Annotated in this window: 39 protein-coding genes and 1 pseudogene (2 of these 40 running past the window's edge); 15 read left to right on the top strand and 25 right to left on the bottom strand. The window is 67.7% G+C overall.

What is annotated here, in order from left to right; genetic code table 11:
* Window positions 1-231 carry the 3' end of a hypothetical protein gene (locus G4D83_RS12405; protein ID WP_163864925.1) on the top strand. 282 nt of this gene lie to the left of the window's left edge, so the window shows 231 of its 513 coding nt (coding positions 283-513); its start codon lies beyond the left edge, outside the window; it ends in the stop codon at window positions 229-231.
* Window positions 232-516: 285 nt separating this feature from the next.
* On the opposite strand, the gene G4D83_RS12395 is transcribed toward G4D83_RS12405, so the two are convergent.
* Window positions 517-702 carry a hypothetical protein gene (locus G4D83_RS12395; protein WP_163864924.1) on the bottom strand — a complete coding sequence of 62 codons (186 nt, stop codon included), beginning with the start codon at window positions 700-702 and terminating at the stop codon, window positions 517-519.
* A 32-nt stretch (window positions 703-734) separates the two neighbouring features.
* Window positions 735-2,033 carry a glycerophosphodiester phosphodiesterase family protein gene (locus G4D83_RS12390; RefSeq protein ID WP_163864923.1) on the bottom strand — a complete coding sequence of 433 codons (1,299 nt, stop codon included), beginning with the start codon at window positions 2,031-2,033 and terminating at the stop codon, window positions 735-737.
* Between the two features lie 579 nt (window positions 2,034-2,612).
* On the opposite strand from G4D83_RS12390, the gene G4D83_RS12385 reads away from it, so the two are divergent.
* Entirely contained in the window at window positions 2,613-7,007 is a 4,395-nt protein-coding gene (locus G4D83_RS12385) for an amidohydrolase family protein (protein WP_240356295.1), read from the top strand.
* 87 nt (window positions 7,008-7,094) lie between these two features.
* On the opposite strand, the gene G4D83_RS12380 is transcribed toward G4D83_RS12385, so the two are convergent.
* Window positions 7,095-8,033 (bottom strand): hypothetical protein, encoded by a 939-nt coding sequence (locus tag G4D83_RS12380; protein WP_163864922.1) that lies wholly within the window; start codon window positions 8,031-8,033, stop codon window positions 7,095-7,097.
* A 473-nt stretch (window positions 8,034-8,506) separates the two neighbouring features.
* Here G4D83_RS12380 and G4D83_RS12375 point away from each other — a divergent pair, with 473 nt between their 5' ends.
* Window positions 8,507-13,444 (top strand): lamin tail domain-containing protein, encoded by a 4,938-nt coding sequence (locus tag G4D83_RS12375; protein ID WP_163864921.1) that lies wholly within the window; start codon window positions 8,507-8,509, stop codon window positions 13,442-13,444.
* A 264-nt stretch (window positions 13,445-13,708) separates the two neighbouring features.
* Here the strand turns inward: G4D83_RS12375 and G4D83_RS12370 are convergent, their stop codons facing one another.
* From G4D83_RS12370 to G4D83_RS12355, 4 genes are all read right to left on the bottom strand, one after another.
* Window positions 13,709-16,153 carry an aminotransferase class V-fold PLP-dependent enzyme gene (locus G4D83_RS12370; protein WP_205522621.1) on the bottom strand — a complete coding sequence of 815 codons (2,445 nt, stop codon included), beginning with the start codon at window positions 16,151-16,153 and terminating at the stop codon, window positions 13,709-13,711.
* 271 nt (window positions 16,154-16,424) lie between these two features.
* A complete protein-coding gene (locus G4D83_RS45510; RefSeq protein WP_205522620.1) occupies window positions 16,425-19,352 on the bottom strand; it encodes a phospholipase D-like domain-containing protein in 2,928 nt (975 codons plus the stop codon).
* 55 nt (window positions 19,353-19,407) lie between these two features.
* Window positions 19,408-20,658 (bottom strand): Tat pathway signal protein, encoded by a 1,251-nt coding sequence (locus G4D83_RS12360; RefSeq protein WP_163864919.1) that lies wholly within the window; start codon window positions 20,656-20,658, stop codon window positions 19,408-19,410.
* A gap of 301 nt (window positions 20,659-20,959) precedes the next feature.
* On the bottom strand, window positions 20,960-21,367 hold the full coding sequence (locus G4D83_RS12355) for a MarR family winged helix-turn-helix transcriptional regulator (RefSeq protein ID WP_176435893.1): 408 nt from the start codon (window positions 21,365-21,367) through the stop codon (window positions 20,960-20,962).
* 92 nt (window positions 21,368-21,459) lie between these two features.
* Here G4D83_RS12355 and G4D83_RS12350 point away from each other — a divergent pair, with 92 nt between their 5' ends.
* Window positions 21,460-22,545, top strand: coding sequence for an aldo/keto reductase (locus G4D83_RS12350; protein ID WP_163864918.1), 1,086 nt, complete (start codon window positions 21,460-21,462; stop codon window positions 22,543-22,545).
* Window positions 22,546-22,555: 10 nt separating this feature from the next.
* Here G4D83_RS12350 and G4D83_RS12345 read toward each other — a convergent pair whose 3' ends face one another.
* Window positions 22,556-23,257 (bottom strand): DUF2780 domain-containing protein, encoded by a 702-nt coding sequence (locus tag G4D83_RS12345; protein WP_275902364.1) that lies wholly within the window; start codon window positions 23,255-23,257, stop codon window positions 22,556-22,558.
* A 23-nt stretch (window positions 23,258-23,280) separates the two neighbouring features.
* Between G4D83_RS12345 and G4D83_RS12340 the strand changes: the two genes are divergently transcribed.
* Entirely contained in the window at window positions 23,281-24,153 is an 873-nt protein-coding gene (locus G4D83_RS12340; protein ID WP_163864916.1) for a hypothetical protein, read from the top strand.
* A 15-nt stretch (window positions 24,154-24,168) separates the two neighbouring features.
* Here G4D83_RS12340 and G4D83_RS12335 read toward each other — a convergent pair whose 3' ends face one another.
* The 3 genes from G4D83_RS12335 to G4D83_RS12325 all read right to left on the bottom strand — a co-directional run bounded on the left by G4D83_RS12335 (window position 24,169) and on the right by G4D83_RS12325 (window position 29,427).
* A complete protein-coding gene (locus G4D83_RS12335; protein WP_338041914.1) occupies window positions 24,169-25,773 on the bottom strand; it encodes an LVIVD repeat-containing protein in 1,605 nt (534 codons plus the stop codon).
* 235 nt (window positions 25,774-26,008) lie between these two features.
* Window positions 26,009-28,114 carry a hypothetical protein gene (locus G4D83_RS12330; protein ID WP_163864770.1) on the bottom strand — a complete coding sequence of 702 codons (2,106 nt, stop codon included), beginning with the start codon at window positions 28,112-28,114 and terminating at the stop codon, window positions 26,009-26,011.
* 551 nt (window positions 28,115-28,665) lie between these two features.
* Window positions 28,666-29,427 (bottom strand): alpha/beta fold hydrolase, encoded by a 762-nt coding sequence (locus G4D83_RS12325; protein ID WP_240356294.1) that lies wholly within the window; start codon window positions 29,425-29,427, stop codon window positions 28,666-28,668.
* A 386-nt stretch (window positions 29,428-29,813) separates the two neighbouring features.
* On the opposite strand from G4D83_RS12325, the gene G4D83_RS12320 reads away from it, so the two are divergent.
* On the top strand, window positions 29,814-30,533 hold the full coding sequence (locus G4D83_RS12320) for a hypothetical protein (RefSeq protein ID WP_163864913.1): 720 nt from the start codon (window positions 29,814-29,816) through the stop codon (window positions 30,531-30,533).
* Window positions 30,534-30,597: 64 nt separating this feature from the next.
* On the opposite strand, the gene G4D83_RS12315 is transcribed toward G4D83_RS12320, so the two are convergent.
* The gene (locus tag G4D83_RS12315; RefSeq protein WP_163864912.1) at window positions 30,598-31,347 is read right to left on the bottom strand and encodes an SDR family NAD(P)-dependent oxidoreductase; all 750 of its coding nucleotides are present in this window, start codon (window positions 31,345-31,347) and stop codon (window positions 30,598-30,600) included.
* 205 nt (window positions 31,348-31,552) lie between these two features.
* Between G4D83_RS12315 and G4D83_RS12310 the strand changes: the two genes are divergently transcribed.
* The 4 genes and pseudogenes from G4D83_RS12310 (at window position 31,553) to G4D83_RS12295 (ending at window position 35,451) form a co-directional block, all read left to right on the top strand.
* The gene (locus G4D83_RS12310; protein WP_163864911.1) at window positions 31,553-32,137 is read left to right on the top strand and encodes a TetR/AcrR family transcriptional regulator; all 585 of its coding nucleotides are present in this window, start codon (window positions 31,553-31,555) and stop codon (window positions 32,135-32,137) included.
* A 304-nt stretch (window positions 32,138-32,441) separates the two neighbouring features.
* Window positions 32,442-32,993: pseudogene (locus tag G4D83_RS12305) on the top strand (DUF418 domain-containing protein); the annotation flags it as partial.
* Window positions 32,994-33,325: 332 nt separating this feature from the next.
* Window positions 33,326-34,114 (top strand): hypothetical protein, encoded by a 789-nt coding sequence (locus G4D83_RS12300; RefSeq protein ID WP_163864910.1) that lies wholly within the window; start codon window positions 33,326-33,328, stop codon window positions 34,112-34,114.
* 236 nt (window positions 34,115-34,350) lie between these two features.
* Window positions 34,351-35,451, top strand: coding sequence for an alkene reductase (locus tag G4D83_RS12295; RefSeq protein WP_163864909.1), 1,101 nt, complete (start codon window positions 34,351-34,353; stop codon window positions 35,449-35,451).
* A gap of 71 nt (window positions 35,452-35,522) precedes the next feature.
* Here G4D83_RS12295 and G4D83_RS12290 read toward each other — a convergent pair whose 3' ends face one another.
* Together G4D83_RS12290 and G4D83_RS12285 are read right to left on the bottom strand one after the other, a co-directional pair.
* Window positions 35,523-35,930: a nuclear transport factor 2 family protein gene (locus G4D83_RS12290; protein WP_163864908.1), complete on the bottom strand. Its 408-nt coding sequence runs from the start codon at window positions 35,928-35,930 to the stop codon at window positions 35,523-35,525.
* A gap of 325 nt (window positions 35,931-36,255) precedes the next feature.
* The gene (locus tag G4D83_RS12285) at window positions 36,256-36,666 is read right to left on the bottom strand and encodes a hypothetical protein (RefSeq protein WP_163864907.1); all 411 of its coding nucleotides are present in this window, start codon (window positions 36,664-36,666) and stop codon (window positions 36,256-36,258) included.
* Between the two features lie 640 nt (window positions 36,667-37,306).
* On the opposite strand from G4D83_RS12285, the gene G4D83_RS12280 reads away from it, so the two are divergent.
* Complete coding sequence (locus tag G4D83_RS12280) at window positions 37,307-39,400, top strand: PQQ-dependent sugar dehydrogenase (protein ID WP_163864906.1); 2,094 nt, start codon at window positions 37,307-37,309, stop codon at window positions 39,398-39,400.
* A gap of 81 nt (window positions 39,401-39,481) precedes the next feature.
* On the opposite strand, the gene G4D83_RS12275 is transcribed toward G4D83_RS12280, so the two are convergent.
* From G4D83_RS12275 to G4D83_RS12225, 11 genes are all read right to left on the bottom strand, one after another.
* Window positions 39,482-40,504: a hypothetical protein gene (locus G4D83_RS12275; protein ID WP_163864905.1), complete on the bottom strand. Its 1,023-nt coding sequence runs from the start codon at window positions 40,502-40,504 to the stop codon at window positions 39,482-39,484.
* A 258-nt stretch (window positions 40,505-40,762) separates the two neighbouring features.
* Complete coding sequence (locus G4D83_RS12270) at window positions 40,763-42,184, bottom strand: hypothetical protein (RefSeq protein ID WP_163864904.1); 1,422 nt, start codon at window positions 42,182-42,184, stop codon at window positions 40,763-40,765.
* An 81-nt stretch (window positions 42,185-42,265) separates the two neighbouring features.
* Window positions 42,266-44,743, bottom strand: a complete 2,478-nt coding sequence (locus G4D83_RS12265; RefSeq protein WP_163864903.1) for a carboxypeptidase-like regulatory domain-containing protein — start codon at window positions 44,741-44,743, stop codon at window positions 42,266-42,268.
* Window positions 44,744-44,788: 45 nt separating this feature from the next.
* Window positions 44,789-45,649, bottom strand: a complete 861-nt coding sequence (locus G4D83_RS12260; RefSeq protein ID WP_163864902.1) for an EamA family transporter — start codon at window positions 45,647-45,649, stop codon at window positions 44,789-44,791.
* A gap of 318 nt (window positions 45,650-45,967) precedes the next feature.
* On the bottom strand, window positions 45,968-46,150 hold the full coding sequence (locus G4D83_RS12255; RefSeq protein WP_163864901.1) for a hypothetical protein: 183 nt from the start codon (window positions 46,148-46,150) through the stop codon (window positions 45,968-45,970).
* Between the two features lie 68 nt (window positions 46,151-46,218).
* A complete protein-coding gene (locus G4D83_RS12250; RefSeq protein WP_163864900.1) occupies window positions 46,219-47,592 on the bottom strand; it encodes a hypothetical protein in 1,374 nt (457 codons plus the stop codon).
* 245 nt (window positions 47,593-47,837) lie between these two features.
* Window positions 47,838-48,446 (bottom strand): hypothetical protein, encoded by a 609-nt coding sequence (locus tag G4D83_RS12245; protein ID WP_163864899.1) that lies wholly within the window; start codon window positions 48,444-48,446, stop codon window positions 47,838-47,840.
* A complete protein-coding gene (locus G4D83_RS12240) occupies window positions 48,443-48,910 on the bottom strand; it encodes an SDR family oxidoreductase (protein ID WP_240356292.1) in 468 nt (155 codons plus the stop codon). Before G4D83_RS12240 ends, G4D83_RS12245 begins: the two co-directional genes overlap by 4 nt.
* A gap of 228 nt (window positions 48,911-49,138) precedes the next feature.
* A complete protein-coding gene (locus tag G4D83_RS12235) occupies window positions 49,139-50,272 on the bottom strand; it encodes a hypothetical protein (protein WP_240356291.1) in 1,134 nt (377 codons plus the stop codon).
* A gap of 191 nt (window positions 50,273-50,463) precedes the next feature.
* The gene (locus tag G4D83_RS12230) at window positions 50,464-51,369 is read right to left on the bottom strand and encodes an MBL fold metallo-hydrolase (RefSeq protein WP_163864898.1); all 906 of its coding nucleotides are present in this window, start codon (window positions 51,367-51,369) and stop codon (window positions 50,464-50,466) included.
* Window positions 51,366-51,731, bottom strand: a complete 366-nt coding sequence (locus G4D83_RS12225) for a cupin domain-containing protein (protein ID WP_163864897.1) — start codon at window positions 51,729-51,731, stop codon at window positions 51,366-51,368. The genes G4D83_RS12230 and G4D83_RS12225 overlap by 4 nt, the downstream gene beginning before the upstream one ends.
* 74 nt (window positions 51,732-51,805) lie before the next feature.
* Between G4D83_RS12225 and G4D83_RS12220 the strand changes: the two genes are divergently transcribed.
* The 4 genes from G4D83_RS12220 to G4D83_RS12205 form a co-directional block, all read left to right on the top strand.
* Complete coding sequence (locus G4D83_RS12220) at window positions 51,806-52,750, top strand: LysR substrate-binding domain-containing protein (protein ID WP_163864896.1); 945 nt, start codon at window positions 51,806-51,808, stop codon at window positions 52,748-52,750.
* Between the two features lie 85 nt (window positions 52,751-52,835).
* Entirely contained in the window at window positions 52,836-53,609 is a 774-nt protein-coding gene (locus G4D83_RS12215; protein WP_163864895.1) for a M57 family metalloprotease, read from the top strand.
* Window positions 53,610-53,777: 168 nt separating this feature from the next.
* Window positions 53,778-55,316: a gliding motility protein gene (locus tag G4D83_RS12210; protein WP_163864894.1), complete on the top strand. Its 1,539-nt coding sequence runs from the start codon at window positions 53,778-53,780 to the stop codon at window positions 55,314-55,316.
* A gap of 187 nt (window positions 55,317-55,503) precedes the next feature.
* On the top strand, window positions 55,504-57,671 hold the 5' portion of the coding sequence (locus tag G4D83_RS12205) for a hypothetical protein (RefSeq protein WP_163864769.1). Its footprint extends 1,108 nt past the window's final position; the window shows 2,168 of its 3,276 coding nt (coding positions 1-2,168); the start codon lies at window positions 55,504-55,506; its stop codon lies beyond the right edge, outside the window.

Raw genomic sequence — 57,671 nt, 5'->3', positions numbered from 1 at the left:
GCGCATGTGGGCTGCGTGGCAATGATCCTCGGGTCGAACTCCGCCGGTCACACCGCGTTCGTGCACAGCGTGAACACCGCCGCTGAGCCCAACCGCATCACCCTTCATGAGTCCAACTGGAGCAGCGGCAGCGCCTGCGACGCGCGCACCGGCACCAAGGCCCAGCTGAACATCACCAACTACTGGTGCCCGCCGGGCGCCCACACCAAGAACTGTTCCGGCGCGATGTAGTCGCCGTCCCTTGCGCCGCTCGTGGGTTTCCCGGGCGGCGCGCCTTGAAGAATCAGCCCGACCCGTGCTGCCATGACTCATGATTGCAAATGAGCCATGCAGCTTGTGAAACCGGAGAGCGGGGGGATGGGCCCGTGATTTCCGAGCTCGAATGTCCATCCAGCCGGATGAATGGCGCCACCACTCGGCTGGGGCCCGGAGTGATGATGCAGATCTCCAGATTTCCGCCGTCCTCGGCGACGAAGAGGTCTCCCGAGCGCGACACGGTGACGTTGTCCACGCCAGTCAGCGGCGAGCGGACGGAGTGAAGCGGTAGAACCGCCCATCCGCCGAGCCGGACATGGCCCCATACGGGCTGGGCCCCGGCTGCGCGGGCGCGGCATACGCCTCCTTCCAGAATCCAGGTCCCAAAGCCAGCGCTCCGCCACCCGGCGCGGAGAGACGAAGGAAGGCACGACGGTCCCATCGCATACAGCCTCCTTTTCGAGTTTCTTGAACGCGGCCTACAAACCCATGCAGTTGGCGTAGTACGTCACCGTGCCCGGCCAATCGCTGAAGATGCCAATGACACCCACGTGCCGGGCGAGCACGTCCACCGCGACGAGCATGTCACCGTCGTTGTTGATGGCCTGCTTGACGGACTGGAAATAGAAACCGCCGCCGTTCGCCAGCGGGCCGTCACGCTCCAGGGACCAGGCGATGATGTCCAGGCCCGCGGCCCTCGCCGCCCTGGCGTACGCGGACGGGATGATTCGCCCCTGTGCATCCAGCGTGAGCAGCACGTAGATGGGAGGCGCGATGACCTCCACGCCCGACGCGGACAGTTCGTCCATGCTCGGCACCCAGGTGCTTGGATCATTCGGGTCGAACCGGGTGCCCGGAATCTCGTAGCGCCCGTCCAGGTAGACGGCCTGCCTTCCGAACTGCGGCTCGCGCTGAATCCAGTACTTCACGTCGTCGAGGTTGAAGGACTGCGGCCACACCTGGATCGGGTGGATGCGGGCCTGCTTGTACTCGTCCAGCATCTGCTGGGCGTAGGCGGCCTGCGTATAGGTGCCCTGGTACGGCATGGGGACACTCGGGGCCTTCAGCTCCGGAGTGAACTTCGTGCCCAGGCGCTTGAAGAGCTCGATGCTCTCCTTGTGGGAAAGCACGGTGCCACACGCGGAATAGAGGTCCGTGCGCCAGGCAGCCGTCCCGTCCAGGTACTGCGCCACCGTGGTCGCCGAGGGGTTCGCGGCGTCCATCTTCCCGCACAGCTGCTTGAACTCGGCGAGCGTGATGTCGCTGGTGCAGCAGAGCGCGGAGGCGGCCTTGCCAGTGACAGGGTCCGCGGGCTGGAAGGGCTGCGTGCACTTCGCCGCCAGCGCGGGAATGGCGAGGATGTTCGTCGTGGTGTGCAGGTCGCACTGCGAATGCCGGCACACCAACTGCCGGTCCTTCGTGAAGGTGACGTCGCACTCGAGGATGCCCGCGCCCATGCGCGCGGCGGCCTCGTAGGACTCCTTCGTGTGCTCCGGGAACTGGAGCGGCGCGCCGCGATGGCCGATGGAGAACTCCGTCCGGGAGAACGGCCCCTCCGAGCACTGCTGGAGCCTTCGCTTCAGGGGGCCCTCATCCATGTCCTCGACCAGGTAATAGGGCCGAGCGCCCACCTGGACATTGAGTCGGCGCGACGGCGTGTGCTCCGACCGGGACTCCCCAGCCGCGCGCGCGTCGTCCCCCGCGGGGGCCACGCCGGGAATCGAGATGCACGCGGCGAGCGTCGCCGAGAGGAGCGTCACCAACCTTCTGGGGTACATGAGGTTTCCGGTTCCTTCCTGGGTTGCTGGATATGAAGGCCCGCGCAAGATGCACCTCCGTCCCGGCCGGAAACGTCAAGGTTGAGCGACGATTCTCTCAAGAACCTGCCACGCCGTGATCCGAGCGGCGTCGCGCGGTGCCACTGTTGGTGAAATCCGGCGAACACGTCCAAGGGGAGCACGTCGACGCGGGGTGCAGGTCCGACGTGGAGTTAGAGGGGGATGGCCCTCACCGGCAACGCGCGGCGTCACGGCGAATTGTCACGACGAGGTGACACCCGGCGTTTACGGCCCCCGCGTGGGGTGAGATAGACCCGTGGCTGCCAGCGTTCCCTCTCTCTCAAGGGACCTGCCGAGTCGGCTGTCGCTGAAATGTTTCATCGAGTACCTTCGGGCCGTGTCAAGGACGTATGTGCTCCCACGGGCCGGAATCATTCGGAGACCCACCAGATGCGAAAGTCCCCACGCTTATTGTTGGCCGCGCTCGCCGCGGTGATGTTGTTCCACGTTGGATGCTCGGACGATGACAAGCCGGGATGTGAGGGTGCGGAGTGCAGCCCCCCGTCCTGCGGAAATGGAGTGAAGGAGGCGGGGGAGGCCTGTGACGACGGCAACGCGATCGCCGGCGACGGCTGCGAGGCCAACTGCACCGTGACGCCGGAGAAGGCCGCGTGTGGCAACGGAAAGCTCGAGGACGCCGAGGTATGTGACGACGGCAACACGACCTCCGGCGACGGCTGTCAGGCGGACTGCACGCTGACGCAGACGCGCTGCGCGGCCGCCGATGCGCCGCCGCTGGCGGACGGGGCGACGTGCGCGGTGACGAAGGCCGGCAATGGCGCGCGCCTGTTCACGGGCGTGGTGCTCAAGGACGGCGAGACGCTGGTGGGCGGCCAGGTGCTGGTGAACGCGCTGGGCGTCATCACCTGCGCCCAGTGTGACTGCTCCGCCGCCGAGGGCGCCGCGGACGCCACCCAGGTCTCCTGCCCGACGGGTGTCATCTCCCCGGGCCTCGTCAACCCGCACGAGCACATCACCTATCCGGACAAGCCGCATGCGGGCACCGAGGAGCGCTACGAGCATCGCAACGAGTGGCGCACGGGCGCCAACGGCCACACGACGGTTCGCAACGGCGGCTCGAAGAGCGGCGCGGACGTGGTGGGCTACGCGGAGCTGCGCCATGTGATGGCGGGCACGACGTCCATCGCCGGCGCCGGTGGTGCCGCGGGCTTCCTGCGCAACCTGGACCAGAACCCGGTGGCTCGCCAGGAGGGCCTGGAGGAGGGCGTCGCGAACTCGGACACCTTCCCGCTGGGCGACACCAACGGCCGCATCGTGACCTCGGGCTGCACGGACTACACGTCGAAGCCCACCACCGCGGGCCTGTCGAAGCTGGCCGCCTACATGCCGCACATCGCGGAGGGCATCAGCGCCGGAGCCCGCAACGAGTTCATCTGCCTGTCCACGGCCCCCAATGACGTGATGCAGGGGCGCACGGCGGTCATCCACGGCATCGGCCTGACGGCGCAGGAAATCGAGCTGATGGCCGCGCGCGGCACGGGCCTCATCTGGTCCCCGCGCTCCAACATCGCGCTGTACGGCGACACCGCCATGGTGACGACCTACAAGCGCCTGGGCGTGAGCATCTCGCTGGGCACCGACTGGCTGCAGTCCGGCTCCATGAACATCCTGCGCGAGCTGAAGTGCGCGGACTCGCTCAATACCCGCCAGTTCGCGCGCGCGTTCAGCGACGAGCAGCTGTGGCGCATGGTGACGTCCAACGCCGCGGAGGCGGTGGACGTCTACGAGAAGGTGGGCCGCATCGCGCCGGGCAAGATGGGCGACCTGTCCATCTTCCAGTTGGCGACCTTCACCGCCTCGCCGCACCGCGCGGTCATCGCCGCCGAGCCAGCGAACGTGGTGCTGACGATGCGCGGGGGCAAGGCGCTCTACGGCGACCAGACGCTGGTGGCGGCACTGAAGGGCGCCGCGGAGACGTGTGACGCGGTGGACGTGTGTGGCACGGCCAAGTCGGCCTGTGTCCAGTCCGAGGTGGGCAAGAACCTGGCGGCGCTGCAAGCGGCCAACCCCACTGCCTACCCGCTGTTCGCCTGCGGTGTCCCGGAGGCGGAGCCCGCGTGCACGCCCCAGCGCATCTCGAACAACTCCGCCTGGCCGGCGTCCGTGAACAGCTCCACCGTCTACTCCGGCCAGAGCACGGCGGACGACCCGGACGGCGACGGCGTGCGCGGCGCGGCGGACATCTGCCCCAACATCTTCAACCCGATCCGCCCGATGGACAACGGCAAGCAGCTCGACTCGGACAACGATGGCCTGGGCGACGCGTGCGACCCGTGCCCGCTTTCCGCGAACAACAGCGCGTGCACGACCTACCTGGTGGGCGATGACGACCACGACGGGTTGCCCACGTGGCAGGACAACTGCCCGTTCGTGTCCAACCTGGATCAGGCGGACGCGGATGGCGACGGCAAGGGCGACGCGTGCGACGCGTGCGCCATCGCGAACCCGGGCACCACCGCGTGCCCGCTGACCATCCATGACCTGAAGACGCCGGTGAACGGAGGCCTGCCGTTCTCGGGTGAGGTGGTGTCGCTGTCGGACGTCATCGTCACGGGCGTGGTGAAGGGCGCCGCGAGCACCAACGGCTACTGGGTGCAGGTGCATCCGCTGCCGTCCGGCAAGAGCGTCGAGTACTCCGGCCTGTACGTCTACGGCCCGAAGGGCGACCTCGCCGTGGGCGACCGGCTGGACATCACCAAGGGCTCGCTGACGATCTTCAGCGGCCTGCCCGAGCTGACGGACGTGACGTACACCCGCCGCAGCGTCGGCAACACGCCTCCGGCTCCGGTCGTCGTGAGCGCGGCGGACGTGCGCACGGGCGGTCCTCGCGCGGTGGCGCTCGAGGGCGTGCTCGTCGAGCTCCGCGAGGTGAAGGTCACCGAGGGAGTGAACAACTTCAAGGAGTTCCGCGTGAACGAGAGCGGCGATGTCGCCCAGCCCTCGCTCATGGTGGACGACCAGGCGTTCGACTACGCGGATCAGCCGGTGGGCACCACCTACTTCTCGCTGAGGGGCCTGCTGACCTTCAACTTCAACGACCACAAGCTCGTCCCCCGCGGGGCGGGCGACATGCTGGGGACGCCGCCCACGCTGACGGCCTTCGGGCCCGGTGGCTTCGTGCGCGCGGAGGGCTCGGGCGCGCAGAGCACCTTCCCGCAGGCGCTCACGGTGACGATGTCCGCGACCTACTCGGTGCCGGTCGATATCACGGTGACGTCGAGCGACCCGGCCGCCCTGGCGGTTCCGGGTGGGAAGGTCACCATTCCGGCGGGGCAGACCTCGGCGGAGGTGAAGGTGGAGCCGCTGGCCCAGGCGCAGAGCGTCACGCTCACCGCCACCCTGGGCACGGTCTCGCTCCAGTCGACCCTGCGGGTGCTGGGCGCGACGGAGCAGGCACTGGTGACGACCCTGTCTCCCGCGACGGTGAGCATCGTGCCGGGTGGCACGGTGACACTCACGGTGGCGCTGGACCGTCCGGCTCCGGCCGACGCGGCCATCGCGCTGAGCGTGGACCCGGCGGCGGGCTTCGGCACGTTCAACCCGGCGAGCGGTACGCTGGCGGTGGCGAAGAACGCGACGCAGGCGACGTTCACCTTCACCGCCGACGAGGCCGCCTCTGTCTCCGAGGGCACGGTGACGGCGCAGGTGGGAGCCAGCAGCGCCAGCACGGCGGTGACGCTGGACCTGGTCTCGCCGCGGCTCGTGTCGCTCCTGCCCTCCACTCCGGTGGTGGTGCAGTACGGGCAGACGCAGGAGTACCGGGTCGTGCTGTCCGCGGCTCCGACGGCGGACCTCGCCGTGGCGCTGGTGGCGACGCCGGCCGCGGGGGTCACCCGCTTCGGCACAGTGCCGGCCACGGTGACGGTGCCCGCCGGTGCGACGGACGCCACGTTCCTCTTCACCGCGGATGCGCGGGGTGAGGGAGCGGGCACGGTGTCCGCGTCGCTGCAGGGAATCACGCGGACGTCCGACGTCACGGTGACGCCGCCGCCCGCGGCGCTCGTCTCGCTGACGCCTTCGACGGCGACGGTGTACTTCAACACGACGCAGGCGTTCACCGCGACGTTGGATCGCCCCGCCCCGGTGGGGGGAGCCTCGGTGAGCGTGGCGCTGACGCCTGACTCGAGCCTGGGCTCGCTGTCCTCCGCGACGGTGGCCATCGCCGAGGGGCAGACGAGCGGTCAGGTGGTGTTCACCGCGGGCCAGACGGCCGGCGGCGTCCGGCTGACGGCGACGTACGGCGGCACCGAGCTGGCGGCGGAGCTGACCGTGGCGAGCCGCCCGGCCATCAGCCACCTGGTCATCAACGAGGTGGACTACGACCAGCCCAACACGGACACGAAGGAGTTCGTCGAAATCTACAACCCGACGGGTGCCCCCGTGTCCCTGGCGAACACGTTCCTGGTGTTCGTCAATGGCGGGGTGAATCCTCCGGCGAGCTACCAGAAGCTCGACCTCACCGAGGTCGGCACGCTGGGCGCGGGTGAGTACCTGGTGGTGGGCTCGGCCGCGGTTGTCGGTCCGCTGGCGGGTCGTCCCGGGGTGAAGACGCTCCAGCGCGGGACCTCGGACTTCATCCAGAACGGCGGCAGCGTGGCGAGCCCGGCGGCGGACGCCGTGGCGCTCTACGACGGAGCGCTGGATGTGCTCATCGACTCGCTCTCCTACGAGGCCACCATCACCCAGGCCACCATCGCGGGCTCCTCCAAGAGGTTCGACATGCAGGAGGGCACCACGAGCACGGCGGCGGTGGCGGACAGCAACACAGTGGAGGGCTCGGTGTGCCGCGACGCACAGAGCACGGACACCGACGACAACGGGGTGGACTTCAAGTTCACCACCACCGTGACGCCGGGCGCGGTCAACGTCATCACCGCGGTTCCCGCGCCCTGATGCACGCGCGGCCCACGTGCCGCGTGACGGGGTGAAGCAGTGATTCGGGCGGCTCCTGGAAGTTCAGGGGCCGCCCGATGCTTTTGATCAGGTTCTTTGCGAGCTCATCGCTCGCCGAATGGCCGCATCATTGTCGCGAAGGGTGCTCGCCAGATATTCGCGCGCCCAGGCCTGGCCTTCGCCCAGGCCCCGCCTGAAGGCAGCGTCTCCACCCCCCCAGTTCCCGGCCGCGAGGTCGACGACCTGCGCCTGGATGTTCCTCGGAAGCGCGCTGAAGACGAGCGCGGGATGGTCCTGCGCCGCCACCTCCCACGGTGGCGGAACCACCTCTTGCTTCACCACGAACGAACCCTCTTCTCCCTCGCGTGAGCCGCGAACCGCCAATTTCGTGAACTCAGGGTTCATCTGTTGCAATGCGGCCCGCCGCGCCCGGGTCGACATCCCCTTCCACCGATTGTCCTCAATCAATGGTTGCTCGCCCCCGCCCAGGTCTTGGGTCGCGATGTACTGTTGGAGGCTGACACCCGGTGGAAGGAGGACGAGCAACTCCGTCTCGCTTTGAGACAACCCGGTGGAGCCGGGATAGAGATCTTCATCAGGCACATCGAACCAGACGTCATGTGGAGCGCCGCGCAGGATGTCGTCCACGCCGCTCTCCGAGTCATCCGACCCCCAGGAGAGGGAATACGGGTTGATGGCCACGGAGACAAAGGGCGTGTTGTCACCCAGCATGCCCTGGCCATGCCGGTCAATCTCTTGCAGGAGCTGCCCTCTTCCTCCGCCAGCCAGCCCCCGCTGAACCCTGGCATAGGCCTCGGGCTGGTTTGCCGCCAGCTTCGAGATGTAATCACTTCTCTTGTCGGCATCCATCCAGCGGACGACGCGCATCATCTGGATGGGCGCGGAGCCCTGGGGCTCGGGCATCCGCTGAACGGGAGGTGATTGGAGCATCGCCTTCATCTGCACCAACCGCTGAACCCGAGGGCTCTGGCTGGCGGTGTCCTGGATGGCGTTGAGTCGGCTCACGTGAGGTGAGGCGTCCGCCAGACGCTGGACCGACCCGGCCCCCTGCCTCCCCGCGGAATCGTGAGTCGTCTCCACGTGCTTCGGCATCCTGGGGCTGTGGGCGCGCATGCGAGAGGGGCCTTCTCCGGACAGCGTGGGAACACGTCAGTGTGAAGGCGAGCAGGCCCCAAAAACAGTAGCGGCCAGGTCACCCCGGTTGCCCGGACCCGCGGGGGAGGAACACCCTCCCCTCCCCGTCCTCCAAGGACTCGCAAGGCGGCATCAAGTCCCCACGACCCGGGCGAGTCCGCCATCACCCCTCTTCCGCAGAAACGTGCCCGCCCAGAGCCATAACGAGGAATCTCCGAACTCCACTTGAGCCGCAATGTTCCGGCCTCACGGTCGAGTAGCCGAGGGATGTCTGCTAGAAAGCAGCACAACCCCGCGCAGACAGTCACTGCCTCACGGGGGCGGCCCGCGGTACGGAGTCCTTCATGTCCCCACGTTTCGAAGTGCTCGCCCGCTGTCTGGGATTGAGCGTGCTGTGTCTGGGTCTATCGCTCGGCTGTGGCGATTCCGGGGTCGCACCACGACCTCCGCCCTCGACGGAGGGGACGGTGAACGCGGCGGCCTCCACGGTGGCGGTGGACAAGCCGACGGGAGTGCTCGCCAACGGCACGGACCAGGCCGCCGTGACGGTGACGGTGCTGGCCAAGGACGGCTCGCGGATGTCCGGGCGCGCGGTGACGGTGACAGTGGAAGGCGCGGGAGCGTCCATCGCGGTGCCTCCGGGACAGACGGGGAGCAACGGCGAGGCGCGGGCGCTGGTGGTATCGACGGCGCCAGGCGTGAAGACCGTGAGGGCGTCGGTGCGGGACACGAACGGACTGACCGTCGCCCTCACCGCCACCGCCACGGTGGAGTTCGTCGAAGTCGCCCCCACGGCCTCGCGGCTCGCGTTCCGACGGGCGCTTCCGGATGGCGTGGCGGGTACCCCGCTCTCGGGACTGGAGGTCGTCCTCCAGGATGCCACCGGGGCGCCCATCTCCACCGGCACCGCGGAAGTCACCCTGTCGCTGGCCTCGGTGGGTGTCGTCGTCCCGGAGGGTCAGCTGACGGTGACGACGGTGGACGGCGTGGCGCTCTTTCCGGAGGTGGTGCTGAAGAAGGCGGGCGACGACTACCAGTTCGTCGCGAATGCCCCGGGCTTCGAGCCGGCCACGAGCTCCACCTTCAAGGTGCTCCCCGGCGCTCCGGCGGCCGTGGGGCTGAGCACGCTGATGGAGTCGGCCGTGGCGGGCGTGGCGCAGGACCTCCAGGTGACGGTTCAGGACGCGTACTTCAACACGGTGACGGGCTACACGGGCACGGTGGCGCTGACGTCCACGGACGCGGCCGCGAGCCTCCCCGTCGCGCACGCGTACACCCCGTCGGACGCCGGACGGTTCACCTTCACGGGCGTCACCTTCAAGACCGCCGGGAGCCAGCGACTGATGCTGGACGACGGCACGAGCGCCCTCTCGTTCACCCTTCACGTGAGCGTGAGCGCCGGGCCCCCCGCGCTCCTCGCCTTCACCCAGCAGCCCACGCGTGTGTCGACGCGCGCGGCCCTCGGCACCGTGCAGGTCACCCTGAAGGACGCCTTCGGCAACACGTCCCGGGTGGGAGCGCCGACGGTGAGCCTGTCGCTGACGCAAGCGGGCTTCGCGCTGTCGGGCACGACGGCGGCGGCTCCGGTGGATGGCGTGGCGACGTTCACCACGCTGAGCGTGGCGGGCCATGGCGTCACCCGCCTGACCGCCTCCGCGAACGGATTGCCGGACGCGGGCAGCGCGGACCTCACCGTGGTGGATGACGTGGCGCCCGCGAAGCCGGTGCTGACGCAGACGGCGGCGACGGAGACGGGCCTCACCGTGCAGTGGACGAGCGTGGGCGATGACGGCACCGAGGGGACGCCGACGGCGCAGGAGCTGCGCTACTCCACCACTCCCATCGACTCGGACGCGGCCTTCGAGGCGAGCACACCGGTCGCCATTGACAGCCCGGCGCCTCCGGGCACCGTGCAGACCGCGACGCTGGCGGGGCTCGCGGCGGGCGCCACGTACCATGTCGCGCTGAAGGTGACGGACAAGCAGGGCAACGCCGCGCGCTCGGACAGCCTGACGGTGTCCACGGCCCATCCGCGGGTGACGCGGTTGGCGTTCGTGGCGCAGCCGGCGGATGGCGCGGCGGGCACGTCGCTCGCGGACGTGCGCGTGGCGCTGCTGGATGCACGCGGCGACGTCGTCATCACGGCCACCTCCGCGGTGACGCTGACGTTGACGGACCAGGCCTTCTTCCCGGCGGTGACGGTGTCGGCCGCAAGCGGCGTGGCCACCTTCCAGGGGCTGCGCGTGGACACGGCGGACGCATTCACCTTCACCGCGACGGCCGGAGCGCTCAGCCAGCAGAGCCAGTCCTTCACCGTGCGCGCGGGGCCAGTGTCGACGCTGGTGCTGTGGCAGTTCTCGTCGCCGGTCGACGCGGGACAGGCGCTCGAAGCAGGCGTGTCATTGACGGACGCCTTCGGCAACCTCGCGCGGGACTACGCCGGGACGGTGCACTTCACGTCTTCGGACGCGCAGGCGGTGCTGCCTCCGGACACGACCTTCACCCCGGCGGACAACGGCCAGAAGTTCATCGCCGGGCTGGTGTTCAAGACGGCGGGGACGCAGTCCCTCACCGCGACGGACACCGTCACCTCGAGCCTCTCCGCCACGGTGGACGCCGAGGTGCGCTCCATCGCCGCCGCGTCCTTCGAGGTCATCGCGGGCGCGGGGCCGTTCGCCGCCGGCCAGTCGCTGAGCTACGAGCTGGTGGCGCGCGACACCTACGGCAACGTCGCGACGGGCTACGCCTCCACGGTGACGTTCTCGTCCACGGATGCGCAGGCGGTGCTCCCCGGCGCCTACACGTTCACCCTGGCGGACGCGGGCCGGCACGTGTTCAGCGTGGAGCCGCGCACCGCGGGCGAGCAGGAGGTCGCCGCGGAGGACGTGGTGACCGCGACCCTGAGGGGCACGCACACGTACTCCATCACCCCCGCCGCCATCGACGCCCTGGCGTTCGTCTCCGCGCCCACGACGGGCTTGGTGCGACAGGCCCTGACGGACGTACGGGTGGCGCTGAGGGATGCCTACGGCAACACGGTGACCGACGCCGCGACGGACGTGACGCTGTCGCTCGTGGGAGGGAGCTTCACCCAGGGCACGCCCACGCGCTCCCCGGTGGACGGCGTGGCGACCTTCACCGGCCTCGTCTTGGTGGACGAGGGCACGTATCGATTCGAGGCCAACGCGGGCGGCCTGCCGCCCTCCACCTCCGAGGACCTGGTCATCACCGACACGGTGGCGCCAGCGGTCGCGAGCGGCTTCGTGGCCAGCGAGCTGTCACTCTCCAGCATCCGCCTGGACTGGGCGGCACCTGGCGACGACGGGAACCTGGGCACCGCGACGCGGTACGAAGTCCGGTACGCCACGGAGGCCATCACCGAGGCCACCTTCGAGGCCGCCGCGGTCGTGACGGGTGTGGGCGCGCCCCAGGCGCCGGGCACGGCGGAGTCCTTCACCGTCTCCAGCCTGGAGGTGGGCACGACGTACTTCTTCGCCCTGAAGACGTTCGACGGCGCGGGCAATGCCAGTGCCCTGGCCACCGCGAGCGCCAGCACCACCAATCCTTGTGACGACTACGTGTGCACGCCGCCGGCTCCGGCCTGCGCGGAGGACGGCACGTCCCTGGAGGTGTATTCGTCGGTGTGCGTCATCGTCGCGAGCGAGCCGACCTGCGAAATCGGAGCGGTGGAGCTGGAGGCCTGCCCCGGCGCGGATGCCGTCTGCCACGCGGGAGCGTGCGCCACCGCGCCGCATCCTGGCGCGGGGGAGCTGGCCATCTCGGAGGTGATGCACTCCCCGTCGGCCGGCACCACGGAGTACGTGGAGCTGACCAACACCAGCACGAAGCTGCTGGACCTGAACGGCATGACGGTGAGCTTCGTGGACGGCGTGGGAGCCGCCACGCCCTTCACGCTGAACCATGGACACGCGCTGGTGGTCGACCCGGGCTCGCGAGTGGTGCTCGCGCAGAACGCGAACTTCGGGACGAACGGCGGCGTGTACGCGAATCATGCGTACGGCACGAACGTGCACCTGGACAACACCGGGTCCATCACCTTCATGCAGGGAGGCACCACGGTGACGAGCCTCCAGTACACCAACGCCTTCCCGCGGACGGTGGGCCGCGCGATGAGCCTCGCGTCCAGCATCGTGGGCACGGCGGGCGCGTCCAGGCCCTGGTACTGGTGTGATTCGTCCGGCGCTCTCTCGGGCGGAGACCGGGGCACGCCCCACGAGGCCAACGACGAGTGCGGGATGAACGTCGAGAAGCCGCTGAACTACTGCGCCATCCAGTACCCGAAGACGTTCCCGACCGGGGATGGCAACTACCCGGCGAGCATCCTCGCCTTCGACGCGTACGACATCTACAGCCAGTTCTACAGCTTCGATGTCACGACGCGGAGCCAGACGAGCAATGACTTCTACCCGGGCATCGAGGCGCAGTTGGGCCATGGCACGGATGCGGCCGACCCGGCGGGCTGGACGTGGACGTCGGCGGACTTCAACGCGAGCTACAGCCCGGCCAGCTCCAACAACGACGAGCTGAAGGCCGTGCTGAGCATCTCCACCCCCGGGACGTACCGGTACGGCTTCCGCTACCGGTTCAAGGATGCGGGTGCGCCGTGGACGTACTGCGACCAGAACGGAGTGGCCGTGCCTCCCTCGGGCACCTACGGCTCCGTGACGGTGCTCGCCGGGCCGCAGACGGACCACATCGTCATCAGCGAGTTCAGCGGCGGAACGACAGCGAACGCGAGAGATGAGTTCGTGGAGCTCTACAACCCGACGAGCGCGGCGGTGGACCTGTCCGGCTGGCAGCTCAGCTACAAGTCCGCCACCGGGGCCACCTACAGCACGACGTACACCATCGCCGCTGGCAGGAGCATCCCCTCCCACGGCTACTTCCTGGTGGGTGGCACGGCCTACTCGGGGGCGGTCGCCGCGGATGCGACCCACAACATCGATGCGTCCTCGTCCACGACCGCGGGAGGCCACATCCGCCTCCAGCGTCTGTCGGGGACGGTCTACGTCGACGTGGACCGCATGGGCTGGGGCACCGCGAACGCGCCCGAGGGCACCGCCGCGCCTTCGCACCCTGCCTCCGGTGGAAGCCTGGAGCGAAAGGCCATTGTCTCCTCCACCTCCGCCTTGATGGCGGTGGGCGGCGCGCACGCCACGCGCGGCAACGGACAGGATACGGAGAACAACAGCGCTGACTTCGTGACCCGTACGACGCGGCAGCCGCAGAACTCCGCGAGCCCGGTGGAATTCTTCCACTGACAGCGATGACGCGGAGGTGCCTCGCATCCAGGGCACCTCCGCGTCTGTCGCGCTGCTTCAGCCCTCACCCTTACTACGGATGCGTGTGGGCCACTGGTTGGACGCCACGCTCGCGTCGGTGGCCCGGACTCCAGTGCCGCGGTCGCGATGAAGGCGGCGCAGGCAAGTGCCACGGCGGAGAGAGCGAGCTTCGGGCGCACATCTGGCTCTCCCCTCAATCGTGGCAAACAGCATCCCCCACCATGCTCCAGTCGAGTTGACCCCTCAATCGCTGATTCTCGCAGCGACTGCGTCCGCGAGGCCCTGCCCCACCGGTTCCAAGGCGAGGCTTTGCGCTCCGTCGCCGTCAGCGGCGGTCAGATGGTCCTGCAGTCGTGAGGCCTCGGTGTTCAGCAGGGACTTCGCGAGCAGATAGAAGCGATACGCGTCGCGGAAGTTCGAACCGAGGCCGAACGACACCCGAACCGCTCCGCAGAGGCCCTTGCTGAGAATCTCGTCATCGAAGGTCTTGCAGTCGAGGACCTTCTCCGTCTTGTCGAGCTCGCAGTGCTCCGCGCCGGCGGTGGTGTAGGTCGCGTGTTGTACCGCGCCAAGATTGCAGAAACAGCCATTGCGCACGGTGATGCCAAAGGACTCGGCGGCTCTCTTGACCAGGGCATGCGAGAAGACCGCGTTGTAACAGTCGAACAGGTTCAACATGACCGTCGCGCCCTTCTCTTCCTGCGAGGGGCCATAGACCCGACAGAGGGGCCCCTTGGCCTTGATATCGTGCTGCAATCGCAGCAACTGCGTTTCGAGCCAACGAGCCAGCGCGTTCGCTCGCATGCGGATGTTGTCGAGCCCGACCTTGGAGATGAACTCGAAGCCATAGGCGATGGCGTGGAAGGATGCGTAGTTGGGCGTGCCGACCTCGAACTGCCGCCCATGCTCATGGTGCAGCAACCTGTCCGTGGGAGACCACGGCCCGGAGTAGTAACACACCGACCCGCCCGCGAAGGACGGCGGGGTCAGCCTGAGGAGAGACGACTTTTTCGCGATGAGACAGCCGACTCCGGTCGGATATCCGAAGATCTTGTACAGGGACACAGGGACGAAGTCCGGCTGATGCGCGCCGATATCGAGCGGCGACAAAGGGACGAATGCCGCCGCATCACACAGGACCATCGCTCCTCGCTCTTGAGCGAGCTGGATCCACTTCAGGTCATGCTTCACACCCGTCGCGTTGGACTGAGCGGGAAACGCGAACAGATGGGCATGGCGGTCATCCAGCTTTTCGAGAGAGCGCTGCAGCGAACTCTCGATGATCCGCAGGTCCTGGGTCAGGGGGACGTACTTGACGGTGGCGCCCTTGGACTTCGCGAACTCCCGGATGCCATGCACGGAGGTATGGTTGTCCTTGACGAGCAGGACGTCCGACCCGCTCTCGAAGGGGAAGGACTCGGCGACCATCCGGATGGCACCGCTGGCGTTGGGCGTGAAGACAATCTCGTAGTCGTCCGGCGAGCAGCGGAAGAACCGGTAGATTTCAGAGCGGGCCTTCTCGTAGGCGGCTTCGGTGGCCTTCGAGCCGGTGTGCGGATTGCCCAGAATCGTTCGCTTGAGGGTCTGGTGGTCATGCTCGATGAGGCTCTCTGGAGCTTGCGCGCCTCCCACGTGGTCCAGATAGGCCTCTCCCTGTGCATCCAGGCGAGAGAACTCGTCCCGCCTCAGCGCTTCGACTTCGCCGTCCGGATATTCCGGGTGTTCGGCCAGGAAGGCTGACTTCATCGCTTGATAGTTCCGCAGGGCATTCGCCTCGGAACGAGGCATCAACCGCTCGCTCTGACTCTCGACGAGCTCCGGCGCCATCCCACGAAACGCGCTTAGTTCACCGAAGTCCGGCAGCGCACCCGGGGCGACAGTCTCCTTGCAGGCCTCATCGACCAGCCCCCGCAGGAGCCACGCCTTGACCGCGTAGTGCTGGGTGGGGACCCGCGAACGAAGCTCCCCGAGAATCGTATCCAGATACGCTTCCCGGGTGAGGGTATCGCACTGGTTGAACTCCTCCAGCAGGATGCAGGTGTTGAAGAGGAACTCTCTCGCGTCGTGCTCGTCCAGGAAGAAGGACAAGGGACACGAGGTCGCGACCTCGCTGACGCCTCGACAGAGCCCCTCCAGGGAGAACGCGCTGGTGATCGCCGTGTGGTCGCTCAGACTGAGCGCCCTGTCCAGGATGGCCGACGGCGTTCCAAAGTGCTTCTGGGACTGCTCCCGCGCCAGGCCGAACAGCTCGTTGTAGTGGAAGACCGTTCCATAGATCTTCCCACCCGGCCGAAGCACCCGCTTGAACTCGCGCGCGACCCGCGTCTTGTCGGGCGGGAACATCAGGCCAAACCCGCACACGATGATGTCGAAGCTGTCATTGCCAAAAGGCATGTCCGCCATGTCGACGTCGGCCAGGAAGGTGACGTTCCGGTTGATTTCGTCACCCACCACCGTCCGACACAGGTCGATCGCGATCTTGGAGAGGTCCGTGGCGACCAGTTGTGCCTTCAACGGGTTGGCCAGGTCCTCATAGAGGTACGTGGTGATCCGGCCCGTCCCACAGGCGACCTCCAGGATGTTCGTGACAGGGGCCTCCGGCCGGAGGTCCTTCCGGATTTCACGAACGAGGAGCTCGCCGTAGGGTTTGAACAGCTTCGGTCCCAGCACGCGCTCATAGAACTCCATGAACGAGGTCAGACTCCATTTGCGGTCCGACACCGTTTTGCATTCGTGCCTGGCAGTGCTTGTCATTTGGGGGCTCACATGGGCAGATGGGTGTTGGGGGCGACTGGCCTATCCTAGAACCAATCCCATCCCGGAACCCTTCCCACACCATGTATGCCTTATCCGACCCATGTCCAATAGACATCATCCCATTGCGGGCTACGCGATGTCAGGGAAATCCCGAGTGGAGAAGCCCGCACCGGCCTCTCCACCCGGGGGTGCGGGGCCCGACTCAGAGGAAGTCGCGGCCCTGCTGGTTGAGATCATTCAGCACTTGCTGATGGTCCGTGCGGAGCTTCTTCGCGGCCTGGCGGGGATCCAACGCGGATTGCGGCAAGGCGCCCTCGGAATGCACCAGGCATCGCGACAGGTGGACGATCCACGGGCCACAGCTGTGCTGTCCTTCCTCCCTGCCCCCGTAGTTGTCATTTTGATAGGTGATGGTGCACCGCTCCACGAGGAGCTCCGGAAACGGCCGCAGCAGAGGGCCAAGTGGCGGCACCATCAGCGGGTTGAGCGGGTCGATGTAGAGCACACGGACCTCTCGCCTTCCCCCCAGCGCCGCTCGACTCACCTTGATGTAGAACAACCCCCAATGGTTGTTCTGGACGTTGTAGGGCATGACGATGACCCGCGGCTCGCTGTCCTCGGACATGTCAGCCAGGACATCGTCGAACGCGTTCGGCCCAAGACGACTGAGCTGATGGCCATTGATGCCATGGCGCACGAAGACATTGGGCATATGCCCGATGTAGTGCTGCATGAGCCGGTAGATTTGACGATCGGTGTAATAGTGAGTCCCCTCGATCTTGTCGCCATTGGACTCGCGCTCCGGATCCTTCTTCTTGGCCTTCGGAGACGAGGGCCGGGAGATTGGCAACGGCGACACCTCCTTGGCGAGCTCCCGCTCCACCATGCCCACCATCGCAATCGCCTCGTCCTGCTCGTGGAGCGCGTCGAGGTTCTCTGGCGCCGACGGCTTGCCGAGCCGCTTGACCTTTCCCAGGTTGGCTCCGCTCATCAGCGGAGGAAGCAGGCTCGCGTCAAGCCCCCCGCCGAAACCACCGAAGAGCGGCTTCGAGCCGCCCTTGCCGGACGACATGGGGAGCCCCGACTTGCCGAAGAACGCGGTCGACGCCAGGCCGCCCAGGAGCATGGAACTCCCCATCCCGCGACCGAACAGCGAGGGGTAGACCCCCATCCCAAATCCCATGGAAGGAACCAGCCGCGGCTTCGGCTTCACCTGCCGGGTCTTGCAACCGCCTGCGCACCCGGGATTCACACAATGCCTCCCCGAGTAATCCCACAGCGGCTCCCAATACGACTCCAGCAGGTCCTTCACCGCGGACTCCCCCTCCACCAGGTAGTTGAACTCGGAGAGGAAGCCCGGATAGAGATTGTCGGAGCCGACGACATACGACTCATCGTCGACAATCATGATCTTCGCGTGATTGCCCGGCGCGGAGGGGACCTTGGGAAACCGGAGGGCACTCGCCTTCTGGACCGAGCCGAACGCGCTCCCGATGATTCCCTTGTCCGGCGGCGCCGTGGTCAGCGAGGGCTGCTTCAAGGTCGCCGTGAAGCCCGCGGGCGAGAGCTCGGGCCAGAAATAGGTCTCCCCCTCGGTGGTGCTCTCGTCGGGGACCTCCGTGAAATAGAGCGGGGCGATGTGCAGCCGCTCCAAGGCCCGCTCCCGCACGTCCGCGTCTGGCAACAGGGTGTCGGTGTCAACGGCGTGCGTCATGTAATACTTGAACAGCTCGAACGTGCGACACGCCCCCGAGCCGAACGAATACTGGTCGCCCTCTGCACCGGCACCGGCGTCCAGGGGCGAGACCACGACCTGGACGACGAGTGCCTCGTTCGCGAGCAGCGCCTCCATGATCCAATGGCAGACGACGTGTGAGGACCACTTCTTCTTCCACGCGCTCACCAGGTCCATCTGCGACAAGCGCAGGACGCGCTTCGCGCCCTTGATCAACTCCTCCTTCATCAGCTCGGACGCCTTCTCGTAGTCCAGCTCCAGACTCGAGCCCTTCCAGTACTTCCCGACCGACAAGACGCGGGTCGCCTTCTTGTACTCCCCCAGGCCGGCGTAGGAGGCGTACTTCTTCTCCTTGAAGACAGGCAGCTCCAGCTCGTCCAGGCCCTGGAGGTCGAACCTCCGGATGTCGTCGTCCTCGTCCAGGTCCTCGATCGACGCCGACAGGAGCCCCTTGCTGGAGCGAAGCTTCGGGGACTCGACCTCTTCGCCCCCGCCTCCGCCATGCAGCCGCGCGAGGACCTCATGAAGCTCGTCCCGATAGTCGCTGGCATCCCGCTCGATCAACGGGTCCTTGAGCTCCCACGGCGTGCCGACGACGTCATCACCGTTCTTCCAGACGCCGGCATCGACATCCAGATACTCCTTCGTGAAGACGTCGGTCCCGCACTCCCACATCTTGTTCAGGAACAGCTGCGCCCCCAGGGCCGCCTCGCCATGCATGACGACCGACACGTCATGGACGGGCGGATAGCTGGTGAACAGGTCCATGTTGAGGTTGTGCCCTCCCACCAGGGACTCGGCGCCATCCACCGCGATGATCTTCGAGTGATTCCAGGTCATCTTGGTGAAGTCATCATCCCCCTCCGCCACCAACCAGCTCGGAAGGCTGGAGGCGAAGCTGGCGTAGAGCCCGGAGAGCAGCCCCTCCCGGAGGCGGTAGAACTTCCCCATCCAGATCTCCGGCTTCTTCTTCCAGTGTCGCGTTCTTGCCCTCACCAGCCGGATGAGCGCGCCCTGGAAGTCGATGAGCGGGGGCGCAGTGCCGTTCATGATGAGCATGGGGGTCTGCCCGAACAGGAACCGGAACTGGGTGCGCTTCGTGCGCCCCATGTCCTCGGTCAGCGCGGCATCCATCGCCCCCAGAATCACCTTGGCCCATTCGGGGTCCGGGCTGTTGAGCGAGGCCACGTCACAGCGGAACTTGGACTTCTGGATGATTTCGACAATGGCTCTCTCGAAATCCCTGGTGCGCTTCCGGGCCTGCTCCATGATGCCCGGGCCAAAGTCGAGCCCCCAGATGCGAGGCGTATCCAGGACCCTCACATAGCTCGGCCCGCTCAACTGATTGAAATAGCGTGGGTCGACCTTGCTTCGCACCGCATCAATCTGACTCATTGTCTTCGCACTCCTCGCTTGAGCGGGCGCTACCTCTTGGAAACCACGGCCTGAATCACAGGAACGTCCAGTCCACCCATCCACCACCGGCCTGTTCGATGGTGCAGGGATAGGCCAGCTTGTACGGGGGAGTCCCCACCACGTCCTCGAGGTAGTATTTGTCCCAGCCAAGACTGCCGTGGATGGAGGAGACACGCCGGACGGACTGCCGCGTGTAATAACGAGACGTCCGTGTCTGGCCGCCGGCCATGGCGTCGAAATGAGAATGAGCCGTATGGATTCTCTTTCTCAGTTGTCTGATGCCATCCTGGACCCCGCTCTTCGTGTGGAAGGTCGTTCCCCACCGGGTCAGATAACCCCTCGCCATCCGGTAGAGGAGCCTGGGGACCGCCGCGACATCGTCGCTGAACTTGGAGGCGTCATAGAGACCATCGGTGGTGCCGATTCCCGCGACGGTGCTGTGGCGGCCCCGGGTGGCGTAGAGCCGATACCGCTCGGGCTTTGGAAGGTCGGAGGCGAGGAGCGGGTCCGCCAGTTGGCGGTTGTTCGCGAGCGTCTGCCACGTGGTCCCCAGTCCCCGGCCCTCGATGGCCGCGTGGGCCTCCTGCCCGGTCATCGACGCGTTGGGCCGGGGAATCACCGCGCTGAAGCCCGTATCCAGATGGTCCCAGGCGTAGACCCCGACATAGTTGACGACATTGGGGGGCAACTGGGTCTGGATGCTGTACCACCCGCCCGTCCCCGGAACGGGGTCGATGGCGAAGATGTTGATGGGGATGTTTCGAAAGGTGTCCCCCCCATAGGCATACAGGAACCAGGCGGCCATGATGGACTCGACCGCGCCGCGGCTGTGCCCCACGAAGTTGTACTGCTCCGCCCCGCTGGCCGCGGCGCTGCTCGCGGCATGCAGCGCGAGCGCCGCGTCGGCCCAGCCCGTCGCCTGGCCCAGCATGGACCGTTGGTTGCCCTTCGAGTAGCTCTGGGCGTACTCGCGCAGCTCCCCCGGCGCCTTGGGCAGGGTGCTGTCCAGCGGGTCACAGGTGTCCATCTGGTCGTGCCAGTCGTTCTCGCCGACGCCGCGCACGGTGATGCTCTTCTTCGTGTCGCGAAGGCCGGCGGAGATCTCCGTGTGGAGCCGGACCGGGATGTAGCCCGTGCCCTTGTCGAAGATGTCCTTGTCGCTGATGAGGCGCCGGTCGTTCTTCGCCAGGAACCCGAAGTACTTGTAGTCCCAGTAGCGCGTGACTTCGCCCTCGTCTCGCGCACAGGCGGTTCCACAGAAACACACGGTGTAGACACTCGGCATGTCGCCCAGCAATCCACATTTCGTGCCGTGCTTCACCCCCTCGTGAGGGTGCCGCGCAGGACCCGGAGAGGCTCCGTCGGACGGCGGGCCCCGCCCCTCGAACGGCCGTGACGACCTCACAAGGTGAGTGCGCTTCAGGCCACGACTCCGAGTGCGCGGCGACGTGTCGCGTTTGACCCCGCGCGCCTGGCCTGCGTGGAACCAGCGCGCCCTCCGCATGAGGGCCCTGCGTTCCGTAGGAACGCCGCCGCGTTCCGACAGGCCGCGCGGCGCTGGTGCGCAAGCCCGGCCCCTTGGAGGGTCAGCTCATCTTCTCCAGCAGGACTCGCAGCTCCGCCTGCTGGGTGGCACTCAGCCGCCCGAGCCTCTCGCCGAACGCCTGGGAGAGCAGCGAGGTCCCCTGCTGCATGACCTTGCGGCCGGCCGGGGTGAGCTGCAGCCGGTGCCGCCGCAGGTCCGCGGTGTCAATTTCACGGCGCAGGAAGCCCGCGGCCTCGAGCCGCTTCACGTACAGCGTCACCGACGGCTTGGGGATGCAGAGGGACGCCGCCAGCTCGGCCGGATAGGGGTGCGCGTCCACGTCCGCGAGCACGAACAACTCCTTCGTCTCGAGGCCCAACGCGGTGATGTCGGAGGCGACACTGGAAATCACCGCCATCAACAGCCGGTGGTTGAGCGACCAGATTCTCGCCGGGTCGATTTTCGACATGGCTCCTTGCGCGGAAATTGGTTCAGCATTAACCCAATTCCATCTTGAACTAATTCGTCGTCCCTACAATGTAACACGCCCTGGAGCCTCAAATGCCGCTGGACCATTACGTGACGCTCGGCCGTTCCGGCCTGCGCGTGAGCCCGCTGTGCCTCGGTGCCATGACGTTCGGTGAAGACCTCGGCTGGGGGTCCAGCGTCGAGGAGTCCCAGCACATCATCGACCGGTACATCGAGCTCGGCGGCAACTTCATCGACACCGCGAACTTCTATACGAAGAGCCACTCCGAGAAGATCATCGGCGACCACGTCGGGCGCCACCCGGCGCGCCGGGACAGGCTGGTGATTGCCACGAAGTTCAGCGGGAACCTCTACCCCGGGGACCCGAACGGCGGAGGCTCCGGCCGCAAGTCCATCATCTCGGCGTGCGAGAACTCGCTCCGCCGCCTGCAGACCGACTACATCGACCTGTACTGGCTGCACAACTGGGACATCCACACGCCCATTGAAGAGACGATGGCCGCGCTCGAGGACCTCGTTCGAGCCGGCAAGGTCCGCTACCTCGGCGTCTCCGACACGCCCGCGTGGAAGATTGCCCAGGCCAACGTGATGGCGCACTTCCGGGGCTGGTCCTCGTTCGTCGGGTTGCAGATTGAGTACTCCCTGCTGGAGCGCAGCGTCGAGCAGGAGCTGGTGCCCATGGCCCTGGAGCTCGGGCTCGGCATCACCCCGTGGTCTCCCCTCAAGAGCGGCGCGCTCAGCGGCAAGTACACCCGCGCGAACGCCGGAGAAGTGAAGGGGGACCGGGGCGCCTTCATCCACTCGTACCTGAACGAGAAGACCTACGCGCTCGTCGACGAGCTGGCGGCCATCGCCCGCGAGCAGAAGAGCACCGTGGCGCGCGTGGCGCTGGCCTGGGTGCAGGCGCAGCCGGGCGTGAGCTCCACCATCATCGGCGCGCGGCGGCTGTCGCAGTTGGAGGACAACGTGGGCGCCCTCTCGGTGAAGCTGACGGCCGAGCAGCTCGGCCGTCTCGACACGCTGACCAAGCCGGCCTTCGGGTTCCCCCAGAGCATGCAGCCCATCTTCCCCGCCATCCACAACGGGGGCACGACGGTGAACGGCGTCTTCATGGAGGCGTCCGCCTTCGGCGTGGTGAAGGGCGACAAGCCCTACTAGCCCCCGGTGCTCAGCGGCCGCCGAGCAGGCCGCCCAGCATCCCACCCAGCCCGCCACCGGAGTCGCCACCACCGGCGCCTCCGGTGAGCATGGGGAGGACGGAGAGGACCTTGCCGACGAGCGCGGGATCCAGCCGCGACTTGAGGAAGTCGAGCAGCAGCGGGGCGACGAGGGCGGCCTTGCTCGCATCCAGGTTGAAGCGGCCGAGCAGCGAGACGACGGCGGCGACCTCCGCCCCCTGCGCCGCGGCGCCGCCCAGCGCGCCCATCAATCCTCCCGCGCCACCCTGCCCTCCCATGAGCCCGCCGAGCGCGCCCATCAGCCCGCCCCCTTCCGGCTCGGCGGCAGGCGCGGCCTGCTGCCACCGGTCCATCTCCGGGATGGCCTGGCCCAACTGGTTCGCGGTGTCCGGGCCGAGCTTCTCCTTGACGGTGCCCTGCACCAGCTTCAGCAGGCCCCCCGCGAGTCCCTGCGCCTGCGTGCCATCGACTCCGAGCTGCTGCGAGAGCTGTCCGATGAGGTCCATGTCGTGTCCCTTCGTGTCCGCGTGGAAGAAGGACACCTTCCTAGCTGGCCCGGCGCCGCGCGTGTAGCGACGTTTGAGAAGATGCGTCGTCCGCGTGGCATCCCCCCATCGACCGATGCCTGCTCGCGCAACCCGGCGCGTGTCCGCCTGACAATTCCTACAAATGCATGAGGCCTCGCACCTCATGCTCCATCCAAAAGGAAGCTGTCATGCTCAAGCGTCTCGTCACGGCGTTGCCGAAGTCCGTCCCGAATGCACGGCCCTACTCCGCCCGGCCGCCCACGCACCTGCCCCCCGCGCCGACGAAGAGCCCCTCGCGAATCGCGCAGGAGACCCGTGCGCGCAACAACAGTCACGACTTGATGAGCGACATCATGGGCGCCGAGGACCGCCGGCACGGAGGCAACAACCTCCAGACGCCCCGGCTGCGTCCGGATGTCCTCCTCTCGCGGCGGGACAACCATCCCTTCAAGCCCATCCAGCCCGAGTTCGGGACGCACAAGGCGGCCATCGACGCGAAGGGCACGCTCTTGCCCGTGGACAAGGACGGCGCGACGCCCGTGGCGCTGCACGTCGACGGCAAGCAGGAGTACAAGGAGAAGAGCCCCTTCACGTCCTTCAGCGGCCTGCCGACGGGCGTGGACGGGACGGCGCCCCACCAGCTCGTCGACAAGCCGATGTATGGGAAGAACCTCATCGTCACCAATCCCTCGCAGGAGCCCCGGGGCGGCGTGGTGTTGGACCCATTCGACATCCAGCGCGACATCCGGACCCACCCGGACAGCGCGCTGGACGAGACGGCCGTGCTGCGCAGCCAGCCCCGTCCCCAGCCGCTCTGGCAGCCCACCGCCGAGGAGCGGGCGCTGATGCCGTCGGTGGGTGTGGACCCCGCGCAGTCCAGCTTCACCTACCGCGAGCGCGCCCTGGTCAACACGGCGAGGGACCAGGAGTACCTCGTGAAGGGCCCCATCCGGGAGTTCACGCTCCAGGTGCCGGGCAAGGACGGGGCCCTCCAGACGCTGTCCCGGGATGAGCTGCTCGAGCGGGCCCGGCAGGAGCACGCCCTGAAGAAGCCGCTCTGAGCAGCCCCAAAGCCGCTACAGCTCGTGGGTGATGATGAGCCCGCGCGTCGAGTCCACGAGGTACACGTAGCCATCGCCGGGGATGCGGACCCCGAAGGTGCCTTCGAAGAGGCCGTGCCCGCGTCCCGGGTCGGCCTCGCGGAAGGTGTTGAGGTGGGCGACCTGCCTCGGCTGGGTGGGGTTCGAGACGTCCAGGACCCGCAGCCCCTCGTGGTACCAGGCGACGTAGAGCAGATGGCCCCGCAAGAGCAGGTTGTGCATGGACACGGTGGGCCGCATGCGGTGGGTCGCGATGAGGGAGATGCTCGCCGGGTCCGTGACGTCGAGCACCCGCACGTGAGAGCCATTGAACTCGCCCCCTTCGAAGGCGATGGTGCGGCCCGCGAAGGTCCCCACCGCGCTGTGGTGCGCGTAGCCGGCCAGGTCTGGCCGGAGGTAGTCCCCCAGGTGGCGCACGTCGTTCAGGTCGGTGATGTCCATGATGGAATAGCCTGACTCCGCGTTGCTGATGTAGAGGCGGCCCTGGTAGGCGAAGACGTCGTGGGGACCTCCGCTGAAGCCTCCCGGTGTCGGCGTGACAATCTGGAGCAGCGTGGGCTCCAGGGGCTTGGACACGTCATAGACATAGGTGCCCGTGCCGGGTGCATTGGCATACAGCCGGTCTCCGTCGACGAGCACGGTGTGGACGCTGTAGGGGCCCTCGGCCCGGCGAACGAAGATGGGATTGGCCGGCTCGCGGATGTCGAGGATGACGAGCCCCGAGGAATTGCTGGCGATGTAGAGCGCATCGTCCTTGGCCCAGACGCCGTTCCAATCCGTGTCATCCGGCAGGGACAGCGTCTTCTTGAGGACGGGAGTGCGCCTGTCCCTCACGTCGAAGACGCTGAGTCCGCCCAGTCGGGGCGAGGCGTTCAGTGAGACGACGTAGGCGTGCTCCTTGGCCACGAAGAGGTCCACGGCCCTGCTGACGGGCGTGGCGGCCTCGGACACGAGCGAGAGGCCCCCGGAGGACTCGCCTTCCCCCGCGGCCCAGGTCATGCGCTGGGCCACGAAGGTGCCGAGTGTCTTTCCGAACCGCGCGTCACTGGAGCAGGACACGTAGCAGCCGGTGATGACCCCGGGCGCGGGGACATGGCAGCCGGCGAGCGCGGTGGTGGTGATGATGTTTCCCGAGGGAATCGCGAGGCTGCGTCTCCCCGCGAGGAAGAACGTGCCGCCCTCCGTCACGCGGGCGACGAGCGGCCCGCTGTTCATGGCATCCGGCGTGCCGTCGGTGTGAAGCCGGACGCTGACGGTGTTGCGGGAGATGGAGGTGGTGGTGGGCTGACCGGCCCGTACGCGCATCTCCCCTCGGAGATTGACCTGGAAGATGCCCTGCCCCTCCGCGCCGGAGAGCTCGCCCGGCGAACAGCTCGACAGGTCGAAGGCCGTGAGGCGCTCGCAGAGGAGCGGGTCGAGGCTCTCCGGATTGATGAACTGGCACGCGTCATGGCGACCGGTCTCCACGACGTCGCCCAGGTCCTCCAGCGGAGTGGAGGTGCCGTCCCACGGTGGGGGCCCGGCATCGCCGCCGCCTGGGGCGGGGGATTCGTCACAAGCGGACAGGAGAAAGGAGAGCACGACGCAGAGCGAGCGCCATGCTCCACGTGAGCAAGGAAAAGGCTTCATGAGGACCCCCGGGATGGAGCCACCCACGAAGGCGCGGGTGGTCATCCCGGATACGACGAGGGAGTCGCCATGTTCCCCGGCACGCCGCTGATGCTTGCCGGATGGCGACAGACTCCCTGCTCTCTCACCGGGCCGACATGTCTCGAGGCCCGTTGGTCCTACCCTTGCAACTCGCGCGGGCGTCGCGTCACTTCACCTCGACGCCCGGCATCTGCCCCAGGCCCAGGTCAATCCACCCCGGCATGTTGTAGCTGGCCGTCGTGCCGTCCGTCCTCGTGGCGAGCGGGTTCTGGTCCACGTGGCCCGCGGCGCCCAGGCTGCTGAAGAGCGCCGTGGGCATCGACTCCGGCGTGGCCTCCATCAACGTCATCGTGGTGACGGGCACATCGGGCAGGTAGTCGTGCGTCGCGTCGAAGTCGCGATACGCGGTGAGCCAGGCCTCGTGGCTGTAGCCCGGGTCTGCCGGCGTCATCGCCAGCGTGGCGAAGGGCTCCCCCTCGGCCTTGAGCTTCTGGCGCTGGGCCGCGAGCGCGGCCGGGTCACTGGAGTCCGCGAAGAAGCCCACCACCATGTCCTGGGCCTGCCGGGCGGCGACGTTCTGGACGTTCGCCAGTCCCTCCGCGCCCGTCACGGTGATGGTGGTGAACTCGGTGCCGCCGTACTGGAGGATGTCCATGCTCATCCCCTCGAACTTCCGCGAGCCGTCGGGGTTGAGGGAGAACTGGATTTCGAACGCGTTGTCGGTGCCCGCCACCCTGCCCTCGGCCGTCACCGTCGTCTGGCCGTTCACCGTCGTCACCGTCTCCGTCAGGCGCTCGTCCCAGAACTGGTGCTCGAAGCCGACGAACTTCGTCAGGTTCAACTCCGCGCTGAGCGAGCCCTCCTGGGACCAGGTCTGCTGCGTGCGCACGTCCAGGACGCCCGGGCCCGTCTGCGTGGGGAGCGTGCCCTCGCGGACGAAGGTCTCGTAGGCCGTGCGGCCCTCGGGCGTGCCCAGGTCGAACTCCACGCTCGCGGAGTTGCCCTGCGTGTAGCTGTGCTCGGAGCCGATGCCGCCGCCCACCTTGTGTCCCTTGATGCTCAACTCCAGGCCCAGCTCCAGCTTCGACGTGAGCGTCTCCTCCGGGCCCACCGTCACGCGCACCGTGGTGTCTCCCGTGCGCTCCACCGCCACCGACTGCGTCTGCTCCTTGCCGTTCTCCCCGCTGAGCTTCAGGGGCCCGATGGACAGCCCGTTCGACGTCGTCACGAAGTCGGAGGCATCCACGACCAGCTTGCCGCCCGGCGGCAGCGCCAGCGGGTCGCTCAGCGTGGGCACCTGGAAGCCGCCGGGGTTCATGATGAGCTCGCCGATTTCTCCCTCGGTGAGCGCGAGTTCGAAGCTGACCGACTTCTTGCTTCCGGACTCCGCGCCCACCTCCACACCGAACGGGCCCACTTCGCCGGCCTCGACTCCCGCGCCGCCCTTGAGTCCGCCGGTGGCCTCGAACGTGACGGTGATGAGGTGGCGACCGTCCGCGGTGGGCTCCGTGGGATTCCAGCTCAGCTTGACCTCCGTCTCCGCGTAGGCGCCGCCGCTGATGGTGCCCTTCAGCTCGCCCTTCTTCTTCTCCCCCTCCAAGGGCTTGAACTCGGCCTTGATGCCCACCTTGATGGTGCCGTCGGTCGAGATGCCGATGGACGGCGACAGGTCCACCAGCTCCTTCGGCTTCTCGGGCTCCGCCGCGCCCCCCGTCGTCGCCGCCGCGTCATCCGCCACCGAGCGGCTCGCGGCGCCCGTCAGGCCGAAGCCGTGGATGAGCGCCTCGCGCGCGGGGCCCGGAGGCACGGACAGGATGCGCGCGAGCTGCGCGTCCGGCACCGCCACGGGCTGTCCATAGGCCGCATGCGTCGCCTTCCACTCGGAGAGATTCGCATACGTCTTTCCGGGCTCGTTCGGGTCGACGATTCCGCCGCCCGGCTTGCGCACCAGCGCGTGGCCCACGCTGTCGCGCGAGTCGCCGAGCAGCAGCACCTGGTCCCCTGGCTTCGACAGGCTGTTGGCCTTCTCCAGGCAGTTCGCCTTGCCGTCCCCCAACACCTCCGTGCGCAGCGTGCTCGCGGGACTCGCGCCGCCGGACAGGTCCATCGTGGGACGCCGCCCCGACTGGAAGCTGCTGCGCGCCGAGTGGCCCGCCGGCTCCTGCTTGGGCGCGGGAGGCGGCGGAGGCGGCGGCGGAGGGGGCGCGGCGGCGACCTTCGGCTGGGGCACGGCGAAGGGCGTCGGGGTGTCGGCGCGGCGAATCGGGGCCATGGACTCTCACTCTTCGGAGGCAGCCTGCGGTCGCGGGTAAAAAACCAATCGACCAATTTGTTTAGCGGATTCTCCGCCCGTCCGGGTGAAAGTTGCTGCCAGTGGCCAATTTTCCGCCAGGGGCGGATGCCCTCGCCGTGTCCCGCTCCTTCCAGTGCGTCTCCCCCTGCTGTCACTGGGAACGGGCTGCGGCGGCTCGGAGCCAGTGGGCGCCCCGGAGGCAAGGCGCCCAGACGTGGAGCCTGAATCCCTCCGACACGGGGTGCTCAAGGGCGGCGTCAACGACTCCGACCACCAGTCCGCCACGCGCGTGGGCCTGCTCGCGAGCCAGGACGACCTGGCACGCTTCGACGAGTTCAGGGTCTACACGCAGGGGACGCGCGTGACGCCACGCCGCAGCCGTTCCGCTCCAGTTCGGTGTGGAACCCGCCCATCGGCCAGGGCGCGACGTACGCGGCCACGCCCAATGGCCCCGGCGCGCGCCGCGTGCCCATGGTGCCGGAGCTGGCGCCGCTGCCCTGACCTGAGCGAGGTGAGGCGGCAGTGCCGGCTCAGGGATGGTGCCGGCACTGCCCGAGGAAGCGGACGATCTCCGTGTGGAACCACTTCGCCGAGTCGAGCATCAGCCAGTGACTCGCGTGGGGCGCCACGGAGCGGGACAGGTCGGGACGCTGGCCCACCAGCGTCTCCGGGCCGGTGGAGGCCACCAGCGCGTGCGTGGGGCCCTTGAACTGCTCGAAGGCCGCGTCCGGGTCATGGACGAGCAATGACTCCAGATTTCCCGCGATGGCCTCGCGACGCGAGGTGCGCATCGTCTTCATCACCAGCACGCGCGTGGAATCCTTCGCGGCGAGGAGCTGGGGCGTGAGCCAGTGCTCGTGGAAGACGCCGTACTTCGCGGCGCTGAAGTTGTCGAGCCAGGCCTCCGCCTCGGCCTTCGGCATGCGGCGCAGGTCTCCCGGCGCTTCGACATACAGGAGGCCCGCCAGGCGCTCGGGGTAGTACGCGGCGAAGGCGCCGGCCACCGCGGCTCCGAAGCCATGCCCCACCAGGACGAACTTCTCGGGAGTCAGCGCATCGGCGACCGCGACGATGTCCTCCACCGCCGCCTCCACGCCGAAGGGGCCACGAGAGCCGCTGCTCTCACCCAGCCCCCGAAGGTCGAAGGCCACGCTGCGCGTCGCGAGGCCCGCTTGCGTCTCGGCCCAGTGCGTCCGGTCCGCGGCGACATCGTGCAGCAAGAGGGTGGGGATGCCACCGTCGCCCTCGACGGTCGCCATCAGCCGACCCGCCGGGCCATCGACAGACACCATCCTGGCTTCCTTGTGCTTCATAGGCTTGCTCCCGGCCCCTGGTACGGGCACTGCCCGTCCACCCACCGCGCCATCCGTGGCGCCGGGGCCCTCATCCACCGAGTCTGCCCTACTTCCCTCCCGGCCGCCCGACGTGTGGCCGCCAGAGGCCTGCACTTGTCCGCCATTGCATTTCCAGTGGGGGCAAGGAGACGGCAAGAGCAGCCTGTGACACGGCAGGACTTGCCGGCCGTCTTTGTCCTCGAGTGCCCCTGATTCCTCGCACTCCCCCTGGAGCCCGCGCGGCACGGCCGTTGCTCAAGGCATGGGAGCACGCCGACGGCGCGCGATTGAACCCAACCCCACCACTGGAGCAGCGCCAGGAGCGTTGCTCGGGAGAAGTCCCAATGAAGCGTTTCGTCCCTGGAGTCATGATGATGGTCCTCGCCGCGGGCTGCGGCACCGAGGGCGCCGACACCGCCGCCGCGGAGAAGGCGCAGACGCCCGCGTCGGTGCTGGCGCGCGTGGAGCGCGACAACGGCAACGTGGTCGAGTTCCTGGAGCTGGCGGACGGTGAAGTCATGGTCATGGAGGCCGGCATCTACCCGAACCCTCCGGCGGCCATCGACGGCGTGGGCCCCGCGGCGGCGTGGAGCAAGCTGACCGGCCGCGGCGACGTGCCCCAGGCGCTCGGCATCGCCCAGCAGCGCTATGAGCTGATGCGCACGTCCCCCGCCCCTCGCGACGCCGAGGGTGCGTCCGAGCGCGGTGAGTCCATCGTGAAGGACGGCCTGGCCTCCGGCAACACGAGCGCCGCGGCCTACGGTCCGTGCGACATCACCTGGTTCCAGGACAACTTCTGCAACGCGGCCTACGACTGGAAGATGTGCCTCACCAACTGGGGCGGTGGCGCCTACGCGCAGCGCGGCAACGTGGACTACCACAAGACCGCCGTGTGCCCGACCTCCGGCAACGTGACGCTCAACATCCAGAACCAGGTCATCCGCAACGTCGGCGCGGGCGGCTACCTCTGGTACTACCGCAGCGGCACCAACTTCGACTACCGCGCGGACGTGGATGACGCGTCCGGTGACACGTTCCACTTCGCGGTCAACCTGAACTACTGAGGTCTGTTCCTCCTGGCCTCGCGGCTCCGGGCAGGTCCCGGCCGCGAGGCTGGCTGGGATTCTGTCAGATCTGCGCGATGCCTCCATCGACGAACAGCTCGACGCCGTTGACGAAGCTGCTCTCATCCGAGGCGAGGAAGGACACGACCTGGGCGACCTCATCCGGGCGCCCCAGGCGACCCAGCGGGATTCCGCTGGCCATCTCCTCCAGCAACTTCGCGCTCTGCTCGGGCCCTGGCGCCAGTCCGCTGAGCCCCGGCGTGTTGATGGGCCCGGGGCTGATGGCGTTGACGCGCAGCTTGCGGCCCTTCAAGTCGAGCACCCAGTTGCGCGCGAACGAGCGCACGGCCGCCTTCGTCGCGCTGTACACGCTGAAGGCGGGCGTTCCCGTCGACGACGTGGTGGACGCGTTGAGGATGATGGAGCCGCCCTCGCGCAAGAGCGGCAGCGCCTTCTGCACGGTGAACAAGAGCCCCTTCACGTTGGAGTTGAAGGTCTTGTCGAAGTGCTCCTCGGTGATTGAGCCCAGCGGCGCGAACTCCCCTCCGCCCGCGTTGGCGAAGACGATGTCCAGGTGGCCCTTCTCGCGCTTCACCGTGTCGTAGAGGCGGTCCAGGTCTTCGAGCTTCGCCACGTCCCCCCGCACGCCCGTCACGTTCTTGCCGATCTGCTTCACCGCCGCGTCGAGCTCTCCCTGACGACGCCCCGTGATGAACACGTGCGCCCCCTCGTTGGCCAGTCGCTGCGCCGCGGCGAGGCCAATGCCCGAGGTACCGCCCGTGACGACCGCGACTTTTCCAGAGTGCTTGCTCATGACCCGTCTCCACTTCGTTCAAAAGAGCTGCTGGGAAGGAATCCCGTCGTCCACGGGCCCGACAGGCCGCCCGCTGCTTGCGGAGACCCTTGCCTGCCGGCCATAATAATGACGACCATCATTGAATCGAGACGATGAGTAATGAGCGACATCCAACGCGTCAAGCGGACCCGCCGTGGACCCGCGGGGCTGGGAGGAGTGGAAGATGCGACTCACGAAGGAACAGGCGGCCGAGAACCGGCGGCACATCCTGGAGACCGCCGGGAGGCTCTTTCGTGAGCGAGGCTTTGACGGGGTGGGCGTCGCGGATTTGATGAAGGAGGCGGGGTTCACCCACGGCGGCTTCTACAACCACTTCGACTCCAAGGAGGCCCTGGCGGCGGAGGTCATCGCGGGAGCACTCGGGAGCGCCAACGCCGCGCTCGCCGAGGAGCTGCGGCAGTCGCGGGCCAGGGCCTGGAAGCGCTTCATCGAGCACTACCTGTCGCTCGAACACCGGGATGACCCGGCAAGCGGGTGCACCGTCGCCGCGCTGGCGGCGGATGCGTCACGGCAGGGCGCGGAGGTGAAGGCGAGCTTCACGGGCGGGCTCGAGGAGGTGCTCGGCATCATCACGGACCACCTGGCGGAGACGACGCCCGACGTGTCCTCCGCCGCGCGACGCGAGCAGGCCGTCAGACTCTGGAGCGAGGTGGTGGGCGCGGTGGTGCTCGCGCGCGCCGTCGCCGAGTCGAACCCCCGGCTCTCCAAGGAGATCCTCGACACGAGCCGTCGCAAGTTGCTCGGCTGAGGAATATGGGCGGGCGGGCTCAGGTTGCCCACGGTTTCTCCTGGCATGACGCCCTCCCCTTCCGAGGTCTCCACCCCCAGCGCCGAAGCCCGTCCCGTGGAGTCCAGCGAGCGACTGGCGCTGCTCGACACACTGCGTGGGTTTGCCCTGTGCGGCGTGTTCATCTCCAATGTGATGGTGTGGTTCAGCGGCTGGGCGTTCCTGCCGCGAGAGCAGGTCCTCGCGAAGCTGAACGACGCGTCGCTCGTCGACATCGCCACCTGGCAGGCGTTCTCCCTGTTGGTGGCCGGGAAGTTGCCGCCTGTTCCACGACGTGCCCCGACACCTGCGGCTGTTCCGCCAGCTCCTCGGGTGGGGGCTGGTGGCCGGGGTGATTGGCAGCGGCAGCGGCCTGGTGCTGCAGCAGCTCATGCTGAAGAAGGTCTTCACCCCAGAGACGCTGCCGACGTGGGTGCCCTTCGTCACCGCGCCGCTGCGGAACCTGGGCGAGCTGGGCTTCGCGGCCGTCTACGTGTCTGGCATCACCCTCCTCTTCCAGCGAGCCACCTGGCAGCGCTTCCTCGGTCTGCTCGCGCCGGTGGGACGCATGGCGCTGACGAACTACCTGTCACAGTCAGTCATCAGCGCGCTGTTCTTCTACGGGTACGGCTTGGGCTTCATAACGAAACTGGGCCCCGCGGCGTGCGTGGCCTACTGCCTGACGGTCTTCTCCGTCCAGGTGGTGTGGAGCCACCTGTGGTTGTCGCGGTTCCGCTTCGGCCCCGCGGAGTGGGTGTGGCGGTCACTGACGTATGGGAAGGCCCAACCGATGCGCCGTGATGACGCCTCAAGCCAGCGCACGACGGCGTCGGCGTAGCGCCCGCCTGTGACGACAAGTGAGCCCGCTCAGAAGTACGGGGTGTACATCTCGGAGCGCTTCCAGAAGGTGGCGCTGTAGGTATACGGCTCATCCGCGAAGAGGCACGCGTTTTCCAGGGACGCACCTGCGTTTGCCTGAAACGCAAACCGCACAGCCCTCCTCTCGCGACTGAGCGAGCCCGGACCTTCGAGCTCTCGGACGGCCCCGCCATCCCCCGCGTGCGGCCTGCTGGCCGCGCAATTGCAGGCTCGTAGCCTCGCCATGAGCCGCGGGGAGGGGCTGCGCTCGTCAGGCCCATCTCGCCCTCAGAACCCGGAACAAGCCAACCCATGTTGACCGGCCCGACCTACGGGGATTTGCTCTCGCAGAACGCCAATGCGTATCACCCCATGCGGCAGCGAGAGCACAACGGTGGGAACCTGTGCTTCGCCTTTGCCTGTCGATGGGCAAGGGAGATCCTGTCGGCGGATATCTGGATGAAATGGTCCCTCAAGCAGACCTCCGCTCAACGAATCGGCAAGATCCTCCTCGACCTCCCAGAAGTGACGAAACAGCATCGGGACTACCAGAACCAACTGGACTCCGATGCACACAACGTCAGGCAACTTCAGTTCTCGAGACACTCCGCGCAGCTGAATCGACGCATCGACTCCGAGGAGTTCGAACCTGGAAAAGACCCGGACAGCCTGAAGATCAATGCCATCACCAGGGGCCGGTTCTTCGACAATGGCGCATGGCTGACCCCCACCGAATCCAAGCTCGCCCTCGCGTTCAATCTTCACCTTGCCGGGGTCGGACACTGGGATTTGACACCCAACTCCCTCCCCGGCCTGGTCACCTCCTTCACGGACATCTTGTCCCGGGTCGCCAAGCAGACGGCCTACCTCCTCTTCTTCGCGGAGATGAACACGACCCGGGCGCACGCCGTCGGCATCTACCGGTCCCATGGAATGGCCTGGCAGGACTGGTATGTCTTCGACCCGAACCACGGCGAATTCAAGTACAACTCCTACACATACGGCCACGCGGCGCTGCTCGCCATCGCCACTCAACTGGGAATGGACTCCGTCCGCCTGATGCAGGTGTCGCCGCACACCTCGAAGGTGTTGGAGGTCTGAAGCACCGCGGGCGGGCGCGGACGATGAAGGGCACGTCGACGTCTTTGGAGCCCACTGCAAGCCAGTTGCCACCGCACCCCTCGGGTCCACGCAGGCTGGCGGGCACGGAGCCCCTCGGCCCTCCGACTCGCCCTCGCGGGCCCGGGTCGCGACGAATCCCAGCACACTGGTCTGGTGGCGTGGAGGGCGGCTCGTTACGGTGGGCCGCCTCTCCCCCTCGGACTCACGACACGCACATGCCTACCCTCTTCGACCCGACCACCGCGGGTGACCTGCGCCTCGCCAATCGCATCGTGATGGCGCCGCTGACGCGCAACCGCTCCCCCAACGCCATCCCCCCGGACATCGCCGCCACCTACTACGCCCAGCGCGCCTCCGCCGGGCTGCTCATCAGCGAGGCCACCGCCATCAGCCCCCAGGCACAGGGCTACGCCGACGTGCCCGGGCTGTATGCTCCCGAGCAGCTCGCCGCGTGGAAGAAGGTCACGAGCGCCGTGCACGAGGCCGGTGGCCGCATCGTCACCCAGCTCTGGCATGTCGGGCGCGTGTCCCACACGGAGCTGCAGCCGGGCAACGGGGCGCCCGTCGCACCGTCGGCCATCGTCGCCAAGACCCGGACCGTGCTGTTCAGGGACGGAGTCCCCACGTTCGAGCCCACCTCCGTTCCTCGCGCGCTGGAGGCGGCGGAGCTCCCCGGCATCATTCGCGACTACGCCCGTGCCGCTCGCGACGCGGTGGAGGTCGCGGGCTTCAATGGGGTCGAGATTCATGGCGCCAATGGCTACCTGCTCGACCAGTTCCTCAAGACGGGCTCCAACCAGCGCACGGACGACTACGGCGGAAGCCTCAAGAACCGGGCGCGCCTGCTGCTGGAAGTCACGCGCGCGGTGATTGACGCCGTGGGCGCCGGGCGCACGGGCATCCGCCTGTCCCCCGTCACCAACGCCAACGACGCGTTCGACTCCGACCCGCAGCCGCTCTTCGAGTACGTCGTGAGGGAGCTGGCGAAGCTCGGTCTCGCCTTCATCCATGTCATCGAGGGCGCCACCGGGGGGCCGCGTGAGCTGGAGGACCGCCCGTTCAACTACGCCGCGATGAAGAAGGCGTACCGCGACGCGGGCGGCAAGGGCGCGTGGATGGTCAACAACGGCTACGACGGAGAGCTCGCGCGCAAGGCCGTCGAGGCGGGAGAGGACCTGGTCTCCTTCGGCCGGCTGTACATCTCCAACCCGGACCTCGTGCGCCGGTTGCGTGAGAACGCGCCCCTGACCCCGCTCGACAAGAAGACGCTCTACGGCGGTGGCGCCAAGGGCTACATCGACTACCCCACCCTCTGACCCGAGCAGCACACCGGAAGGACCCCGCGCGGAAGCGACCTTCGCGCGGGGACTGTCCGGCAGGGCCAGCGCTATGAGGTCGCCGCCGCGCCCTGCTGGAGCTGACGGGCGTACTCGTTCGAGTCGTAGCTCCCCGTCGCTTCGATGACGCGCCCGTCGTCTCCGAGCGTCCACGCCTCGAAGCCAGAGATTCGGACGGGCCTCCCGGTGCCGCCAGGCCCCGTGTTCGTGCCGGTGAGGGTCCAGTGGAACTCGACCGTCTCTTCCTTCACGATGACGTCATCCATGAACACCTGGATGTCGGGAAACGCGTCCATGAACGATCGCGCCGCCTTCGTTATCTCCGTGCGCGCCCCACCATTGATGGCAATCACCCCGCCGGGTACATAGTGGGCGGCGACTCTCGTTGGATCGCCGCTGCACCACGCCTCCGCGTACCTGCGAGCAAACTCCCGCACCCGATCTTTATCAGACGTCATCCATGCCCTCCCACGTGGAACGTGCCTCGTCGTGAGAGCCTATTGCTCGGGGCACAAGCCAGACAGCGTCCGCATGCGAGAGCGTTCAAGAGTCTTCGTTGAGCAGCGCCCGCAAGCGCTGTCGCGGTGCGGGCCGCCGTGGGAAACGGAAGGCCTCTCGGGCGGGAATCCCTCGACGGCCGGGTTGGAGATCCGCGCCACGCGTCTCTGTCAGCCCACGAGCGCCGGGGCCGCGCGAACAGATGACTGTCCGCGCGGCCCGCGTTGTACCGAGGCCGTCCGTCACCGGCGGCCCTGGATGGAGGTCAGCAGAGCCTCGTAGGGCCTACGGGTCCTCGTTGGGGACGGTGCACGTCCAGACGTTGCTGGTGGTGCACTGGCAGTTGCCGAAGGGCTCGTCCCCGATGCAGCACTTGCGCCGGGAGCCCGGGGGCGAGCAGCCGGTGCCCAGGACGTTCACACAGGCCTGGCTCGACCAGCTACAGTCGATGGCAGGCGGGGGCGTGGTGGGGCAGTATTGATAGACGCCGTCACACTGGACGTAGCTGTTGTTGGACGCCGAGCACGAGTTGCCCCAACAGGAGAGCGACGGGCCCGTCGAGCACTCCGTGGAACATGAAACGAGGGCGCTCGAATCCTGACCGAGCGACTCGGGCGCCTCGACGGGCGCCGTACCGCCACAGGCCACCAGGGTCGAGACGACAAGTGCCGCGAAGACACCAAGAAATTGCTTCATGACGGGCTTCTCCTTCGACAGGGATTACTGGTTGCAGCAGACGCCGTGGCCACCGCGCCAAGGGTTCGAGAAGGCGGAGTGAAAGCAGGGCCCCACGTATTCGACGCCGCCCAGGCTCGCGCAGAACTGCTCTCCCTGAGACCGGGCCATATCGCAGGCATCTTGTTGAGAGACGTAGGACAATGCGTCGAAAACCTGGCACGTCTGCAGGCCGTTCTCCGCCTGGGAGAGCTCCTGCTCTCGCGGGTCCATCGGTCCGCACGCCACGAGCCCTGCTGCCGCCAGCGCGAAAGACGCCGCACCCTTCAACGAAATCATCGGGCCACCCTCTGGATTTCGCCTCCATCCGTTGGAGGCGGGTTGGAGAGGAATTGAAACACGCCACGTCCCAGAGACGCCATGGCATTGCGAATGCCTTCATATTGCCATATGCCCCCGCCATATATTTATGGCGAAACCGCCCCCCTGCTCACCGAAGCAGATCCGCTCCTGACGAAAAGGTGCGAGCTGGCTGCGGGGGGCCGAGCTCTCGCGGGCTCCTGCTGATTGGGTTTCAACATCCGTGGGTGTCGGCGCGGAAAGTTCACTTGAGCTGAATCCGGAATACCAGGAAGGAGACGGAACACCCAGGAGCGTGTCAATGCACCTTCGTCACCTGCCCTTCGCAGCTCGCCGCACAGCCCTCGCCCTCGTCTTCGTCACCGCCGCTGCCTGCGGGGAGAAGGCGGAGAGCGACTCTGAACTCTCCACGCAGACCGCAGCGGTCACGGCGGGCACCCGGCTCATCGGCGTGCAGTCCGGCCGCTGCCTCGACGTGTCCCAGAACAGCCAGACATCGGGGCAAGGGCTCAACATCTACGACTGCCACGCGCAGGCGAACCAGCGGTTCCTGTTCACGCCCGAGGGCGAGCTGCGCGTGTTCGACGGCGCCTGGTGCGTCCAGCCTGCTACCGCCAGCGCGGGAGGCCGAGCCGTCATCAGCGCCTGCACCGGCGCGGCGAACCAGCGGTGGGTCCGCAACTCCAACGGCACGGTGGTCCATACGGCGACCTCGCTGTGTCTGGATGTGTCCGGTCAGGCCACGGCCAACAGCTCTCCGGTGGCGGTCTGGAATTGCAACGGCCAGACGAACCAGCAGTGGTCGCTGCCGCCCGACACCCAGCCTCCCACCGTGCCCACGGGACTCGTCCTGTCCAACGTGACGTGCGACTCGGCCACGCTCACGTGGTCGCCCTCCACGGACAACCAGGGGGTCGCCTTCTATGACATCTACCACGACGGTCAGCACATGAAGGCCGTCTCCGGCGCCGTGGTGTCCACCGGTCTGACGGTGGTCCCCGGGGCGACGTGGGGCCTGTATGTCAATGCGCGGGATGCCGCAGGCAACGTCTCGCAGGGCAGCGCCACGCTCACCATCACCCCTCCGCCGTGCCAGGTGGACACCCAGGCCCCCAGCATTCCGACGGGCGTCACCGCCACCGCCCTGGGCACCAGCGTGACGGTGAGTTGGAGCGCGTCGACCGACAACGTGGGCGTGAGCGCCTACGACGTGTTCCGAGGGGGCGTGAAGATTGGAACGGTGTCCGGCGCTCCGCCGGGGACGACGTTCGTCGACAGCGGCCTCTCCCCGAACACGGCCTACGCGTACACCGTGGTGGCCCGTGACGCGCAGGCCAATGCTTCGGCCCAGAGTTCGGCCGCCACGGTCACCACCGGACAGGCCTGCGCGAACGACGTCTGCTCCGTCGCCCAGGTCGCCACCGACACGGACATCCCGTGGGGCCTGCTGAACCTGCCGGACGGGACGGTCCTCTACGGCCGCAGGGACGCGCAGAACATCGTTCGCCTGGACCCGGCGACGGGCCAGAAGACGTCGGCGGGAACCGTCCCCAACGTGCAGAGCACCGACGGCGAGGGCGGGCTGATGGGACTGGCCTTGTCTCCCACCTTCTCCACCGACCGCTGGCTGTACGTGATGCACACCTCTCCCACGGACAACCGCATCGTGCGCCTCAAGTACGAGAACGGCGCCCTCACCCTCTCCTCGCTCCAGGTGCTGCTCTCTGGCATTGGCCGCAACAAGTTCCACAACGGCGGGCGCCTGCGCTTCGGACCGGATGGGAAGCTCTACGCGTCGACGGGTGATGCCCAGAATGGCGCCTATGCCCAGGACCTCAACAACCTGGCTGGCAAGGTGCTGCGCCTCAATGCGGACGGCACCATCCCGTCCGACAACCCGTTCGGCAACTACGTGTGGAGCTATGGCCACCGCAATCCCCAGGGGCTGGCGTTCGATTCCCAGGGCCGCCTGTGGGAGCAGGAGTTCGGCAACTCGGTGATGGACGAGACGAACCTCATCCAGCGGGGTGGGAACTACGGCTGGCCGAACTGTGAAGGCACGGTGTCCCAGGGCGGCTCGGGCTGCGCGACGGCCGGGTACATCGCTCCGAAGCGGACCTACTCCACGGCGGAAGGCTCCTGCTCCGGCATCGCGGTGGTCCGCGACGTCCTCTACGTGGCCTGCGCCCGTGGCACGCGGCTCTACCGCGAGGTCATCAGCGGCACCGAGCTGACCAACGTGCAGCAGTACTTCGTCGGCACCTACGGCCGGCTGCGCACCGTCGAGCCGACCCTCGATGGCAACCTGTGGATGACCACCACCAACCAGGGCGACAAGGACAGCATCCCCGACAACAGCAACGAGCGGATCTTCCGCGTCGTGCTCGGGCAGTAGCGAGCGTTCGATGCCCCCGGTGCCCAGGAGGCGCCGGGGGCATGGGCCGGAAGGAGTCGCCCGGCTCCGGGGCACTCGCGGCTACTTCTGGTGGATGCGGATGAAGTTGAGCTTGTTGTTGGCGGAGCCTGGCGCGCTGCGAACAGTGAGCCGGCCGTCCGACACCGCCACCACGCCCCAGCCATTGGTGAAGCCGTACCCCGTCGGCACACCACTCAGCAGCACCGAGTCCTCCACCTGGATGCGGTACGAGCCGTTCTTCGTGCTCGGGTCTCCCGCCATGAGCTCCACCTCATAGACGCCGTTGGGCACGGCAATCTCCCAGACGCGGTCGCCTCCCTGCTGCATGCGCGCGTGACGCTGCGCGAGGATGTCGATGTCGTAGCCCGCGTCCACCATGTTGGCCGTGTTGTCCACGTTCCATCCATAGATGAAGCCGTAGGCCCGACTCCCGTACACCTGGCCGTAGTCGGTGAGCATCGCGTAGATCTCCACCGGCGAGGCAGAGGCCGGCTGGAAGTTGATGTCCACCCCGAACTTCCGCTTCACCTCCACGAAGGCCAGCTTGTTGTTCACCGCGGCGCTGTCATTGCGAATCGTCAGCCGGCCGTCATTCACGTCGACGGTCGTCACCGCCTCGACGAAGCGGTTGTCGGTGGTGGGCGTGCCCTTCAACACGTGGCCGTAGTACTCGACGCTGAAGATGTAGTCGCTGTCGAAGAAGCTCGCGTCTCCCGCCACCAGCCGCACCTGGTAGTAGCCGTTGGGAACGGCCAGCTCCCAGGTGAAGTTGCCGCCATTCTGCGTGCGGATGACGGTGTCGTAGGCCTGGGACGGCGTGTTCGCGTCATCGCGGTCTCGCGTGTTGGCCGTGTTGTCCGCGCTCCATCCATACGTGTGGCCATTGCCCCGACTCCCGAACACCTGCCCCGAGTCCGCGACGAAACCCGCCGGCACCGCCACGTTGGCGGGCTGGAAGTTCACCCGCAGCTCGAAGGGCGCGAAGGGAGAGAAAGGCACGGTCTGCGCCACGGCCGGCGCGCCGACCCACGTCAGGGCGCCCAGGGTCACCAGGCGCAACGTCTTCGAGAACAGTGTCTTCATGATGTGACCTCGGGGTGTGGGGACCGCGCCATGGCGGACCGCATGAGAGGCCCACCGCTAACATGTCCCTCCCGCCTCATCGCAAGCCACACATCCACCACGCGCTACCCGTGCACGGCCCCGCGCAATTCTGCCGCGAGAACGGACGGCCGTTGAACACCGCGCACACTCTTGCAGCCGGGGTGCACCGCCCCCTGGAAGCTCGAGTGGCCCGTGCCATTGCATTGCCAGACACGGGCCCTCACTCATGCAACCAGGTTACATCGACACGGCCAATCCCGGCGGGCAGGAGAACGAGGCTGGCACGGACCAGAGCTGTTGCAGGCCGGTCTCATCGATGGCGGGGAAGAACACGCGACTGCCCGCGCGGACGAAGGGATCTGGATCAAGTCCAAGCACCACCGGGACGTTGACGTTCGCGAGCCGTCCGGTCGTCGCCACCGTGCCACGGGTGAACCAGGGCCTGTTGCGCGTACCGTCGGGTGAGCCGGTGAAGAAGACGTCGCCCGCACCGGTGGCGAAGACGGGGGAGTAGGAGTCGTCACTGCGATGAAGCGAGCGGAACAGTTCGCGCGTCCCCGACGCCGTTCCATTCGTCACCCAGAGCCTCACGTCGTCAGGCACGGGACTCGAGCCCTCGAGCGCCACCGAGAAGTAGAGGGAGCCGCCGGAGGCCACCGCCCGCAGGACCGAGGGGCGCTGGTTCGCGTTGTCGCGCGACAGCGTGGTGACAAACGTCCTGCCACCGCCGCTCAGCGACAGGCTGTAGAGCTGCGCGCCCCTGGCCAGGTATACCTTCGAGCCCAGTCCGCCAATGAGGCGGACGGACTGACCGAACGTGTCCAACCGGAGGGTGCCCACGGCCGTGCCATTCGTCTTCCACACCTCGTGGTTCATGCCATCCCGCAGGACGAACAAGCCCTGGTCCCCTGCCCGGCCCACCTGCGCGATGCTCACCGCTCCCGCGTCCAACTGCTTGAGGAACGTGGTCCCCGCCACCGTGCCGTCGGTGCGCCACAGCGTCATGCCCCCGCCTTGAGCGCGGAAGAAGAGCAGGCCGTTGCCCACCTGCAATGTGTTTTTGAAGTAGAGGTCGAGGACACCGGTGAGACTCGCCACCTGCACCGTGCCCGCGCTCGTCCCGTCCGAGCTCCACAGCTCCGCCACCGACGGGGACAGGTGGAAGAAGACCAGCCGACCATTGATGGCGGTGGCGCTGAGCAGCGCGGGGCCATTGAAGCCCGGGGTGAAGGCCCTGACGAGCCGGGTTCCACTGGCGCTCCCGTCGCTGACCCAGAGCTGCGCCATCCCGGTGGGTGAGTCATGAAGTTGGAAGAAGAGCTTGTTGCCCACCGCCACCGCGTCTCCCTCCGCGGAGACTCCCGCTGGAAACACCTTCACCTGGACGGTGCCCGCATCCGTGCCGTTACTGCGCCACAACACCGCGCCCCCCGTCCCCACGGGGGTGACGGTGAAATAGAGCGTCCCCTCGACATCGACGAGGCCGCTCAGTCCTGTATAGGGATTAGCCCCCGGGGCATTGACGACCTTCGTCCGCGACGCCACCCCGGCAGGGCAGGCCTGGGCCTTCACCTCCTCACCGGCGTCCTCATGCAAGGCACCACAACCCGCCAACACCATGCCCAGCAACAACAGGGCACTCTGATTCGTGACATGCATGTCCGCACCTCCAGCCCAAGGGGCCGGAAGGTGGGGTGCGAGGCATTGCGTCTCAAGGGGCCCCCAGGGGCACCTCGGCCGTCAGTGGATGATTCTCGTGATGGGCACCCAGACAGGCTGGATGTCGCGCGTCAGGACGCCCACCTCGGGAACCACCAGCACTTCGGAATGCACCACGTAGGGGGGGCGTCCCTCGGGATTCCTGCCCACGAGCAGGTACGTGTAGCGGCCCCCGGGGAGAGCGTCGTACACGACCTCGGGAGAAGCCAGGGGCGCCGGGCAGGGAACCCCCAGGTCACGTCCGAGCCCCTCCACCCTCCCGTAGCTGCGCACCTGGGGCACCGTCCCTGGAATGAGCACCGCCAGGTCGAGGGCGATGTTCTCCGGGGCAATGCCCGTGAAGCGAGGCATGCGCAGTCGCAGCGTGGCGCGCCCCTCCTTCTCCTGGAACTGAAGCACCCGCCGCTCGTCGGGCGCGAGCGTCACCCTGCGCGGGACGTATCGACTGGAGTGGGTCTCCGACCAGGGGTTCCCCAGCAAGTCGTACTGGGTGGTGACCTTGATGGCGTACTCCCCGGGCTCGAGCCCTCCCACCTCGAAGGCTCCCTCCTTGACCCGAAGGAGGCCCGTGGAGTGACGCTCCTGCTCGCCCATGGGCATGACTCGCAGCACCCCGTTCGCGGGCCGCCCGTCGCGGTCCTTCACGGTGCCCTCCAGCCGAGCCCCCGACGAGAGCCGCAGCTCCAGCGGCGCGTCACCCGAGCCCAGCTGTTGTTGAACAGGCAGGTAGCTGGAGTGGGCGACGTCCAGGGACAGCGGGCCCGACTCCACCGGCTCGAGTTCAAAGACACCCGACGCGTCCGTCTGGGCGCTCGCCAGTTCGGGGACCCCTCCCCCTTCCGACCCGGCCACCCGTGCGGGCCGCGTGAGTCGGACGGTGACTCGTGCCTTCGCGATGGGAGCGGAGGTCGTCGCGTCCACCACCCGTCCGCGCACGCGCCGCCCCGCCTCGAGGACGAGGTCGCCCAGGTCCACATCCTGGCCAGGCTCCACCTGGACCTCGCGGACCGTGCGCGTGAGTCCCGGGGCGTCGAGCGTCAACCACATCACGCCTGGCTCCTGGATGGGGAGCCGGAAGGCGCCATCCTCGTCTTGAAAGGACGTGTCATTGACGGTGAAGCGGGTGATGGGCGTGCCGTCCGGACGCCTCAGCCTTCCACGAAGGCCGCCCTGATAGCGCAGCACCAGCCGCACGTCCGTCGCGCCCGCGGTGACGACTTTCTCCCTCGGGGCTCCCTCCTCGCCCGTGTCTCCCCGCAGCACGTATCCCGGCTTCTCGACGCTCACGAGGCTCTTGCCGGGCAGCAGGTGGGCGACGGTGAAGCGGCCCGAGGCATCCGTGCTCGCGACCGACTCATCGACGCGGATGCCGCGCTCCTGCTTCTCCAACGCGGCGTAGGTGTCCCGCTGGGAGAGGGCCTTCACCTCGGCATCGGGCAGGGGCTGCCCTGCCTCATCCACGACGATGCCGGACACCGTCAGCCCGGTGTCCATCCGCAAGGTCACCGTCGAGGGCTCTCCGGGCCGCACCTCGACGACCTGCGAGGCGCGATGAGGGCCCCCGATGTCGAAGGCCGCCGTGAGCGTGTATCGACCGGGCTCCACGGTGCGAAAGCCGAAGCGGCCCTGCTCATCACTCGTATCGCTGGGGGAGTCGGTCTGCGTTCCGTCCGCCTTCAGGGAGAGGTCCACTTCCCAGAGCGGCTCACCGCTGGCGCTCACCACGGTGCCTGTCACCTGCCCACCCGCGCGCAGCACCAGTCGAAGTCCCTGGGCCGGCGCCTCCACCTCCACACGAGTGGTGACGAAGCCCTCAGCGGAGGCGACCAGGGAATGGGGCCCTCCCTTGGGCAGCTTGAGCACGAAGAGCCCTGACTCGTCCGTCTCCGTTTCGAACCGGGCCAACTCGTAGGTCCCCAGCCGGTGGAGGGTCCCCCCAGCCTGCTCCATGGCGAGCGACTCGGCGGAAGGTTGCGACGTGTCTTCCACCTGCCAGGGCGGAGTCATCGCCGCCACCCATGCCGCCTCCAGCGGCTCGCCCGCATCGTCGACGACGATGCCCTCCAGGAGGACGGCCGGCGCGAGCGTGAAGTCCAGCGCCACGCCCTCGCGCGGCACCTCGTGGGCCTGGGACAGGATATCCAGGTAGCCGACGGCGGACACCGAGAAGACGCGAGTGCCCGGCGCCGTCGTCTCGAGCACGAAGCTCCCATCCGCCTGGGTGACGGCGTGTTCGGAGGTGCCGTCTTCCTCCAGGGGCTCCAGCCGCACCTCCGCGCTCGCGACGGGCTGGCCTGTCGAATCGCGCACCCGGCCTGTCACCCGGGTGACGGAGGCCTGCTCCGCGTCGAGCGGCACCGCCAGCGACTTCCGCGCCGGAGACTCGCGAACCGCGGGCGCGGCCCGCTCGGCGACAGGAGTCCCGAAGAAGAGGAGCGCCCCGGCGAGGCCCAAGGCAAGCACGCCCAGGGTGATTGCCACCACGGATGGTCCGCGCATGAGCCCCTCCCTGGAGGTCATGTTAGCAGGGCCGGGGCGCGGACTTCACTTCGACGAGAGGGCACTGCCCGCCGACGCCAGGACGATGAAGCCAATGGCCAGGCCCTGCATCAGCGAGAGCCGCTCGCCCAGGAACAGCAGCCCCGCGAGCGCCCCGAGCGCGGGCTCCAGACTCATCAGGATGCCGAAGGTCCTCGTGGGTATCTGCTTGAGCGCCACCATCTCCAGTGAATAGGGCAGCGCGCTCGACAGCACGGCGATGCCCAGCACGAAGGGCAGCAGCGAGGCGTCCAGCAACGCGGTGCCCGCCTTCGCCACGCCAAAGGGAGCGACGAGCAGGGCCGCGGTGAGCATTCCCAGCGACGTCGCCGTCCCTCCGTGCACGGCCGCGCCCGCCTTCTGGCCGAACAGGATGTACAGCGCCCAGCAGAGGCCCGCCACCAGCGCCCAACCCACGCCCACCCAGTCGAGCGCCTCCGCCGTCCCCGCGAGCGGGAGGATCATCACGACGCCCGCCACGGCCAACGCCGCCCAGATGAAGTCGACGGCCTTCCGCGTCGAAAGGAGCGCCACCGCGAGCGGGCCGGTGAACTCGATGGCGACGGCGATGCCCAGGGGAATCCGCTCCAGCGCCAGGTAGAAGGTGAGGTTCATCACCCCGAGCGCGGCGCCATAGATGAGGATGGGGCGCGCCTCCGCGAGGGTGAGGCGCTTGCGCCAGGGGCGCCAGACGACCAGCAGAATCAGGCTGGCGAACAAGAGCCGGAGCGCCGTCGTCCCCTGTGCACCGACGACAGGAAACAGCCGCTTGGCCAGCGAGGCACCCACCTGGATGGAGCTCATCCCGAGCAGCACCATGAGCACAGGGCTGGTGCGCGGACGGGTCAACCCTCCGAGTCGAGACATGCCGCCCACTGTCGCACAGGCGCGCTGGGGCAGGTCATCGAGAACGTCCGCTGGAGGTGGAGCGGGGCTCCAGAGTCGCGCGGCCCGTCCGCTCGCAGCGGGTGCGGCCAGGCGCGCGCGCTCTGGATGGCCGACCGGGCTACTTCTTCTTGTCGGCCTTCTCCTTCTTCTTCTTCTGCTTCTCCTTCGTCGACAGCTTCGGCTTGTTGTCCTTCTTCGCCTTCTCTTGACCCTTGGGCACGGTATTGCTCCTTACGTTCGACTACGGCGAGCCGCATCCTATCGCAGTTCCGGCCCGTAGCGCCTTCAACCTGCCCCTCACTCCTCGACGCAGGTGGGCGACAGCGGACCCTTGGTGCAGGTGACCTTCACGAACCGCCCATTCACGCGCGGCCCGGAGACGGTGATGGCCTGGATGCCGGGCTCGGTCGCCGTCGCCACGGGCCAGCGCGCGCTGAACTGGGGCCGCTCTCCCGAGTCATCGACGAGCCGTGCCGCCACCGCATGCACCGGTCCCCTGTTGACGTCATAGGGGTGACGGAGGGCGCGACGGGGCGCGCGCCCTCCCGCTACTGGTAGAGGCGGACCTCACACACGTGGGAGTAGTAGCTCACACCGGTAAACGTCCCGGACGTGTAGAACCGCACGTGTTTGGCAATCAGCCCACCACCCGGGCGCTGGCTGTAATCCGCGACGAGCGTCTGGTTGGGCGCATAAGTCATCGACCCGCTGTCATTCATGCTCCAGGTGGTCCCGTTCAGGCTGATGCCCATGTACCAGGTCCGAGGGTTCCACAACCCGAAGTCGACCTCCATCCGCTTGATGAGGTACTCGCGCTCCATGTTGATGTACACCGACTGCTCGTTCCCGTTGCTGGACCACCAGCATGAGCCCTTGTTCCTGTCTGTGACGGTGTAAGCCGCAATGGCATTGATGGTGGCATTGCCCGAAGTCACCCGAATTTGATTGGAGACGGGGATGGCCGTGGAGACGCCCTGGTAGCTGGAGTCGTGGCGGTCCACGACCTTCAGCAGCACCGTCGAGCCACCCAGGCCCGCCGTGTCGAAGGTCCACGTCCGCGACGTATAGCCCCAGCCCTCCTCTCCGACCTTGTTCCACGTCAGGCCGTTGTCCCGCGACAGGTAGTAATCAACGAACTGTGGCTCCGGGTGCGCCCAGTGGACGCTGATGTCATCCCCATCCAGGACGGGCGTGAAGGAGGTGGAGGCCGACACATCAATGACGTCCGTGACGGTCAGCGTCGCCGTATTGGAGACCACGGTCTGCTGGTAGGGGTCCACGACCCGCCAGTGGGTGACTCGCGGCTGGCTGCGGTGGTCGATGGGATAGAGGAAGGTATTGGTGATGGTCGCGACGGTCTGCCACGTGTTGGGGGCCTGCGCTGTCGCCCGCTGGAGGAGCAAGCTGTCGCCTCCGCCGCTGATGGCCAGGAACGGGTATTGGGAGCCACGGCTGACCACCGGAGACTCAAAGTGGATGGTCGGCTTGCTGACGGGGTTGGTGACCCAGATGGGCGCCATGATGACCTCCGCTTGCCACCATTCCTGCCGAAGCGTGACGACGTAGATGGACTCGTAGGGCGTCAGCGAGAAGACCTCCTTCAGGTCGATGAGCTGGTCGTCGTCATATGGAATCGACTTGATGGGTTCCGACTGGAAGGGGCTCCAGACCTGGAGCTCCAGCCAGTGGTTGCCGCCGCCGGTGCCATCCTTGGTCGTCCCCCACACGGTGAAGTCGAGCCGCCGCTCACTGGGGCCGAGCGCGAACTCGGACCCCATGGGACGGCCATTGGCCATGAAGAAGCCGGAGGCTGGCGGCAGGGCCGTGCGGAACACCGAGCGGTTGCGCAGCGCGGTCAGGAAGTTCTCATAGTTCCACGGCGTGCCTGGAGGTAGGACGACACCCGCTCGTCCCTGGGCCACGTCGAAACCATGGGTCTTCTCACGGGGTACACCGGGCTCGTCGATTGGAGACCAATGCGGCGGCCAGCAGCATGCCGCCGCCAAGACGTCTGTTTCGAGCCATGTGAACCATTTCCTCGGGAGGGACTGGGCCAGGGGCGACACATCCAAGGTGCGGCGCCTGGAGTCTCTACGGAGGAAGAGGCCATTCCTGGTCGTTGCGGGACGGCCGGAGGACCGCATGGCCTTGGCCGAGGTCTTTCGCCTCACTGCATCCAGCGCGCCTGAATCCGGCCGTTGGCCACTTCGACGCCCATCCAGGCGTCCGCGAAGGCGGCGGAGCAGTCGCACCGCACTTCCTTCAGGTGCTCCCGAATCAACTGGAGCTTGAAGCCGCGCGGCGTCTTCAAGATGGCGATGACGCGCTCCTTCGACTGCCCGAGCCGCGACTTCACGTCGAGCACCTTCCCCGTCGCCGCGTCGATGAGCGCCACGCCCACCCATTCGTATCCGGGGCGGTCGTCCTGGGTGAAGAACGCCAGCGCGCGGTGGGCATCCACCGCGAAGACGGAGACGCCACCGGAGTCCTTTGCTCCGGCGAGCCGGCAAACGGACTTCCCGTCCGCGGCATTGAAGATGGGGCCGTACCAGGCCTTCTCCATCGGCAGCTCGGCCTTCCCTCTGGAGGTCTCCACGAAGGCCCTCATGTCGTCCTCGATGCACTCGCCGGAGGCCGAGTCGAAGACCAGCGAGAACACGTGCGCTCCGACCTGGCACTCCAACCGGAAGTCACAGTCGGCGACCGCCGGCTCGGCGGCCTCCACCGTGAGTGCACCGCAGCACAACATCAGCGACATCCAACCACCGCGCGTCATCGAGACCTCCGTGAAGGCCCCCGAGGAGCCGCTCGGTGGACAGCGTCATGGACCGCGTCGCGGAGGGCAATGGTGAAGAAGCCCCACAGCCCCTCGAGCGGGATGTGGGTGAGCGTCTCCTCCGACAGGAGACTGGCGATGACCCGGCCGACGTCGTCAGGCTCGCCGACGCGGCCCAGCGCGGTCTGCGCCGCCAGCACGGCCTCGAACTCGGCGGTGAGCCCGCCACCCAGCTCCGTGCGTATCGCTCCGGGCGACACCGCGTTGACGCGGATGCGCCGCGCGCCGAACTCCCTGGCCAGGTACCGCGTCAGCACTTCCATGCCGCCCTTGAACGCCGCGTACGGCGCCACACCCGTGGTGGCGATGCGCGTCGTCGCGCTCGTCAGGTTCACGATGCCCGCACCCTCGGCGAGCAGCGGGAGCAACACCTGTGTCAGGGAGAAAGGGCCCTTCAGGTGCACGTTGCGGTGGGGGGCGATACGGCGAGCTGTCTATCGTGGAGTCCCCCGATGGCCCCCACTTCGAGGTGACGCTCCCGCCGTGGCTCGCCTCGCGGCGGGAGCTCTCGAGCTTCAGGCCGCTTCGACCAGGAGTTCTTCATCCTGATGGTGCGGCGACCTCAAGTCGGTGAGCGGCCTCTCGCCGCCCACCTGCCTCGGGCTGAGGGCCTCGCCACGGGCCCTCCGGCATCAGGGACAGAGCAGTTCGACGGACTTGATGCGCGTCACGCCATCGACATTCGGGTCGTTGGTCTGGTCACCGATGGCGATGTTCCCGTTCGTCGTGAAGTTGTTCCGCGTGAGCTTCGCGACACCGTCGATGCTCACCGTGGCCACCTTCGCCGCATCCACCGAGAGCTCGTAGACGTGGTACGCGCCATCAACCACCGAGAACGCGGCGGACTGCGTGTCATCCGCCCAGCCGATCGCCGCGCTGTCGAGGTAGATCATCTGCGCACGGTCCACGGAGTTGCCGACCGTCGGCGTGAAGCTCCCCAGGATGGCGGCGCCGCTGTCGAGCTGGTTGTGGCGGCTCGCCGACTCGACCTGCATCGTGACCTGGAGCTTGAAGGGTTTCGTTCCATCGATTGCATTCGCCTTGGAGAGGAGCAACTGCCCGCTCGTCCTCGCGCCAGTGTTCGTCGACGTCTCCAGGCGAACGTAGTCCGCGCCGTACGTGAGCGAGTAAGGCGACTGGGGGACCACCGTCCAACCTTGCGCCGTGATGTCGGCACCGCCGACCAGCAGGGGAATGCTCCCGCGCGCCGACCACTGCGTCGTCGACGTCGCCGGCAAGCACGCCTGGCAGGGGTTCGCCGGATTCGGCTCGCCTTCGGCGTGGAGGACACCGTCGATGAAGCACTTCGGGCCACACACGCCCGCCGAGCAGACCTGTCCCGAAGCGCACTGCGTTCCATCCGCGCGTTGCGTCCACGTGGTCGCGGAGGTCTCCGGGACGCACTGCTCACATGCGTTCGCCGCGTTCACCGCCCCGGAGTCGACCTGCTGGCCGTCAATCTGACAGCGCGAGACGCAGACGCCTGCTTCACAGGACTGGCCACTCGCACAGGCATTGTCGCAACCACCACAGTGCACCGGGTCGACCTCGGTATTCACACAGGCGCCGCCGCACCGCGCGGCACCGCCGCCGTCGCACTGCTCCGGCACGGACGCGTCGGGGGGATCGACAGGGCCAGGAGGAGAGTCCTTGCCACAAGCAACGACAAAGCCGAGCACCACGAGACAGGAGAGCGCAACAGAACGAACGGACACCATGGAAGCCGCCACCTTGCGAATCCACACGCCCGCGTGACGTGTGCTCATGAAGCTTGGAGCGCACGCTCGCGGGTGAGGCAAGGCCTTTTCCAGGGAGCGGTCGTCGAGCAGACAGGAGCGGGCGTCGAAACGACAAGGCAAGCTCACGAGCGCGGCCGTGAAAGCCATTCTCGGTGTCCCGACGCGCTCCCAGTGGACGAAACCAGAACCTGGAGTACGTGACGCAGCCCGGTGAGGAATCAGGTCCGAGCCTGCCAGGTCAGCCACTCACCTGGACGCGCCAGCTCCACGTTCACCTTCCGTTTCCGCGCCATCGCCAGGAGCAGCGCCTCCGCGCCAGGAACCTCCTGGTAGTCCTCGGAGGGCGCGACGCCGTAGTGGATGGGCACGAGGAGTCGCGCGCCCAGCACCACGGCCGCGGCGACCGCCTGCTCCGGTGTCAGGACGCCCTGCACGTCACTGACGGGCTTGCGCCAGCCGAAGCGCGCCCCGTTGATGGGCAGGAAGGCCGCATCGAACGGACCGAACTGACGGCCGATGTGCCACCAGGAGCCGTGCCACAACGTGTCGCCGCAGTGGATGACGCGGCGGCCTCCGCCAGAGACGACCCACGACACCTGAGGATCTCCATAACCGTCCGCCGCGGGAACGGCGGTGGCGGTGAAGTCATTGAGGAGGATGGGCTCGTAGAGCGGAGCGGACCGCACGCGGAAGCCCGACGCGGCGGCGGCGGCGGCCATGTCCGGGGGGCACACCAGCGTGCCGGTGTCCCCCAGCGCCTGGCGGACGGCCATCCGGTCGAAGTGGTCGGGATGGCGGTGCGTCACCAGCACGAAGCGCCCACCGTCACTCACGTCCATCGGGACCAGTGGATCCTTCAGCGCGGCCCCCCACACCGTGGAGTCACTCAGCGGATCCAGGAAGAGCGTGTCCTGTCCCAGCCGCAGCCGCACGCCGGCCCACGCCAGCCGCTGGGCGCGCAGCACCGCGCTGTCCGCGGGCTTCGTCGCGCCGCCCTTGCCAGGAGAAAACAGGACCGCGCCCGCGGAGAGGGAGACCGCCGCTCGCAGGAAGTCCCGGCGCCCCGTCCGTGACGGCCGAGCCAGCGCGTGCCCGCGCTCGAGGTTCGAAGAGTCCCGGCTCATCGAACCACCGGGGAGGCCACGAGGTTGATACCGAAGAGACGCACGCCCGTCTCCGTCCTCGGCTGATGCTGGCTCGCCGGAGGGAAGAACAGGTAGGTGCCCGGCCCCAGGCGCTGCTCACCTTCGATGAGCTCACCGCTCACGACCAAGACCTCCTCACCCGTGTCGTGGACGTCCACGCTTGGCCACTGACTCCCGGGGGCCATGTCCACCACCCAGACCCTCACGTCACGAGTGCTCGGCAGGTCCCTTCGCAGGCAGCCAGGACCGATGACGACCGGCTCGACGTCGTCGATTCGCACGGACGACATCGGGGGTACGACGGGGTGCTGCGTCCTCGGGAAGCTGTCTGGGTGGGGCATCCGTCCGCGCTCCTTGCAGTGGGATGTCCACGTTAAGGAGGCGGCCGTCCTGAGTGCAGCGAAACGATTTCGCGATGATGCTGAATCGTGTTCATGTGAAGCTGCCCGGCATGCTCGAGCTCCGTCACTTCAAGCTGATTGCCGCGGTCGCCGACACGGGGAGCCTGGCCGCGGCGAGCCGACAGCTCCACCTCACGTCCTCGGCGCTGAGCCACCAACTCCGCGACGCCGAGGAGCGACTGGGTGTCCAACTCTTCCAGCGCCGGCAACGACGCCTCCTGTTGACCGGCTCGGGCGAGACGCTGCTCCTCTCCGCGCGGCGGGTCCTGAGCGAGGTGGCCCACGCCGAGGCCCTCTGCCGCGAGAACCCGCAGGACGACCTGCTCCGGCTCAGCACGGGCTGCTACACGGTGTATGGCTGGTTGCCGCCCATCCTGGGGCGGTGGCAGGCCGAGCACCCGCGCGTCGAGCTGCGCATCGTCCTGGAGGCCACGCGTCAGCCGCTCGGGGCGCTGCTGAACGGCGAGTTGGATCTCGCGTTGACCACGGACGTCCCCCGGCAGGCACGTCTCGCGCAGACAGCGCTCTTCACGGATGAGCTCCGGCTGGTGGTCCCCGAGCACCATCCGCTGGCGCGACGGAGTCACGTCACCGCGCAGGACCTGGTGTCGGAGCAGTTGCTCACCTATGCCGCGCCTCGCGAACAGCTCGACATCTTCACGCGCGTGTTCTGGCCCGCGGGCCTGGAGCCGCGGCGGGTCTCCCCCGTGCCGCTCACCGAGGCGTTGATAGAGCTGGTGCGGGGCGGCATCGGCGTGACGGCGTTGCCCGAATGGATGCTGCCGGCCGAGCGCCATGGGCTGCACACGGTCCGGCTCACCCCTCGGGGAATCCGACGCCGCTGGAGCGCTGTCACCCGCGCATCCCGCCAGCGCCCAGCGCCGCTGACCCACTTCATCCAGCTCCTGCGCGAGCGCTTCACCCGCCAGGGCAAGGCAGAAAACAGGTTAATTGATTAATCCTGATTTGACGTGGTTTGTTGCCCATCGGCGCTCCCGTTCCGGGGGCGCGCGGACCCGCTGCGGGACGCGAGGGGAAACGACCATGTTCAAGAGAGCGGCAGTCGTCGTGGTGAGCTGTGGTGCGCTGCTGGCCGGCTGTGGGCAGGACTCGCCGGGAGACGGAGAGGAGATCACCTCCAACCTGATTGAAGCCGGCTTTCCGGCCCGCGACATCCAGGCCATCGGGGATGACGTGTACGTAGGAGGCGATGCGCACGTAAGCCTCCAGGCCTCGCGCGAGATGCTCCAGACCGAGGGAAGCGCGGAGCAATACCGGACGACCAATCTGGTCAACACCGGCACCGTGACGCGGATCTGCCTCAATCCCACCGCCACGTTCAACACCTACGCCCGACTCAGCCTGGGCCTGGACCAGGCCATCGTCAACTACAACGTCCTGGGACTCTGTTTCTCCATGGTGCGGGGGCCGAGCGCGAGCTGCGACGCGAACATCAGCGTGACGACCACGACCGGCGCCAGCGGCTCGTCCGGGTTTCCCTCGGGTGGCAGGCCCTACAACACCATCCGCATCGGCACCGGGTTGAACACCGCCACCGCGGACGTGGTCGAGCACGTCATCACCCACGAGCTGGGCCATGCGCTGGGATTGCGCCACTCGGACTTCTACAACCAGGCCAACAGTTGCGGCACTGGCGTCAACGAAGGGGCCGCTGGCGTGGGGGCCATCCTCATCCCTGGAACGCCCAGCACCTCCGCGCCAGGGGGCTCGATCATGAACGCCTGCTATCCGCCAGGCACCCCCGGTGAGTTCACCAGCACCGATATCATCGCGTTGAAGTACCTCTACGGCTGCTGAGCACGGCCGGCCCACACGGGACACCCCGAGGCTGGCACCGAATCACGAGCGCATCCGCCCCAGATGGGCGCGTCGAGGGCGACCTCATGCGCCCAATCCGGGAGGGTGACATGGGGGGCCGTGCCCTAGACTGGGTCCCTTCCCCCACCTGCACGGATCCGCTCGAACATGAAGCCCACGCCTGGAGACATCCTCGCCGTCTATACCCCTCGGCTCGACGCCTACACCGCCGTCCAGGTGACGGCCCTGAAGGTCGAGGGGAAGAGCGAGCTGGCCTGCGTGCTGGCCTTGGATTGGGTGGGCCCCGCCCTGCCCGACGCCGCGGCGGTGGCGGCCATGGCGCCCGCCACCTTCAACTTCTTCTTCTGGAAGGACCACCGCGTCCACGTCTGGGTGTCCGCCGAAATCCCACGCGGCTACACGCGCGTGGGCCACCGGCCGCCCCTCGTCGTCGAGGACGTCAACAGCTACAGCGGCTGGCCCTCCGGCAGCGCCACGTACAGTCAGCGGCGCTGGGAAGCCATCCCCCAGGCCGAGCGCGTCCTCTTCAAGCAGATGGACGCCGACCCCGACAAGAGCGCGGTGCTCATGCTGGGCGACCTGGAGGTGCGTCGTTCCACGCGGCGGCTCGACACGGACCGGCTCGCGGCGGTCCCTGACCTGAAGGTGTTCGAGGCACTGCCCATCCTGACGTCCGTCAACGCCGACGCCCCCATCCCCGGCCTGTTCGACTTCATCCGCCGTCGCCCCTTTGTCCATGAGTCGGACGTGCGGAACCACGGTGAGCGCCACGTCGACCTGCGTGGCGCCAATCTGTCGCGGCTCACGCTGGAGGTGACAGGTGTCCACGAGGTCTTCCTCAATGAAGGGCTGGAGTACCTGTCCCTCGTCGGACAAGCCGGGCCGGAGCTGAGGATCCACGCCGAGGCCGACGGACGCTGGCTGACGCTCATCACGAGCAACCCGGCCATGGGCTGGTCCGGACTGGATGCCCTCGGCGACCTGCATGTGAATTCCGCCCGGGACGTGGATGCCCTTGGAATCGTGAGACGGTTTCCGAAGCTGACGGGGCTGCGCATCTGGGGAGCGCCGGGCTATCTGCGGAACACGGCCGAGTTGGCGGCGCTCCCCGCACTGGACACGCTGACACTGAACGACATGTTTGGAATCACGCCGGACGAGTTCCCTGGCCCGGAGCGCTTCCCGAATCTGGGGATGCTCTGGTTGACGAGCATCCCCGCGGAGCTCGCCGCCGAGGTGAAGAAGGCCTACAAGGCCGCGGCTCGCGACGGGTTGGACCTGTCCGTGCGACAGCCACGCAAGGCCGAATGGCTGGCGGAGAACCTGGACAATCCCTTTCGCATCTGGGACGGGGCCGACAACATCAGCGCGGCCCAGGCCAAGAAGGCAGCGGCGCTGTACCGACAGGCCCGGTCCGCCGCGCTCAAGGCCGCGTCCGAGGAGACCAGCGCCACCGCCCTCGTGGCCATGCTCACACCCATCGTCACGACCTACACCGAGGGCTTCAACAAGCTGGATGCTCGCAAGCCCTTCCTCTTCACCGAGGAGCGCGAGCACATCTATGTCGCACTCATGGGCATCTTCGACGCGGTGGACGAGAAGCTCGGGTCCACCGGTGGGACTCCCGCCGAGCCCCTGAACCGAGACGCCCTGGTCTCCGTGATGGATTCGATTCGGGATTTCTAGCGTGCGAACTCCCCACCCGAGGGGATGGGCAGTCCGGCCGTCCCCTCGGGGCCCGATTAAATCGAGTTAAATCTTCGGGGCGCCCCTTGGAAGCCAGGGGCGCTCCGAAGCAGCCTGGGTCATCGAGGCACGGAAGGGGCGTAGGCGACTCCACCCCTCCGAGCCGGCCTTCACGAGGGGGATGACCATGAGCACCATCAAGCGCGACCCGCAGCCACTGCCTCTTCCACCACCGCCACCTCCCAAGCCCAAGACGGCGGCGAAGCCTTCCCCACCACCTCCGCCGCCTCCCGCCCCCACGGTTCAGCGCGGCGGGTTCTTCGGCGGCGACACCCTGTCGCTGTCCACGAAGGGAAACACGTCGCAAAAACCCCGGAGCCAGCTGCTCGCCATGGATGGCGTGGTGGCTCCCTCCACGACGGCTCCCGCCACCACCCTGCTGACCGAGAACACCCGCGACGGACAGCGCAACTGCCTGGACGCGGTGGGCGACTGGCTGGCCCTGGCCACGCCGCAGCTGCGCGCGCGCAGTGAGGTACTCATCCTGCGCGACACCCGCTCCGGCGCGGAGGGAACGACGGGCCACGCCGTCATCCGTCAGGGCGAGTCCATCTTCGACCCGTCCACCGGCCGCAGCTACGCGAACTTCAAGGAGTTCAACGCCGCGGGCCACTACCAACTCGTCCACACCACGAGCGGCGCGGCCATGCAGCGCGTGCTCAGCACGCCCGCGGGCTCCGCCGAGCGACAGCAGGCCCTCGACGCGGCCCGCATCCCCGCCGCCGTGCAGAACATGCTCGTGGCCGACACGAAGGAGGGACGCCCCCTCACCGCCCAGCAGCAAGCCGCCCTCGACGAGGCCGTCCAGGCCCTGCCGCCCAACCCCACCGCTCAGGACATCGGCGCCATCATCGACGACCAGGATGCCTTCTGGCTGGACTCCGGAGAGCAGAATCCCCAGGCGCTCGCCGCGCTCACCACCGCCATGGTGTCGCGCCATGCGCCGCCAAGAGGCCCCCAGGCCGACCTCATGGGCTTCTCCATGGCCATGCAGCAACTGTCCACCGCCGCCGGTGGCTTCACTCCGGAGATGTCCGCGGCCGTCGCGAGCGCCGCGATGGATCCGGCCCTCGCGACGCGGGGACTCCACACGGGCGAAATCGCCGCCTGGGCCCTGCAATCCGCCACCACGCCTGACGCCGCCCAGGCCGTGCTCGACACGGTGGGCCCGGAGCGGATGGAGTCGTTCGTCGCGTCGCTGGGCCTCAACCCGACGGACTCCAGCGACCCCACGTTCCTCAACAGCGGCAGCCGCATGCTGGCGCTCAATGACTTCATGAACGTGGCCTCCGGACTGCCCGGCACCGAGGGCGTCCCCAATGGAGCGCAGGCCCGCTTCTTCCTCACCGTCGCGCGACAGGCGGGCCCCCGCCCGCTCGAAAACGCGGACTTCCGCGAGGCGCTCGGCAAGGGGCTGGGCACCGTCTACGCCATGGGTGATACGGCGCTGGCCCGCACCGAGTCCGCCCGCATGGGCGAGCTGCTCCGCAATGGCCACGTCGGCGACCTGCTCCAGAGCGCCACCGCCGAGCAGCGCGATGGCCTGCTGGTCGCGTTCCTCGACAACCGCCAGCTCACCTCGGAGCTGGTGGACCACCACAACGGCAACCTCGCCACCGCCGTCGCCTTCATCCAGCTCGAGTCCGTCACGGAGGGCCTCACGGGGGCCTTCGGCCCCGACGGACAGGTCCCCATGGGACCGGATGGCATGCCGCTCATCCTCCCCGATGCGCTGATACCCGCGCCGCCTCCGGACGTGCTGGCTCGGCACCCCGCCGTGGCCGCGCTCGGCGACCCGCTGTCCGCCGGGACGGTGGCCCAGGCGGTCCAATCCGGACAGCTCACGCCCGCGCAGGCGGCGGACTATCTGGACGACCTGGCGGGCCTGTCGAGCAACCTCGCCAACCCGGACATGGGCCGCTACGGCGCGGATGGACTCACCGCCGGCGTCATCCACGTGCTCAACGGCGGCAACCCCATCGAGAAGTCCCGGCTCAACGAGTACGCCGCCCTCAACGCCGACAGTCTGTCGACCCTGGCGGACCTGGTGCGCGCCTCCGACGACCCGGCCTTCGTCGCCCAGGCGATGACGGCGGCGGGCGCGCAGGACGCCACATTCCGCGCGAGCCTCCCTGGTTATGGCGACTCCATCGCCGCCATGGGCGAGAGCGTGCAGGGCCGCCGCCGCCTCATCATCGCCGGAGTGGGCATGGTGGCGTCGATGGCGGCCCCCATCCTCGCGGCGGCGGCGATTCCCGCGACCACCACGCTCGTGGTGGGAGGCGTCACCCTGGG

This window comes from Myxococcus eversor (assembly GCF_010894455.1).
In the GTDB taxonomy this organism is placed as follows: domain Bacteria; phylum Myxococcota; class Myxococcia; order Myxococcales; family Myxococcaceae; genus Myxococcus; species Myxococcus eversor.
The sequence above is the reverse complement of the archived record's forward strand: the minus strand, read 5'-3'. Positions and strand labels throughout refer to the sequence as shown.

What these genes read in the sequence shown, in the direction of transcription:
- G4D83_RS12395 (WP_163864924.1), bottom strand. Translation starts at nt 702, where the DNA reads ATGCGATGGGACCGTCGTGCCTTCCTTCGTCTCTCCGCGCCGGGTGGC.
- G4D83_RS12390 (WP_163864923.1), bottom strand. Translation starts at nt 2,033, where the DNA reads ATGTACCCCAGAAGGTTGGTGACGCTCCTCTCGGCGACGCTCGCCGCG.
- G4D83_RS12375 (WP_163864921.1), top strand. Translation starts at nt 8,507, where the DNA reads ATGTCCCCACGTTTCGAAGTGCTCGCCCGCTGTCTGGGATTGAGCGTG.
- G4D83_RS12370 (WP_205522621.1), bottom strand. Translation starts at nt 16,153, where the DNA reads ATGGAGTTCTATGAGCGCGTGCTGGGACCGAAGCTGTTCAAACCCTAC.
- G4D83_RS45510 (WP_205522620.1), bottom strand. Translation starts at nt 19,352, where the DNA reads ATGAGTCAGATTGATGCGGTGCGAAGCAAGGTCGACCCACGCTATTTC.
- G4D83_RS12360 (WP_163864919.1), bottom strand. Translation starts at nt 20,658, where the DNA reads ATGCCGAGTGTCTACACCGTGTGTTTCTGTGGAACCGCCTGTGCGCGA.
- G4D83_RS12355 (WP_176435893.1), bottom strand. Translation starts at nt 21,367, where the DNA reads ATGTCGAAAATCGACCCGGCGAGAATCTGGTCGCTCAACCACCGGCTG.
- G4D83_RS12350 (WP_163864918.1), top strand. Translation starts at nt 21,460, where the DNA reads ATGCCGCTGGACCATTACGTGACGCTCGGCCGTTCCGGCCTGCGCGTG.
- G4D83_RS12345 (WP_275902364.1), bottom strand. Translation starts at nt 23,257, where the DNA reads ATGAGGTGCGAGGCCTCATGCATTTGTAGGAATTGTCAGGCGGACACG.
- G4D83_RS12340 (WP_163864916.1), top strand. Translation starts at nt 23,281, where the DNA reads ATGCTCAAGCGTCTCGTCACGGCGTTGCCGAAGTCCGTCCCGAATGCA.
- G4D83_RS12330 (WP_163864770.1), bottom strand. Translation starts at nt 28,114, where the DNA reads ATGGCCCCGATTCGCCGCGCCGACACCCCGACGCCCTTCGCCGTGCCC.
- G4D83_RS12325 (WP_240356294.1), bottom strand. Translation starts at nt 29,427, where the DNA reads ATGGTGTCTGTCGATGGCCCGGCGGGTCGGCTGATGGCGACCGTCGAG.
- G4D83_RS12320 (WP_163864913.1), top strand. Translation starts at nt 29,814, where the DNA reads ATGAAGCGTTTCGTCCCTGGAGTCATGATGATGGTCCTCGCCGCGGGC.
- G4D83_RS12315 (WP_163864912.1), bottom strand. Translation starts at nt 31,347, where the DNA reads ATGAGCAAGCACTCTGGAAAAGTCGCGGTCGTCACGGGCGGTACCTCG.
- G4D83_RS12310 (WP_163864911.1), top strand. Translation starts at nt 31,553, where the DNA reads ATGCGACTCACGAAGGAACAGGCGGCCGAGAACCGGCGGCACATCCTG.
- G4D83_RS12300 (WP_163864910.1), top strand. Translation starts at nt 33,326, where the DNA reads ATGTTGACCGGCCCGACCTACGGGGATTTGCTCTCGCAGAACGCCAAT.
- G4D83_RS12295 (WP_163864909.1), top strand. Translation starts at nt 34,351, where the DNA reads ATGCCTACCCTCTTCGACCCGACCACCGCGGGTGACCTGCGCCTCGCC.
- G4D83_RS12290 (WP_163864908.1), bottom strand. Translation starts at nt 35,930, where the DNA reads ATGACGTCTGATAAAGATCGGGTGCGGGAGTTTGCTCGCAGGTACGCG.
- G4D83_RS12285 (WP_163864907.1), bottom strand. Translation starts at nt 36,666, where the DNA reads ATGAAGCAATTTCTTGGTGTCTTCGCGGCACTTGTCGTCTCGACCCTG.
- G4D83_RS12280 (WP_163864906.1), top strand. Translation starts at nt 37,307, where the DNA reads ATGCACCTTCGTCACCTGCCCTTCGCAGCTCGCCGCACAGCCCTCGCC.
- G4D83_RS12275 (WP_163864905.1), bottom strand. Translation starts at nt 40,504, where the DNA reads ATGAAGACACTGTTCTCGAAGACGTTGCGCCTGGTGACCCTGGGCGCC.
- G4D83_RS12270 (WP_163864904.1), bottom strand. Translation starts at nt 42,184, where the DNA reads ATGCATGTCACGAATCAGAGTGCCCTGTTGTTGCTGGGCATGGTGTTG.
- G4D83_RS12265 (WP_163864903.1), bottom strand. Translation starts at nt 44,743, where the DNA reads ATGCGCGGACCATCCGTGGTGGCAATCACCCTGGGCGTGCTTGCCTTG.
- G4D83_RS12260 (WP_163864902.1), bottom strand. Translation starts at nt 45,649, where the DNA reads ATGTCTCGACTCGGAGGGTTGACCCGTCCGCGCACCAGCCCTGTGCTC.
- G4D83_RS12245 (WP_163864899.1), bottom strand. Translation starts at nt 48,446, where the DNA reads ATGACGCGCGGTGGTTGGATGTCGCTGATGTTGTGCTGCGGTGCACTC.
- G4D83_RS12235 (WP_240356291.1), bottom strand. Translation starts at nt 50,272, where the DNA reads ATGAGCACACGTCACGCGGGCGTGTGGATTCGCAAGGTGGCGGCTTCC.
- G4D83_RS12230 (WP_163864898.1), bottom strand. Translation starts at nt 51,369, where the DNA reads ATGAGCCGGGACTCTTCGAACCTCGAGCGCGGGCACGCGCTGGCTCGG.
- G4D83_RS12225 (WP_163864897.1), bottom strand. Translation starts at nt 51,731, where the DNA reads ATGCCCCACCCAGACAGCTTCCCGAGGACGCAGCACCCCGTCGTACCC.
- G4D83_RS12220 (WP_163864896.1), top strand. Translation starts at nt 51,806, where the DNA reads ATGATGCTGAATCGTGTTCATGTGAAGCTGCCCGGCATGCTCGAGCTC.
- G4D83_RS12215 (WP_163864895.1), top strand. Translation starts at nt 52,836, where the DNA reads ATGTTCAAGAGAGCGGCAGTCGTCGTGGTGAGCTGTGGTGCGCTGCTG.
- G4D83_RS12210 (WP_163864894.1), top strand. Translation starts at nt 53,778, where the DNA reads ATGAAGCCCACGCCTGGAGACATCCTCGCCGTCTATACCCCTCGGCTC.